30 protein-coding genes are annotated in these 40804 nt (G+C 72.1%); 16 read left to right on the top strand and 14 right to left on the bottom strand.

Annotation, left to right across the window (positions count from 1 at the left end; all coding sequences use genetic code 11):
* The first annotated feature begins 292 nt into the window (after nucleotides 1–292).
* Together ACFYYR_RS31650 and ACFYYR_RS31645 are read left to right on the top strand one after the other, a co-directional pair.
* Nucleotides 293–682: a PadR family transcriptional regulator gene (locus ACFYYR_RS31650; RefSeq protein WP_388861346.1), complete on the top strand. Its 390-nt coding sequence runs from the start codon at nucleotides 293–295 to the stop codon at nucleotides 680–682.
* Nucleotides 679–1839, top strand: a complete 1161-nt coding sequence (locus ACFYYR_RS31645; protein WP_388861344.1) for a hypothetical protein — start codon at nucleotides 679–681, stop codon at nucleotides 1837–1839. The genes ACFYYR_RS31650 and ACFYYR_RS31645 overlap by 4 nt, the downstream gene beginning before the upstream one ends.
* 94 nt (nucleotides 1840–1933) lie before the next feature.
* On the opposite strand, the gene ACFYYR_RS31640 is transcribed toward ACFYYR_RS31645, so the two are convergent.
* The 4 genes from ACFYYR_RS31640 to ACFYYR_RS31625 form a co-directional block, all read right to left on the bottom strand.
* The gene (locus ACFYYR_RS31640; RefSeq protein ID WP_388861342.1) at nucleotides 1934–2758 is read right to left on the bottom strand and encodes an SAM-dependent methyltransferase; all 825 of its coding nucleotides are present in this window, start codon (nucleotides 2756–2758) and stop codon (nucleotides 1934–1936) included.
* Nucleotides 2759–2889: 131 nt separating this feature from the next.
* Nucleotides 2890–3912 (bottom strand): tetratricopeptide repeat protein, encoded by a 1023-nt coding sequence (locus ACFYYR_RS31635; protein ID WP_388861339.1) that lies wholly within the window; start codon nucleotides 3910–3912, stop codon nucleotides 2890–2892.
* Between the two features lie 191 nt (nucleotides 3913–4103).
* Nucleotides 4104–6443 carry a collagenase gene (locus ACFYYR_RS31630; protein WP_388861336.1) on the bottom strand — a complete coding sequence of 780 codons (2340 nt, stop codon included), beginning with the start codon at nucleotides 6441–6443 and terminating at the stop codon, nucleotides 4104–4106.
* Between the two features lie 280 nt (nucleotides 6444–6723).
* The gene (locus tag ACFYYR_RS31625) at nucleotides 6724–7473 is read right to left on the bottom strand and encodes a GntR family transcriptional regulator (RefSeq protein ID WP_388861333.1); all 750 of its coding nucleotides are present in this window, start codon (nucleotides 7471–7473) and stop codon (nucleotides 6724–6726) included.
* A 372-nt stretch (nucleotides 7474–7845) separates the two neighbouring features.
* On the opposite strand from ACFYYR_RS31625, the gene ACFYYR_RS31620 reads away from it, so the two are divergent.
* The 4 genes from ACFYYR_RS31620 (at nucleotide 7846) to ACFYYR_RS31605 (ending at nucleotide 12306) form a co-directional block, all read left to right on the top strand.
* Nucleotides 7846–9165 (top strand): ABC transporter substrate-binding protein, encoded by a 1320-nt coding sequence (locus ACFYYR_RS31620; protein ID WP_388861330.1) that lies wholly within the window; start codon nucleotides 7846–7848, stop codon nucleotides 9163–9165.
* A gap of 94 nt (nucleotides 9166–9259) precedes the next feature.
* Nucleotides 9260–10192, top strand: a complete 933-nt coding sequence (locus ACFYYR_RS31615) for a carbohydrate ABC transporter permease (RefSeq protein WP_388861327.1) — start codon at nucleotides 9260–9262, stop codon at nucleotides 10190–10192.
* Entirely contained in the window at nucleotides 10192–11025 is an 834-nt protein-coding gene (locus tag ACFYYR_RS31610; protein WP_388861324.1) for a carbohydrate ABC transporter permease, read from the top strand. The genes ACFYYR_RS31615 and ACFYYR_RS31610 overlap by 1 nt, the downstream gene beginning before the upstream one ends.
* Nucleotides 11026–11097: 72 nt before the next feature.
* Nucleotides 11098–12306, top strand: coding sequence for an ABC transporter ATP-binding protein (locus ACFYYR_RS31605; protein ID WP_388861321.1), 1209 nt, complete (start codon nucleotides 11098–11100; stop codon nucleotides 12304–12306).
* Here ACFYYR_RS31605 and ACFYYR_RS31600 read toward each other — a convergent pair.
* A complete protein-coding gene (locus tag ACFYYR_RS31600) occupies nucleotides 12263–13120 on the bottom strand; it encodes an alpha/beta fold hydrolase (RefSeq protein ID WP_388861318.1) in 858 nt (285 codons plus the stop codon). The two genes, ACFYYR_RS31605 and ACFYYR_RS31600, sit on opposite strands and share 44 nt — an antisense overlap.
* A gap of 403 nt (nucleotides 13121–13523) precedes the next feature.
* Between ACFYYR_RS31600 and ACFYYR_RS31595 the strand changes: the two genes are divergently transcribed.
* Nucleotides 13524–14603 (top strand): SCO0930 family lipoprotein, encoded by a 1080-nt coding sequence (locus ACFYYR_RS31595; protein WP_388861315.1) that lies wholly within the window; start codon nucleotides 13524–13526, stop codon nucleotides 14601–14603.
* A gap of 273 nt (nucleotides 14604–14876) precedes the next feature.
* Here the strand turns inward: ACFYYR_RS31595 and ACFYYR_RS31590 are convergent, their stop codons facing one another.
* Nucleotides 14877–15368, bottom strand: coding sequence for an Asp23/Gls24 family envelope stress response protein (locus ACFYYR_RS31590; RefSeq protein ID WP_388861312.1), 492 nt, complete (start codon nucleotides 15366–15368; stop codon nucleotides 14877–14879).
* A gap of 259 nt (nucleotides 15369–15627) precedes the next feature.
* On the opposite strand from ACFYYR_RS31590, the gene ACFYYR_RS31585 reads away from it, so the two are divergent.
* Entirely contained in the window at nucleotides 15628–16956 is a 1329-nt protein-coding gene (locus ACFYYR_RS31585; RefSeq protein WP_388861309.1) for a PP2C family protein-serine/threonine phosphatase, read from the top strand.
* Between the two features lie 65 nt (nucleotides 16957–17021).
* Here ACFYYR_RS31585 and ACFYYR_RS31580 read toward each other — a convergent pair whose 3' ends face one another.
* From ACFYYR_RS31580 to ACFYYR_RS31570, 3 genes are all read right to left on the bottom strand, one after another.
* Nucleotides 17022–17852, bottom strand: a complete 831-nt coding sequence (locus ACFYYR_RS31580; RefSeq protein WP_388861350.1) for an RNA polymerase sigma factor SigF — start codon at nucleotides 17850–17852, stop codon at nucleotides 17022–17024.
* 194 nt (nucleotides 17853–18046) lie between these two features.
* On the bottom strand, nucleotides 18047–18802 hold the full coding sequence (locus tag ACFYYR_RS31575; RefSeq protein ID WP_388861306.1) for a two-component system response regulator: 756 nt from the start codon (nucleotides 18800–18802) through the stop codon (nucleotides 18047–18049).
* Nucleotides 18799–23082: a HAMP domain-containing protein gene (locus ACFYYR_RS31570; RefSeq protein WP_388861303.1), complete on the bottom strand. Its 4284-nt coding sequence runs from the start codon at nucleotides 23080–23082 to the stop codon at nucleotides 18799–18801. Before ACFYYR_RS31570 ends, ACFYYR_RS31575 begins: the two co-directional genes overlap by 4 nt.
* 91 nt (nucleotides 23083–23173) lie before the next feature.
* Between ACFYYR_RS31570 and ACFYYR_RS31565 the strand changes: the two genes are divergently transcribed.
* Nucleotides 23174–25171 carry a SpoIIE family protein phosphatase gene (locus ACFYYR_RS31565; protein WP_388861300.1) on the top strand — a complete coding sequence of 666 codons (1998 nt, stop codon included), beginning with the start codon at nucleotides 23174–23176 and terminating at the stop codon, nucleotides 25169–25171.
* A gap of 138 nt (nucleotides 25172–25309) precedes the next feature.
* Here the strand turns inward: ACFYYR_RS31565 and ACFYYR_RS31560 are convergent, their stop codons facing one another.
* A complete protein-coding gene (locus tag ACFYYR_RS31560) occupies nucleotides 25310–26509 on the bottom strand; it encodes an MFS transporter (protein ID WP_388861348.1) in 1200 nt (399 codons plus the stop codon).
* A 297-nt stretch (nucleotides 26510–26806) separates the two neighbouring features.
* Here ACFYYR_RS31560 and ACFYYR_RS31555 point away from each other — a divergent pair, with 297 nt between their 5' ends.
* Complete coding sequence (locus ACFYYR_RS31555; RefSeq protein ID WP_388861297.1) at nucleotides 26807–27553, top strand: AraC family transcriptional regulator; 747 nt, start codon at nucleotides 26807–26809, stop codon at nucleotides 27551–27553.
* A gap of 43 nt (nucleotides 27554–27596) precedes the next feature.
* Here ACFYYR_RS31555 and sigJ read toward each other — a convergent pair whose 3' ends face one another.
* On the bottom strand, nucleotides 27597–28508 hold the full coding sequence (gene sigJ, locus ACFYYR_RS31550; RefSeq protein ID WP_388861294.1) for an RNA polymerase sigma factor SigJ: 912 nt from the start codon (nucleotides 28506–28508) through the stop codon (nucleotides 27597–27599).
* Nucleotides 28509–28609: 101 nt separating this feature from the next.
* Between sigJ and ACFYYR_RS31545 the strand changes: the two genes are divergently transcribed.
* The 3 genes from ACFYYR_RS31545 (at nucleotide 28610) to ACFYYR_RS31535 (ending at nucleotide 31998) form a co-directional block, all read left to right on the top strand.
* Entirely contained in the window at nucleotides 28610–28996 is a 387-nt protein-coding gene (locus ACFYYR_RS31545; protein WP_388861291.1) for a hypothetical protein, read from the top strand.
* 251 nt (nucleotides 28997–29247) lie between these two features.
* Entirely contained in the window at nucleotides 29248–29835 is a 588-nt protein-coding gene (locus tag ACFYYR_RS31540) for a DUF1062 domain-containing protein (protein ID WP_388861288.1), read from the top strand.
* Between the two features lie 159 nt (nucleotides 29836–29994).
* The gene (locus tag ACFYYR_RS31535) at nucleotides 29995–31998 is read left to right on the top strand and encodes a glycoside hydrolase (protein ID WP_388861285.1); all 2004 of its coding nucleotides are present in this window, start codon (nucleotides 29995–29997) and stop codon (nucleotides 31996–31998) included.
* 132 nt (nucleotides 31999–32130) lie between these two features.
* Here ACFYYR_RS31535 and ACFYYR_RS31530 read toward each other — a convergent pair whose 3' ends face one another.
* Nucleotides 32131–33423: a PAS domain-containing protein gene (locus ACFYYR_RS31530; protein WP_388861282.1), complete on the bottom strand. Its 1293-nt coding sequence runs from the start codon at nucleotides 33421–33423 to the stop codon at nucleotides 32131–32133.
* Nucleotides 33424–33765: 342 nt separating this feature from the next.
* On the opposite strand from ACFYYR_RS31530, the gene ACFYYR_RS31525 reads away from it, so the two are divergent.
* The 3 genes from ACFYYR_RS31525 to ACFYYR_RS31515 are packed head-to-tail and all read left to right on the top strand — an operon-like array spanning nucleotide 33766 to nucleotide 38488.
* Nucleotides 33766–35154 (top strand): acetyl-CoA carboxylase biotin carboxylase subunit family protein, encoded by a 1389-nt coding sequence (locus ACFYYR_RS31525; RefSeq protein WP_388861279.1) that lies wholly within the window; start codon nucleotides 33766–33768, stop codon nucleotides 35152–35154.
* Entirely contained in the window at nucleotides 35151–37163 is a 2013-nt protein-coding gene (locus ACFYYR_RS31520) for a PEP/pyruvate-binding domain-containing protein (protein WP_388861276.1), read from the top strand. The genes ACFYYR_RS31525 and ACFYYR_RS31520 overlap by 4 nt, the downstream gene beginning before the upstream one ends.
* Before the next feature lie 8 nt (nucleotides 37164–37171).
* A complete protein-coding gene (locus tag ACFYYR_RS31515) occupies nucleotides 37172–38488 on the top strand; it encodes an MFS transporter (RefSeq protein WP_388861273.1) in 1317 nt (438 codons plus the stop codon).
* Between the two features lie 95 nt (nucleotides 38489–38583).
* Here ACFYYR_RS31515 and ACFYYR_RS31510 read toward each other — a convergent pair whose 3' ends face one another.
* Both ACFYYR_RS31510 and ACFYYR_RS31505 read right to left on the bottom strand, forming a co-directional pair.
* Nucleotides 38584–39396: a DUF305 domain-containing protein gene (locus ACFYYR_RS31510; protein ID WP_388861270.1), complete on the bottom strand. Its 813-nt coding sequence runs from the start codon at nucleotides 39394–39396 to the stop codon at nucleotides 38584–38586.
* A 93-nt stretch (nucleotides 39397–39489) separates the two neighbouring features.
* Nucleotides 39490–40020, bottom strand: a complete 531-nt coding sequence (locus ACFYYR_RS31505; protein ID WP_388861267.1) for a DUF6153 family protein — start codon at nucleotides 40018–40020, stop codon at nucleotides 39490–39492.
* Nucleotides 40021–40804 lie beyond the last annotated feature (784 nt).

Raw genomic sequence — 40804 nt, 5'->3', positions numbered from 1 at the left:
GGCGCTGTTTTTTGGTTGGGGGTTGGGGTTGTTTCGTCGTTTGTGTGGGTTTGGGGGGGGGGGGGGGGGGTGGGGGGGCGGGGGGGGGGGGCGGGGGGGGGGGGGGGGGGCGCCCCCCCCCCCCCCCCCCCCCCCCCCCACGCAGGTGCTTTCGGGGCGTGGACAGGCCCGCCCCGCCCGGAAATCGCCGCAGGAGCAGGCCGATCGGCCCCGCACACGGTGGAATCCCCGGGCCTGCCCCCCCCACCCCTTCGCTCCCGTCATATATCGGCATCCGATGTATGGTGGAGCCATGGCATCGCGACCACTGACCGAAGCGGGGTTCTTCGTCCTGCTGGCCCTGCTGGACGGCCCGCGTCACGGATACGGCATCAAGCAGGAGGCGGCCGAACTGTCCGACGGCCGCGTCGAGATGCGCGTCGGCACGCTCTACGGCGTCCTGGACCGGCTCACCGGCGAGGAGCTCGTGGAGCACGACCACGACGAGGTCCACCAGGGGCGGCTGCGCCGCTACTACCGCCTGACCGAGAGCGGCACCCAGGCGCTCGAGGCCGAGAAGGCGCGGATGGCCGCCAATGTGCGCGCCGCGGAGGAGCGACTGTCCGGACACCGGCCCACGAAGGCGCCGTCGCCGCGCCCCTCGGGCCGCACCCGTCCCGCCGGAGCAGGAGGAGCCGCATGAACGGGACCACGACGACACTGCTCGAGGAGCGCTTCCGGGCGCTGCTGCGCGTCCTGCCCGCCTACTACCGGCAGGAGCGGGAGGAGGAGATGGTCGACACCTTCCTCTCCGAGCGCGAACCGCTCGACGAGGAGGCGTCCCTCGGCCGGCCCGGTGCCCGCGAGGTGGCCGGTGTGCTGGCGCTGGCGGTCCGCAGCCGGCTGGCCGGCCCCGCCGCGCCCCCGCGCTACGCCGCGTACGGACGGGTCGCGCGGCTGGTGGCGTTTCTGGGCGTGGTGGCGCTGAGTTCGGCGACGCTGCTGTATCTCCTGACCGATGTGGCCACGCTGCTGGCGGGCGCCCCCGAGGAGCGGCGGGGCGTGCTCGATTCCCTGACCGGCCGGGGCTCCGTTGGACTGTGGTCGCTCGCCGCGTCCTGGCTTCCGCTCGGCTGGGTGGGCGCCTGTGCGGCACTGCTCGCCGGACGGTGGCGGCTCGCAGGGGTGTGCTCGATGGTGGCGTTCGTCCCCGGACTGCTGTCGGCTGCCGAGGATCTGTCGCTCGGGGGCGCGCCGTTCCCGTCGACGGCGCTGACCGGGCTCGAACTCCTGGTGGTGTGCACCACGGTGAGCGCGTTCCACGCGGGGGCACCGCGCCCCGAACTGCCCCGGCGTATCGCCGATCCGCTGCTCCCGGCCTGCTTCGTCGTCATGCTGGGCGGCATCGTGACCCAGGTGCTCCTGCCCGTCTACGACGAGGGGTACGGGTGGGTCTTCCTCTCGGCGGGGGCGCTGTGCCTGGCGCTCCGGGCCGTGGACCGCCGGCGAGCGGCGTCCAATGCGGCCGCGACCGCCGCCGGGCCGGCAGGCGGGGCCGGTGCCGGTGCCGGTGCCGGTGCCGCCGAGCGGACGGGTGGTGCACCGGCGCCGTGGAACGCCCTGCTGCCGTCGGCCCTGGCCGTGCTGGGGATTCCGGTGCTGCTGGAGCATGTCGCCGTGCTGTTCTTCCTGCACGGCACTGGTCTCCCGTCAGCGGTCCTGACGGTGAACGGCGTCCAGACCGCGGCGCTGGCCGCCCTGGAGCTCACGCTGCTCGCCGTCGGCGGACGGGCCCTGCTCCGGCACCCGCGCACCCGATCGGCCCCGGACCCCGATTCCAACACCCCCGCAGTGAACTGACGCAGCTTCAGGGAGCAACTGCCCCCGCCTGGTGGCCGCGAGGCGTCGCGGCCACCGGGCGGTGTGCCGTCCCGGCCCGTCCCCCGGTGGGGCCCTACGCCTTCTTCCGCGCGACGCCCGCCCAGTAGTACGCGGCGTTCGGGTCCTTCGGCGGCTCGCCCTCCGGGCGCCAGCCCATCACCGGCACCATGCCGGGTTCGATCAGTTCCCAGTCACCGAAGAACCGCTCGACCTGGCTCCGGTCCCGCGGCACCAGCGTCATCCGCCCCTGTTCGGCGGCACGGACGACGTCCGCCATGGCCTCCGGGTCGAAGTCCTGGCTGGGGTGGGTGATGGCGACATGGCTGCCGGCCGGGAGCGCGTCGAGGAGGGTGGCCACGGCGGCCCAGGGGTCCTCCCGGTCACTGACGAGCATGAGCATCGCCACCAGCAGCAGCCCGACCGGCTGTTCGAGGTCGAGCGTGCCGGTGAGGGCCGGGGAGCGGAGGATCTCCTCGGGCCGGCGCAGGTCGGCCTGGAGGTAGACGGTGCGGCCGCGGCCGTCGCCGTCGGTCAGGGTCTCGGCGTGGAACTCGGCGTGCGCCTGCACGATCGGATCGTTGTCCACACAGACGACCCGGCTGTCCGGGGCGACGATCCCGGTGACCGAGTGGGTGTCACCCGCCGCGGGGACGCCGGTGCCGATGTCCAGGAACTGCCGGATCCCGGCCTCTCCGGCCATGTAGCGCACGGCGCGGCCGAGGAATCTGCGGTTCTCCATGGCCATCGTCCGGATGCTGGGGATGGCTTGTTCGAAGGCCTGGCCCAGGGCCCGGTCGGCGGCGAAGTTGCTGCTGCCGCCGAGCCAGTAGTCGTACATCCGGGCGGAGTGCGGGAGACGGGTGTCGATCTGCGACGGCGCGGGCTGATCATTCGTCATGGCCTCAATGTGCACGATCCCGCCGGTGACTGCCACCGGCTCGGCGCACCCGGCCACCATCGGTCCTCCGCGTGGGGCCCGTATCCGCGCGCTTCAGCGCGAGGACCGGACCCTGCCACGGAGGAGCCGGGCTACGCCGCGCGCGCGCCGCCCGTCAGTTCGGCGCGGAACGATGCGACGCTGTCCCGGGCCTGTTCCAGGCCGATGCGCTCGAAGGTGCGACGGAGCTCGTCGAGGTCGGCCAGGGTCTCCCGGTCCGGACGGCCCAGCCGGGACCGCGACTTGACGAGGCCGAGCCGGGACAGCGCCTCACCCCGCGGTTCCTCGATCCCCTCGAACTGCCGCAGCGCGTCGGCGTAGACCCGGCCCGCCTCCTCGTACCGCCCGTCGCGGAAGAGCACGTTGCCCCGCATCTTGCGGTTGTAGGCCAGGGCGCTGGAGAGGTCCATCGTGCGGCAGATCTCCTCCGCCTCGGACAACAGCTCCAGCGCCCGCTCCGGCCGGCCCTGGAGGGAGAGCACATCGGCTATGCCCCGCAGGGCCCAGGCCCGGCCGCGGAAGTCGTCGGCGTTGCCCGCGACCTCGGCCCCCTCCTCGAACATGGCGAGCGCCGTGTCGTAGGAGCCGGTGTTGCGGTGCATCTGGGCGATGCCCGAGAGCGCCCACACCATGTGCCGGGCCTCGCCGTGCTCCCGGGCCTCCGCGAGCAGGCGTTCGTGCAGGTCGCGGACGGCCTCGTAGTCGCCCTGGATGCGGCCGGTCTCCGCGAGGCCGGCGACGGAGTAGCCGAGTGCCAGCCGGTCCCCGCCCTGCTCCGCCAGTTCGACCGCGGCGGCCAGCCAGCGGCGGGCGAGGGGCAGCCTGCCGCACTGCCGGGCGAGGGTGCCCCCGCTCCACAGGGCCCAGGCCATCGCTCCCCGGTCCCCGGCCCGCCGGGCGGCCCGGTAGCTCTCCCGCCAGGCACGCTCGGCGTCCTCGACCCGGCCGAGCCGCCGGTTCGCCTCGGCCACGGCGAGACCGGCCCGCGCGAACTCCAGGACCGACTGCCGCTGTTCCTCACTCGCCTTGGCCAGAACCTCCTCGTACGAGGAGTTCACGGAGAGGGAGGAGCCGAGGGCTCCCTGGTATTCGGGGGCGAACGCCTTGCCGTACATGATCCCCTGTCTTCCTGATCGATGTGCCTTCCCACAGAAAACTACGAGATCGGGGATCTTCATCAATCAGCCCCCACGCTGGTTGTGACGTCAACCCGTGGTCTGACAACCGCCGTCCGGAGATCATCTCGGAGATGTACGCACGACGGCCGCTCCCCTCGGGGAAGCGGCCGTCCTCGCAGGTCACAGCGTTACGGACGGAGAGGTCCGGTGCAGGAGTAGTCCGCCGTCGCAGCAGTCCTGTCGGCCCAGACCGTGGCCTTGTCGTACTGGCAGACCATGTCGGCCAGGTTGTTCATCGCGGGTGCGGCCCGTTCCAGGATGAAGTAGTCGACGGTCGCCGCCATCGCCTTGCTGACGGCGCCGGGCGAACTGCCGTCGTCGAGCCGGGCGGTGATCCGGCCGGTACAGGTGAAGCGGGGGATGTCGGCCCGGGCGCTCTGCTTGCACGCCGGGGTCTGCTGGGTCGCCTCGCGCAGGCTGTTCTCCACGGCCTTCGGCTGGGTGGCGTACAGCTTCCGCAGCGGGGTGTACTCGGTGCGGGGCACGAACAGGTCGTCGTACTCGGCGATCCGCTCGTCCAGATAGCGGTCGTAGGCCTTCTGGAGCTCGGCGTCACCGCTGAGCCGGTTGCGGAAGGCGTCGAAGCCGGCCACGTCGTCGGAGCGCAGATGACCGTACATCTCGGTGAGCAGCTCCGGCCAGTGGCGGCCGAGCATCGCGAAGAACGAGCCGGCGTAGCTGTAGAAGCGGAAGCCGTCCCGGGCGTACTCGGCGTGCAGCAGCTCCCGGACGGTCATCCGGGGGCCGCCGTTCTGGGTGTCGCGCATGACGGAGCCGATCAGGTCCTTGCGCTGCTTCACCCCGTCCTCGCGGGTGGCCCCGGCCAGGTACTCGGCCATGCCCTCGTCGAACGCGGTGGTGCGGTCGCCCTCGTACCACGGCCCCTCACCGAAGAAGCCCGGCACGGCGAAGCGGCCGTTGAGGTAGTGGGTGTACTCGTGCCGGAAGAGCTCCTCCAGCGTGAGGCGGGAGTCCTGGGGGACGCGCCGCTGGTAGGTGTAGAAGGTGGCCCCGTTCTCGATGTAGACGCCGCCGTTGTCGGTGCCCATGTCGTAGAGGTACGGATGGAACTTCTCGTAGTCGGCGCGCGAGGCGTAGAGCCGGATGCTGAGCTTGCTGTTGGGGTCCCCGGCGAGCGGCTCATGCGCGCCGAGGATCCGGAAGAACTGGGCCTTGACCTGCACGGAGGCGTAGTACAGCTGTTCCACCGTGGGGTTGTCGAGGGCGGTGCGGGTCTCGATGCCGCCGTCCTCGTAACGGTAGGCGCGCGGGAAGACCTCGGCCTCGACGTCGGAGCGGCAGGCCCGGTGCGGGGCGCAGAGCCGGTGGTGCTCCAGCCAGGAGGCGAGGGCGAGCCAGGGCGCGGAGAGCCGCTGGAAGCGCTCGGTGACCACGGGGAACAACTGCTGGAGGTCGCGCAGCAGTTCCTGCCGTACGGGGGCGAGGGTGCTCAGGCGTCCGTACTCGCTGAGCCCGTCGCGGATCAGCCAGCTGTGCTCGGCGGTCAGATGGGTGTAGCCGCTGAACGCCCGGAGCGCCGCCCGGTAGCCGGAGTCGGCGGCGACGGCGGCCTCGAAGGCGTCGTCGGAGGTCGTCAGGCCGCGGAAGTTGAGGATCAGGGCGTCGAGGGCGGCGGTGCGGCGAACCTGGCTCCGCCACTGGTCGGTGCTGCCGTCGACGGCGCGCAGCAGCTTCTCGAGCAGCCCGAGGAAGTGCTGCCGCACCCCCTCGGTGTCCAGCACGATCATGAATTCGTGCAGGGTGCCGCCGGCGAGCGCGGTGTCGTCGAAGGCGTGGGAGTTGGCCGTGAACGCGTCGGCGGCGTCACGGACAGCGGCGGCGAAGGCCGCGCCCCCGAGGTCGATGTCGTCCCGGTACCAGTCGTGGTAGACGGCGGCGTGCAGGAACCACCACAGCTCGTACAGGTGCCCGGAGTTGCTGCCGTCGTTCTGCGGGGAGACGGTGGCGATGCGGGACAGGACCGCCCGGGCGTGCTGCGGGGTGAGCACCCGGGCCAGGTCGGTGTCGTAGGTCCACACCAGATTCCGCAGGCAGTTCTCCACGGTGACGTCGGAAGCGGTGAGGAAGTCCGCCAGTCCGGACGGGCTCAGGCGTCCCACGTCGGCGCGGGTGCAGGGCACGGCGGCCTCGGCGCCGTCGGCCCCGGGGCGGCCCGGAACGACGGTCCGTACGGCGCCCTGCGGCGCCTCGGTGAGCCGGGTGCCCTCCGGGGTGAGCGGGGCGGGGACGGTGGCGGGTGAGACGGCCGGGGCCTTGGCGAGCCGGACGGCGTGGTCACGGTCGTGCGGGGCGGGCGCCGGACGGTCCGCGCGTGCCGCGGGTGCGGCGGCCGGGCCCGGTGCGGCGGGGGCCGCCTGGGCGACGGGCGAGAGGCAGAGGCCGGCCAGCAGGGCGAACACCGGCCCGGCGGTCAGAGCTCGACGGTGGGGACGTCTGAGCGTGGGCATGGGTGGGGTCCTCTCAACGGAGGGTTGCGGCCCGGGGCCGCGCAGTCGAGAGTAGGGTGTGACATTTTACTGATGGGGAGAAGAGAAGAACCGGCCAAGAAATGACAGAGCGTCAAGGGCGGAAGGGTGCCCATCCATACGCCGCCCACCGTCGGGCGCCGGCTGCGGCACACCCTGCTGTGCCCCCTTATGCGGTACGAGGTCAGTCCTCCCGCATGTGACGGCCGTTCACCTGCGCGGCGTGTCACCGACCGGATGCGGGCCGGGGCCGCCGCCCGCTTCAGCGCCGCGCTCCGCCACGGGAGCCGCGGTCTTCGCCCCCGTCGCGGTCACCCTCCACGTCACCGTCGGCCGGCCGGCCCTCGGCCCACAGCGTGCGGACGTGCCCCAGATGGTCGCCCATGCACACCTCGGCACCCTCGGCGTCCCCCACGAGCAGCAGGTCCAGCAGCCGCTCGTGCTCCTCCGCCGAGGCGACGAGAACACCGCGTTCCGCGAGGCCGGTCAGCCCGTAGAGGCGGGAGCGCTTGCGCAGGTCACCGACGACTTCCACCAGCCGTTCGTTTCCGGCCAGGGCGAGGAGCGACAGATGGAAGCGCCGGTCGTGCTCCAGATAGCCGATCAGATCGCCCGCGCACGCCGCCTCGACGATCCGCGCGGCGACGGGGCGCAGCGCCTCCAGTTCGGCCCGCGGGGCGGTGCGGGCGATCCGGCCCATCAGCGGGACCTCGACGAGGCGCCGGATCTCGGTGTACTCGTCGAGGTCGCGTTCGGAGACCGCGGTGATCCGGAAGCCCTTGTTGCGGACGGGCTCGACCATCCCCTCCTTGGCGAGGTCCAGCATGGCCTCTCGGACCGGGGTCGGAGAGACCCCGAACTGCCCGGCGAGCGCGGGAGCGGAGTAGACCAGTCCGGGGCGGAGTTCACCGGCTATGAGTGCGGCCCGCAGCGCGTGGGCCACATGGTCCCGGATGTTGCGCCGCTCGGGCACGAGGGGCAGCTTCAGCGGGGAACCGTGGTCGGCGGTCATGGGCGCTTCTCCTCGAGCGGCGAGGGCGTGACGGTGACGGGACCGGCCGGGCAGAGCGACCTGCGCCCAAGATATCGGCGGGCCGGTCCGGCGCGCTCGGCGGCCCGGCAGCAGGGGACCCCCGACAGCCGCCGCCACCGACTTTCTTGACGACTCATCACCACAGAGGGCTCGACACGCATCATCTCCCAGGGTCCGCTCCCACTGCGGCACACCGGAGGTCACACCTGGAGAAACCGACCGAGAAATCCACCTCTGTCCCTTTCATGGCGCTTGATATAGGTTTGCCCCCGCTCTAAGGTCCCTGTGACGGAGAACTGCGCAGGGTGACGCCCGTGGTGCCACCGGGCCCCGGAATGAGGTGCAGGACGCATGGACGGACGGGTCGGGGCAGGCGCGGGGCACCGGCCCGGGCGCGGGGCGCGGGCCCGGCGCCCGCGGACACTGCGCGCCCTCGCCGTGGCCCCGCTGCTGGCGGCCTCGCTGCTCACCGCCTGCGGGGGCGAGCAGACCGCCGGCCGCCCCACCCTCAACTGGTACAACTTCCCCGACGACTCGGGCGCCCTGCAGAAGGCGGCCGACACCTGCAGCAAGGCGTCGGGCGGCCGCTACACCATCAGCTACCACAAGCTGCCCCGCACGGCGGACGGCCAGCGGCAGCAGCTGGTGCGCAGGCTCGCCGCCCAGGACAGCTCGCTCGACATCCTGGGGCTCGACGTGACGTGGTCCCCCGAGTTCGCCGAGGCCGGCTGGATCCGGCCGTGGACCGGGGCGGCCCGGCGGCAGGCCGTCGCGGACACCCTGCGGGTCCCGCTGCGCACGGCGATCTGGCAGGGCAAGCTGTACGCCGCCCCGTACAACACCAACACCCAGCTGCTGTGGTACCGCGACGACCTCGTCCCGAACCCGCCCCGGACGTGGGCGGAGATGCTGGACATCGCCCGGCGGCTGGCCGCCGAGGGCAAGCCGCACTACGTGGAGATCCAGGGGGCCCAGTACGAGGGGCTCACCGTCTGGTTCAACTCCCTGGTGACGAGCGCCGGGGGCAGCATCCTCACGCCGGACGCGTCCGCGCCCTCCCTCGGCCCGCCCGCCGTGCGGGCCGCGCAGATCATGCACGACCTGGCGACGTCCCCGGCGGCCGATCCCTCGCTGTCCAACCAGATGGAGGACGAGAACCGGCTGGCCATGGAGTCCGGCACGGCGGCCTTCGAGATCAACTACCCGTTCGTCTATCCGTCGATGAAGACCAACAACCCGCGGCTGTTCCGGCACTTCCGCTGGGCTCCCTATCCCCGGGTCGACGCCGGCCGGCCGTCCCACGCGACGATCGGCGGCATCGACCTGGCGATCTCGCAGTACTCGCGCCACCCCGACGAGGCCTTCGAGGCCGCCCTCTGTCTGCGCAACCGGGAGAACCAGCTGGCCGCGGCCCTGCAGGGCGGCCTGCCGCCGACCCTGCGGAGCCTGTACTCCGACCCGGCCCTGCGGAAGAGCTATCCGTTCTCGGGGGTGGTGCTCGACGCGCTGGAGACGGCGAGCATCCGGCCGCAGACCCCCGCGTACCAGAACGTGTCGATCGCGATCTCCCACGCGCTCTCTCCCCCGTCCGACATCGCGCCGGTGAGCTCCGTCTCCGAGGCCTCGGAGCAGATCCGGCAGGCCCTGCGGTCCGAGGGGCTGGTCCCGTGAGCCGTCCACCCGCCCGCCCCGGTCCCGTGCCCGATGCCGTGCCCCATTCCGTGCCCCATCCCGTGCCCGATGCCATGCCCGCAGGGAGTTCCCGATGAGCCGTCAGGAGGTACCGGCCGGTGGCGCGCCCCCGGCGGCGGACCGGGCGCTGTCGACCGGAGCCCGGCAGGAGCGGCGGCTCGGCTGGCTGCTGTGCGCTCCGGCCGTCGTGGTCATGCTCGCCGTGACGGCCTACCCCATCGGCTATGCCGTGTATCTGTCCCTCCAGCGCTACGACCTGCGCTTCCCCGCGCAGGCGGAGTTCATCGGGCTCCGCAACTACGGCGCCGTGCTCAGCTCGCCGTTCTGGTGGACGGCGTTCTGGGTGACCGTGCTGATCACCGCGGTGTCGGTGGCGATCGAACTCGTCCTGGGCATGTGCCTCGCCCTGGTGATGCACCGCACCCTCTTCGGCCGCGGCACGGTCCGGACGGCGATCCTGGTGCCGTACGGGATCGTGACGGTGGTCGGGGCGTTCTCCTGGCAGTACGCCTGGACCCCCGATCTCGGGTATCTGGCGGGGCTGCTGCCCCCGGGAAGCGCGCCGCTGACCGAGCAGTGGCCGGCCATCGGGCTGATCATCCTGGCCGAGGTGTGGAAGACCACGCCGTTCATGGCGCTGCTGCTGCTCGCGGGGCTGGCCCTGGTGCCGGAGGAGACGCTGCGCGCCTCCATGGTGGACGGCGCCCACGCCGGACAGCGGCTCTTCCTGGTCATCCTGCCGCTGATGAAGCCGGCGATCCTGGTGGCGCTGCTGTTCCGCACCCTGGACGCGTTCCGGGTGTTCGACAACATCTATGTGCTGACCGCGGGCGCCCACGACACGGGGTCGGTGTCGATCCTGGGCTACGACAACCTGTTCACCGCGCTGAACCTGGGCATCGGATCGGCGATCTCGGTGCTGATCTTCATCTGCGTCGCGATCATCGCCTTCGTCTTCATCAAACTCTTCGGCGCGGCCGCACCCGGTTCGGAGGTGAGACGCTGATGGCGGAGGCAGGCAAGCGGCACGCCCTCGGCTGGACCGTCGTCAATGTGGTGGTGGTGCTCTACGCGCTGTTCCCGGTGTGGTGGATCGCCGCCCTGTCGTTCAAGGACCCCAGCACGCTCACGGACGGCGACTTCGTCCCGTCCAAGTGGACGCTGGCGAACTACCGGGGCATCTTCGAGACCTCGGAGTTCACCCGGGCGCTGATCAACTCGATCGGGATCGCGCTCATCGCGACGCTGATCGCCGTCGTGCTCGGCACCATGGCCGCCTACGCGGTGGCGCGGCTGCGCTTCCCGGGCAAGCGGCTGCTCATCGGGATGTCGCTGCTGATCGCCATGTTCCCGCCGATCTCGCTGGTGTCGCCGCTGTTCAACATCGAGCGGATCCTGGGGCTGTTCGACACCTGGCCGGGGCTGATCATCCCGTACATGACGTTCTCGCTGCCGCTGGCGATCTACACGCTGTCGGCGTTCTTCCGGGAGATCCCCTGGGACCTGGAGAAGGCCGCCAAGGTGGACGGCGCCACGGCCGCCCAGGCCTTCCGGCTGGTGATCGTGCCGCTGGCGGCGCCGGGCGTCTTCACCACGGCCATCCTCGTCTTCATCTTCTGCTGGAACGACTTCCTGTTCGCGATCTCGCTCACCTCGACCACGGCGGCCCGGACCGTGCCCGCCGCCATCGCGTTCTTCACCGGGAGCTCGCAGTTCCAGCAGCCGACCGGCTCGATCGCCGCGGCCGCCGTGGTGATCACCATCCCCATCATCATTTTCGTACTGTTGTTCCAGCGGCGGATTGTCGCCGGACTGACCTCCGGGGCGGTCAAGGGCTGACCGGCCACCCGGGGATCCCCCGGCCCCGGGGCCGACGGCGGCCCGCCGACCAGAGGACAAGGAAGAGCGACCATGGCCGAGATCATTCTCGAGGGCATCACCAAGCGGTACCCGGACGGCGCGGTCGCCGTGCGGGACATCGACCTCGCGATCGCCGACGGCGAGTTCGTGATCCTGGTCGGCCCCTCCGGCTGCGGGAAGTCCACCACGCTCAACATGATCGCCGGCCTGGAGGACATCACCGAGGGCACGCTGCGCATCGGGGACCAGGTCGTCAACGACCGGGCCCCCAAGGACCGCGACATCGCGATGGTGTTCCAGAGCTATGCCCTGTACCCGCACATGAGCGTCCGGGACAACATGGGCTTCGCGCTGCGGCTGGCCAAGACCGACAAGGCGACCATCCGTACCAAGGTGGAGGAGGCCGCCCGGATCCTCGATCTGACGGAGCACCTGGACCGCAAGCCCGCGAACCTGTCCGGAGGACAGCGCCAGCGGGTGGCGATGGGGCGCGCGATCGTCCGCGACCCCAAGGCCTTCCTCATGGACGAGCCGCTGTCCAACCTGGACGCCAAGCTCCGGGTCCAGATGCGGACCCAGATCTCCCGGCTGCAGCAGCGGCTGGGCACCACGACGGTCTACGTCACCCACGACCAGACGGAGGCCATGACCCTCGGCGACCGGGTCGTGGTGCTGCGGGGCGGGGTCGTGCAGCAGGTCGGCACCCCGCAGCACCTCTACGACGAGCCCCGCAACCTGTTCGTGGCGGGGTTCATCGGCTCCCCCGCGATGAACTTCCTGCACGCGACGCTGGAGAACGGCGCCCTGCGCACCTCGCTGGGCGCCATGCCGCTCGACGACCGCACCCGGCAGGCCCTGGAACGGCAGAACGCGCCGCGCGACCTCATCGTCGGCTTCCGGCCGGAGGACTTCGAGGACGCGTCACTGGCGGACCCGGGGCGCACCTCCTCCGCGTTCACCTTCACCGTCACCGTGGACGTGCTGGAGTCGGTGGGTTCGGACGTCTACGTCTACTTCACCGAGGAGACGGGAGCGCCCGTCAGCGCCGAACTGGAGGAGCTCGCGGCCGACTCCGGCCTGCGGGAGACCGGGTCGCACGGCGACCAGATCGTCACCCGGCTCGACGCGGCCACCCGGGCACGGGAGGGCCACCCCCTCGAGCTGACGCTCGACGTGGCCCGGGGCCACATCTTCGACCCGGGCACCGGCACCAACCTCACCCACCCCGAGCACGTCGACCGCGACCGACCGGCCCGATGAAGGTCTCGACCGCCCGGACGAACGCGTCGGGCCGGTCCTCGGGGATGAGGGTGCGGCTGTCCTCGACCTCCTCCAGGCGGGCGTCCGGCAGCAGTTCCACGAACCGGCGCCCGTGAGAGGGCGGCATCACCCGGTCCTCCGCCGCCCAGAGGACCAGGGTGGGCCGGTCGAAGGTGCGCAGCCCCTCGGCCGCGTCCAGCATGTCGTTCGGCCGGGCCGAACGGAGATACGCCGTCAGGTCCCGCCGGACGGCACGGGAGGTGATCAGTGGGCGGAACCACTGCTCGCTGATCTCGTCGGGGACGGGCCGCTTCGTCATCCACCCCAGCGCGGTCGGGCCGCGGCGCAGCGCCGGCACCCGGAGCGCCTGCGCCACCGGGAAGAGCCCTCCCGGGAGCTTCCCGGCCAGGGAGACGGCCTTGCCGGGCAGCCCCGGCGGGAAGTTCTCGAAGGCTTCGCAGGAGGAGATGACCAGCCGCGCGATCCGGTCCCGGCTCCGGGCCGCGGCGAACAGGAACAGACCGGAGTCGTTGCCGGCCAGCGTCACATCGCGCAGGTCGAGCCGCTCCAGTAACTCCGACTGGAGCCGTCCGATGCCCCGGGGCGACAGATCGGCCCCCGGGCGCATCGGAGTGCGGTGACCGCCGAGGGGCAGCACGGGCACCACGACGCGGTGCCGGCGGCTCAGCTCCGGGACGACCTTCCGGTAGAGCGAACCGTCCATGCCGAGACCGTGGATGAGGACCACGACCGGGCCGTCCCCTCCCGTGTCCTCGTACTCCACGGTTCCGGCGCTGAGTTCGATGCTGGGCATGACTCTCCTCCTGGGCGCGCGGGCGGATGGGGTCATGATCTGACGCCCCCTGCTCGGCAGGTCACGGGGCATCCGATGCCGACGGCGGGGCGCGCCCCGCTCCCCCGCGATGTCGTCACGTCGCGACGCAGGACAGCTCTCCCCTCGGCCGTGGGGCACCCGGGAGTCCATACGCTGACGTACGGTTTGACCATACGCCACCGTATGGTCCGGCACAAGAGCGGACGTGGCCCGTCGGCGCGGCCGGTGGGGGCCGCGCGTCCGCACGGCGCCCCCGGGCCCCGCCCGGCGCCTCCGCCGAAAACTCCTCGCCGTTCGTTGAACACCCTCCGCGGCGCCTGCGTACCTAGACCCGAGCGCCGCGTGGAGATGCCCGGTGAGAAGACGAACGTGAGGATTGGTTATGGGGAAGTGGCGAACTGTGTCGCTCGCCGGTGTGGCCGCGAGCATGCTCCTGGTCTCGGCGTGCGGCTCGGAGGCGAAGCCGGCCAATACCGACCTGGTCCAGCCGGCGGCCGGTTCGGCCGCTCCGAACGCCGGAACCGGCCAGGCGGGCAACGCCCCTGCGGGCAACACCCCCGCGGGCTCCAAGAAGGAGGAGGGCGAGTCCGAGGCCGCGGGCGAGCTCGCGGTGCGGGCCGACGCCAAGCTGGGTCCGATCGTGACGGACGGCGAGGGCCGGACGCTCTACCGCTTCGACAAGGACACCCCCGACCCCGCCAAGTCCAACTGCGACGGTGACTGCGCCAAGACGTGGCCGCCCGTCCCGGCAGCCGAAGCCAAGGCGTCCTCCGGCCTCAACCCCGACCTCGTCGGCTCGGTCACCCGCTCGGACGGCACCGAGCAGCTCACCGTCGGCGGCTGGCCGATGTACCGCTACGCCAAGGACGCCAAGGCCGGTGACACCAAGGGGCAGAACGTCGGCGGCACCTGGTTCGCCTCGGCGCCCGACGGTGCGAAGTCCGGCAAGGAGCGCCCCAAGCTCGGCGTGCTGAAGAGCCCCGAGCTGGGCGAGGTGCTGACGGACAAGAACGGCAAGACGCTCTACCTCTTCACCAAGGACACCCCGTGGCCGATGAAGACGGCCTGCGACGACAAGTGCCTGGAGAAGTGGACCCCGTCGGAGCCGGTCAGCGCGGCGGACGCCAAGGCCGCGGGCATCGACCCGAAGCTGCTCTTCACCTTCACCACCCCGAACGGCACCAAGCAGGAGGCCATCAACTGCTGGCCCGCGTACACCTTCAAGGGTGACAAGGAGCCCGGCCAGACCAACGGCCAGGGCGTGGGCGGCACCTGGTTCGCCATCAAGAAGGACGCCGAGAACGACCGGGGCAAGACCATCCCCGCGGCCAAGGGCAAGGCGGGCGGCGGCGCCGAGAAGGAGGGCTCGTCCTACAGCGGCGGCGCCGCGGACAGCGGTTCCTCGGCGGACAGCGGCTCCACCGACACCTACGGCTCGACCGGTGGCGGCTACGGCTACTGACCTCCGCCCGGCCCGGAGTGACGGTCCGTCCGTAGCGGACTGAAGGAGCCTGGGACGGCGGGGTGACAGGCCCCGCCGGAGCGGAACACCCACGATCCCGTCACCGGTGCGCACCGGTGACGGGATCGTGCTGTGCGGCCGCGCCCGTGCTCTGCCGATGAGGCTCGGTCCGCCCCGCGAGCGGGGGGCCGCGGTCCGGAGGACAGGGCGTGACGGAGGCCAGGGCCTGGCGGAGGACAGGGCCTGGCGGGGGACAGGGCCTGGCGGAGGGGCCTAACGGACCCTGGCGCCCTCGGACTCCTCGTCCTCCTCGCCGGGCAGATGTACATCGTCGACGGCCACGTTCACCTCGACGACCTCGAAGCCCGTCATCCGTTCCACCGCCTCGACGACGCTCTCCCGCACCTCGCCGGCGACACTGGTGATCTCGGCGCCGTACTCGACGACCACATCGAGGTCGAGCGCGGCCTGCCGCTCACCCACCTCGGCCTTGACCCCGCGGGCGACGCTCGGCCGCATGCCGGGGGTGCGCTCGCGGACCGCGCCGAGGGTGCGGGCCATGCCGGCTCCGAGGTCGTGGATGCCGGGTACGTCCCGGGCGGCCATCGCGGCGATCTTCACCACGACGCCGTCGGCGATGGAGGTGGACCCGCGTTCCGTGGGGGCCGCCGGCTTCGCCGTCGCGGACGGCGCCGCGCTCTTCGTGGAGACACCGGCCCCACGGGAGGCGTTCTTCTCCGTTGCTGTGCTGGGCTGCTCCGCCATGGCGAGCCACTCCTCTCCAGAGGTCCTGGACGGTCCGTTCGGCGGCGCGCGTTCCCGCGCATCCCGGCCCCCTTCGTCCAGCGTAGGTGCGGCTCCGGCCCCCGGCGCGGTGGACGCCGGCGGCCACCGGTGTCCACCGCGCACGGACCGGGAGCGGACAGGTCTGGACGTTCTGCGCAATGTCCGTAGGATGGGCTGTCCTCGCAGGTGGAAGCCTTCCTTCCGGGTTGGTGGGCCTGCCGGAGGGGAGGGCTGCGCGATGGCTTCGAGCGGTGCGACGGCTTCCAGCGGCACGATGCCCACGGACCGGACCGGGGAACGGGCGCGGCTGGCGGCGGTGCGCCGCTACGCGATCCTCGACACCCCCGCCGACGGCACCTTCGACCGGGTGGCCGGTCTCGCGGCGCGGATCTTCGATGTCCCGATGGCGTCGGTGACGATCGTCGACCGGGACCGGATCTGGTTCACCGCCCAGCGGGGGCTGCCCGCCGGCATCTCGGAGATCGCCCGGGAAACGGGACTGTGCGCCTCCGCGATCCTGGACGGCCGGCCGTACGTGGTGACCGACGCGCGCCGCGACCCGCGGACGGCGGGCCATGCACTGGTGCGCGGCAAGCCGGGAGTGCGGTTCTACGCGGCCGCCCCGATCACCAGCGCCGGGGGCCACCGGCTCGGCACCGTCAACATCATGGACACCCGCCCGCGCCGGATCGGCGACCGCGACCTGGCGACGCTGGCGGATCTCGCCGCCGTCGTCATGGACGAGCTGGAGCTGCGGCTGTCGGCGATGCGTACGCTGCGGGTCGAGCGGGACATGCGGATCCGGGTGGAGACCGAACGGGCCCGCCTGGCCCACCTGGCGTCCGTGCTCCAGCGCACCCTGCTGCCGCCCGCCCTGCCCCGCGTACCGGGCCTGGACGTGGCCGCGCACTACGAGATCGCCTCGGCCGACCAGGTGGGCGGCGACTTCTACGACCTGTTCCCGCTGGGCGACCGGCGCTGGGGGTTCTTCCTCGGCGACGTCTGCGGCAAGGGCCCGGAGGCCGCCGCGCTGACCTCACTGGCCCGCTACACCCTCAGGTCGGCCGCCGTGCACAACCCCGACCCGGTGGCGGTGCTGCGCATCCTCAACACCGTGCTGCTGCACGAGGAGCAGGGCGACGACCCCCGCTACTGCACCGTGCTGTTCGGGCTGCTCGCACCGGACGGCGACGGGTTCACCGTCACCCTGGCCGGCGGCGGCCATCCGCCCGCGCTGCTGCTGCGCCGGGAGGGGGCGGTGGAGCCGCTGCACCCGCCGGGCGGACAGCTGATCGGTGCGCTGCCCGATCCGCACATGGCCCGGATCACCGTCCGGATGCGGCCCGGGGACGGGCTGCTGCTGCACAGCGACGGCCTGACGGAGGCCCGCACACCGGGCGGCGGCATGCTCGGCGAGGAGGGGCTGCGGGAGCATCTGGCCGTCTCCCGCCCGGCGGCGGCCGGAGCGGACGGCGTGCTGACCGACCTGCGGAAGCTCCTGGTGGGCCTGGACGCCCGGCTGTGGGACGACACGGCGCTGCTGGCCCTGGTCGTGCCGCGGGCCTGAACGCCGCCGCACCCGGCGCCCGCGGGCACCGGGTGCGGTTTCGGCGGTCCGTCGTGGGCGGCGGTTCAGCGCTGGGTCAGCAGCCCGCTGCGCAGGTTGCCGAGCATCCGGGTGAGCAGCCGGGACACATGCATCTGGGAGACCCCGAGCTCGGCACCGATCTCGGCCTGGGTCATCTCCGCACCGAACCGCATCTGCAGGATGCGGCGGTCGCGCTCCCCGAGCTGCTCGACGAGCGGCTTGAGCGCCTGGAGGTTCTCCACCCCTTCCAGGGCCGGGTCGAGTTCGCCGATGCGCTCCGCGAAGGTCGCGCTCCCGCTCTCGGTGCTCTCGTCCACCGGCACGTCCAGCGACCCGGCCGTGTAGCCGTTGCTGGCGACGAGCCCCTCGACGACCTCTTCCTCGCTCAGCCCGAGGTGCTCGGCGATCTCGGTGGTCGTGGGGGCCCGGTTCATACGCTGGGACAGCTCGTCGTTCGCCTTGGCGAGGTCGATGCGCAGCTCCTGGAGGCGCCGCGGCACGTGGACCGACCAGCTGGTGTCCCGGAAGAACCGCTTGATCTCGCCGATGATGTACGGCACGGCGAAGGTGGTGAACTCGACCTCGCGCGACAGGTCGAACCGGTCGATCGCCTTGATCAGACCGATCGTTCCGACCTGGACGATGTCCTCCATGTCGTCCGCGCGGTTGCGGAACCGGGCGGCGGCGTAGCGGACGAGGGAGAGGTTCAGCTCGATGAGGGTGTTGCGCGCGTACTGGTGGTCGTGCGTGCCCTCCTCCAGCACCGCCAGCTGGTCGAAGAAGAGCTTCGACAGCTCTCGGGCGTCCCGGGGGGCCACCTTGGTCGCGTCCTCGACCCAGGGGAGTTCTGTCGTCCGGGTGTCGCTCTCCTGCATGGGCTCACTCGTCGTGCGATGAGCCGGTGCCGTGGATACCGTGGCGCTCACGTGGCCCTCCCCTTCTTCCGCGTTGTGCGGCGCCTACCCCGGTTCGCCGGGGCCACACCTACCGATTTCGGTGAACCGGCGAGAACGCCGCGCGGCGCGTCTTGTGGCGCGGCGCGTGGGGGTGGCGCATGGTGCCGATCCGGCTACCCGTCGTCGCTCACGCGCAGCCGGCCCACGACGCGTTCCAAGTCGGCGATGCGGTCGGCGAGTCCGGCCGTGCCGCCCGTGCTCCCGGTCCCGCGCCCCGAACTCTCCGCGTCGCGCAGCAGGAGTTCGATCTGGGCGAGCTGCGCGGCGACGTCGCCCAGCCGCGGCTCTCCGCCCGGGGTCTTTGCGCCGGTGTCCTGGGCCGGCCGGTCCCAGTCGGCTCCGGCGGCCTCGGCCGCGTCGGTGGTGTCGGTGGTGTCGGTGGTGTCGGTGGTGTCGGCGGCGGACCGCCCGGGTTTGCTGTCGGCGACCAGCAGCCGCCGCAACTGCTCGGCCTGGGCGGCGAGCTGGCGGTTCTTGCGGTGCAGCTCCAGGAAGACATTGACCTTGGTGCGCAGCAGCCACGGGTCGAACGGCTTGGTGAGGAAGTCCGCCGCGCCGATGGCGTAGCCCCGGTAGGCGTAGTCCGTCCCGGCGTCGGTGCCGGTCAGCAGGATGACCGGGACGTCCTTGGTCTGGTCGAGGCGTTTGATGTTGGCCGCGGTCTCGAAGCCGTCCATGCCCGGCATGAGGACGTCGAGCAGGACGACGGCGAACTCCTCGCGGAGCATGGCCTTCAGGGCCTCTTCTCCGGACCGGGCGCGCACCACGTGCAGGTCGAGGGAGCCCAGCACCGCTTCCAGGGCGACCAGGTTCTCCTCGATGTCGTCCACGATCAGGATGCTCGACTTCTCGGGTGCGGGGGTGCTCATGTCCGCTGCCTCGGGGGATCCTCGTCGTCCCGTTCGGCACCTGCCGGGGCGGCGCCGTCCTGCTCGGGCACCACGGGGCCGTCCTCCGCGTCCTGCGGGTCGAGCAGGTCGCAGATGACCGTGAGCAGCCGGTCGACGTCGACGGGTTTGGGGACGTAGTCGCGGGCTCCGCTGTCGATCGCCTTCTCGCGGTCGCCGGGCATGGCCTTGGCGGTGAGCGCGATGATGGGGAGGTCGGCGAAGCGTGGGGTGCGCCGAATGGCCTGGATCGTCTCGTATCCATCCATCTCGGGCATCATGATGTCCATCAGGACCAGGGACACCTCAGGCGAGCGGTCCAGGACCTCCAGGCCCTCCCGTCCGTTCTCCGCGTACTTGACGGTGATGCCGACGCGGCCGAGCACATGGGTGAGGGCGAAGACGTTCCGGATGTCGTCGTCGACGATCAGGATGCTGCGCCCGGCGAGGACCCGGCCGGGGCGGCCGCCCAGCCACTCCTTGAGCCGGGTGGTCTCCGGCCAGGTGTCGTCGCCGTCGTCGGCGGCGCGGGTCCGGCGGGCGGTGAGGCTCTCGGAGCTGCCGTACACCCCGCTCGGCGCGGCGTCGGCCGCGGTCGGCAACGGGCCGGTCCGCTTGGTCAGTCCGGCCGAGGGCGGGGCGGTGGAGGCCGCGGCGGGGAGCGTCCGCGGTTCGGCGGCGGTGGACACTCCGGAGTACCGCGACGGGACGTAGAGGGTGAACCGGGAGCCGACGCCCGGTTCGCTCTCGGCGACGATCCGGCCGCCGAGCAGCCCGGCGATCTCCCTGCTGATGGAGAGGCCGAGGCCGGTGCCGCCGTACTTGCGGTTGGTGGTGCCGTCCGACTGCTGGAAGGCGTCGAAGATCACCGAGAGTTTCTCGGCGGGGATGCCGATGCCGGTGTCCTTGACCGAGAACGCGATGACGGACTCGGCGTTCTTCAGGCTCTCCTCGGGGAACTTGCTGCCCGGCACCCGTTCGACGCTGAGGTCCACACCACCGGACGAGGTGAACTTGATCGCGTTCGACAGCAGGTTGCGCAGGATCTGCTGGAGGCGCTGCTCGTCGGAGAAGAGCTCGCGGGGCACCTCCTCGCCGACGGTGACCTCGAAGGCGAGACCGCGGTCGCCGGCGAGCGGCCGGAACGTGGCGTGCACGTAGTCGAGCAGCTTGATCAGCGGCAGCTTCTTCGGGTGCACGTCCATCCGGCCCGCCTCGATCTTCGACAGGTCCAGGATGTCGTTGATCAGCTGGAGCAGGTCGGAGCCGGAGCGGTGGATGGTGGAGGCGAAGTCCACATCCTGCTCGGAGAGCCGGCCGTCGGGGTTGTCGGCGAGCAGCCGGGCCAGGATGAGCAGCGAGTTGAGCGGTGTGCGCAGCTCGTGCGACATGTTGGCCAGGAACTCGGACTTGTACTGCGAGGAGGTGGCGAGCAGCGCGGCCTTCTCCTCCAGTTCGGCGTTGGAGCGCTGGAGCTCGTCGGAGCGCTGGCGCAGCTCGGAGGTCAGCCGCTGGGACTCGGACAGCAGGGCCTCGGTACGGGCGTTGGCGATGATGGTGTTGATCGAGACGCCGATGGTGTTCACGAACTGGTCGATGAAGGCGAGGTGGACCTCGTTGAAGCGGCTGAACGACGCCAGCTCGATCACGCCGAGCACCTGGTCCTCGAAGAGGATGGGAAGGATGACGATGCTGGCCGGGGGCGCGGAGCCGAGCCCGGACTCGATGGTGATGTAGTCGGGCGGCGCGGACTCGAAGAGGATGCGCTTCTTCTCCACCGCAGCCTGGGCGATCAGGCCGCGGCCGGGGGTGCCGGAGCCCGGGAGCGGTCCGTGGTGGGTGTCGTGGCCGGCGCCGTACCCGGCGATGAACTCCAGGCCCTCCCCCGGTTCGGCTCCTGCCTTGGAGAGGAAGAACGCCCCGAACTGGGCGTTCACCAGCGGGGTGAGCTCGCGCAGGATCAGGTCGGCGACCTCGACGAGATCGCGGTGGCCCTGCATCAGGCCGGCGACCCGGGTGAGGTTGGACTCCAGCCAGTCCTTGGCGCGGGTGGTCTCGCGGAGGTTGGCCACCATGAGGTTGATGTTGTTCTTCAGCGCCGCGACCTCGCCCTGGGCCTCGACGGAGATGGACCGCGACATATTGCCCTGGGTGACGGCGCTGGCGACCTCGGCGATCGCCCGCACCTGCGTGGTGAGGTTCAGCGCGAGGTCGTTGACGCTGGTGGTCAGCTGCTTCCAGGTGCCGTAGACGCCCTCGACGCGCGCCTGTCCGCCGAGGCGCCCCTCGGTGCCCACCTCGCGGGCCACCCGGGTCACCTCGGAGGAGAACGAGGAGAGGGTGTCGACCATCGTGTTGATGGTGGTCTTGAGCTCCAGGATCTCGCCGCGCGCGTCCACGTCGATCTTCTTCGACAGGTCGCCCTGGGCGACGGCGGTGGCGACCTGGGCGATGTTGCGCACCTGCGAGGTCAGGTTGTACGCCATGAAGTTGACGTTCTCGGTGAGGTCCTTCCAGACCCCGGAGACGCCGTGGACCTGGGCCCGGCCGCCGAGCCGGCCCTCGGTGCCGACCTCGCGGGCCACCCGGGTCACCTCGTCGGCGAACGCGCGCAGCTGCTGGACCATGGTGTTCACGGTGTCCTTGAGCTCCGCGATCTCACCGCGGGCGTCCACGTCGATCTTCTTCGACAGGTCGCCGTTGGCGACGGCGGTGGTCACCTGGGCGATGTTGCGCACCTGCGAGGTCAGGTTCAGCGCCATGGAGTTGACGTTGTCGGTGAGGCCTTTCCACACTCCGGAGACGTCCCTGACCTGGGCCTGGCCGCCGAGGTTGCCCTCGGTGCCGACTTCCCGGGCCACCCGGGTCACCTCGTCGGCGAACGCCGACAGCTGGTCCACCATCGTGTTGATCGTCGACTTCAGCTCCAGGATCTCGCCCTTCGCCTCCACCGTGATCTTCTGCCCGAGGTCGCCCTCCGCGACGGCGGTGGCGACCAGGGCGATGTTCCGGACCTGCGAGGTCAGGTTGTCGGCCATGAAGTTGACGTTCTCGGTGAGGTCCTTCCAGACCCCCGAGACCCCCCGGACCTGCGCCCGGCCGCCGAGCCGGCCCTCGGTGCCCACCTCGCGGGCCACCCGGGTCACCTCGTCCGCGAACGCCGACAGCTGGTCCACCATCTTGTTCACGGTGTCCTTGAGCTGGAGGATCTCGCCGCGGGCGTCGACCGTGATCTTCTGGCTGAGGTCGCCGTTGGCGACCGCGGTGGTCACCTGGGCGATGTTGCGCACCTGCCAGGTCAGGTTGGACGCCATGAAGTTGACGTTGTCCGTGAGGTCCTTCCACACCCCGGAGACCCCGCGGACCTGCGCCCGGCCGCCGAGCTGGCCCTCGGTGCCCACTTCCCGGGCCACCCGGGTCACCTCGTCGGCGAAGGCCCGCAGCTGGTCGACCATCTTGTTCACGGTGAGCTTCAGCTCCAGCAGCTCACCGGTGGCCTCGACCGTCACCTGCTGGGTGAGGTCACCGGTCGCCACCGCGGTGGTGACGACGGCGATGTCGCGGACCTGGGCGGTGAGCCGGGCGGCCATGGTGTTGACCGCCTCGGTCACATGGCGCCAGTCGCCGGAGAGTCCCTGCACCTTGGCCCGGCCGCCGAGCCGGCCCTCGGTGCCCACCTCGCGGGCCACCCGGGTCACCTCACCGGTGAACAGCGAGAGCTGGTCCACCATGCGGTTCACCCCGGCCCCCAGGCGCCTGAGGTCGCCGCGGAGCTCGCGGTTGCCGTCGTGCAGGTCCACGTGCTGGGTCAGGTCGCCGTCGGCGACCGCGTCCAGCACCCGGGTGGCCTTGCCGACCGGTACGACGAGGGCTTCCACCAGGGAGTTGGCCGCGTCCACATTGGTCGCCCAGGCCCCCGGGCCGGGACTCGCGGTGATCCGCTCGTCCAGCCGCCCCTGCCGCACCACCTCGCGGCGCACCCGCTGGAGCTCGGACGCGAGGTGCTCGTTGCGCGCGACGATCCGGTTGAAGAGACCGGCCATCTCGGTCAGGACACCCTCGTCAGCGCTCCCGACACGCACGGTGAAGTCACCGTCGCACAGGGAGTTCATGGCGGCGAGCATCGGCCGTAGCTCACTCGCACGCACCCAGTGGCCGTCCGGGGCTGATCCGGACGGGCCGACACCTTCGGATTTTCCCTCGGATTCCGCGGATGACGAGGTGGAGACGGCGGAATCCGGCGGGGCAGAGTCACGTGCCATGACAGCCCATTCGCAGTCATCTATGTATCCGGGTATGTCATAGTATAGGACCCCTCAGGGGTCTCATCGCCCGATGCACCAGGGGGCCCATATGAGGCCGTTGTCCACCCCGCCTCACGAGTTCGTCTCCCGGACCAGCCTGGCGGCCAACCAGCTCGCGGCCTCCAGGGCGCGCACCTTCGTCCGCGCCGTTCTCGCGGAGCGGCCGGTCCCGAGGCTGTCCGCGTCCCGCGCGATCACCGACCGCCTCGTGGACGACGCCGAGCTGCTCGTCAGCGAACTGGTCACCAATGCCGTGATGCACGCGGGCACCGACATCGACGTCGTGTGCTACCTGGAGACCGGCGACAGCCGGCCGGACGCCCAGGACAGCGGCGCACGGGCACCGGGCGAGCCCCCGGCGGCGGGCGAGGAGGAGCCGGTCGGAATCGTCGTCGAGGTGTCGGACCACCACCCCTCCAGCGTGGTCCGGGGCGGCCTGGACGCCCGGCGGGACGGCCGCGGGTTCGGCCTCCAGCTGGTGGGGGCGCTGGCCGAATCCTGGGGCGTCACCTACCGGCACGACGAGAAGGCGGTGTGGTTCCGGCTCGAACCCGCGACGGACGAGTCCCAGCTCGCCGGGGCCCCGGGCGGACTCCGCCGCGACCTGCGGCTGCCGGAGAATCCGGCCCCGGCGCCCCTGCGCGAGCTCGGCGGACACGGAGCGGAACGGTCCGACCGCGGAGGGTCCTCGTTCCTCGCCGAGGCCGGAGAACTCCTCGCCGGACAGCTCGACGAGGACATGGTCGCGGCCCTGGCCGGGCAGCTCCTGGTGCCCCGGCTCGCCGACTGGTGCGGGGTGTGGCTCAGCACCGAGGCGGGCGGCATGCGGCTGTCCCGGGTGTGGCACGCGGACGAGCGCCGGATCGACGCACTGCGCGAGGACCTGGAGAAGGAACCGCCCCACGGGCGGCTGCGCACCGCGGGGATCGCCTGGCCGTGGCCGGAGCACGCGGACGGGGCGGGCGGCTCCGCGCTCGCCTTCCCGCTCGTCGCCGGAGGCTCCTGCCTGGGCATGCTGATCATCGGCCGGGCGGACCAGCAGCGGATGACCGACGGGGTGGTGCGCACCGTGGAGGACGTGGCGCGCCGGGTGGCCCAGGCCGTGGTCACTGCCCGCCAGTACACCCGGCAGACGGCGATCAGCCGCGCGCTCCAGCGCCGGCAGCTGCCCATCTCGCTCGCCCGGATCCCCGGCATCGACACGGCCCTGGTCTACGAGCCGCACGGCGAGGGGCTGACCGTGGGGGGCGACTTCTACGACCTGTTCCCGATGAGTGACGCCCGCTGGTCCTTCCTGCTCGGCGACGTGCAGGGCAAGGACCCGGAGGCGATGTCGGTCACCGGCCTCGCCCGGCATCTGGTGCGGCTGCTGGCCCGCGAGGGCCACGGAGTCGAGTCGGTGCTCGGCCGGCTGAACGTCGCCATGGCGGAGGAGAGCGCCGAGGCGGTGGCGCTCGGCGGGGAGCACGCCCGGCCGCGCTTCCTGAGCCTGCTCTACGGGGAGCTGGAGCCCGATCCCGTGGCGGGCGGCGCCCATGTCACCATCGCCAGCGCCGGGCACCCGCTCCCGCTGCGGCTGGCCGTCGACGGCGCGGTGGAGCCCCCGGTGGGCCCGCAGATGCTGCTGGGGATCGACGAGGGGGCCGAGTTCCTCGCCAGCTCCTTCGACCTGGCACCCGGGGAGACCCTGCTGTGCGTGACCGACGGCGTCACCGAACGCCGCAGCGGCGACTGGCAGTTGGACGACAACGACGGCCTGTCCGAGGTGCTGCGGGAGTGCGTCGGCCTGGGCGCGAAGGCCGTCGCGGAACGGGTGCGGCGCGCGGCCCACGACTTCGACACCGGCCCGGTCGAGGACGACCTCTCCGTACTGGTGCTCCAGGCGGTGACGACCCCGGCCGGCCCACCGGGCGTGCTGCACCGGCAGCGGCAGCGCCCCGCGCCGCCCCCCGCGGCCCCGCAGCCGGCCGGGACGCCCCCGCCTCGGCCCGCCGGACGGCCGATGCCGGCGCCGCGCGGCGAACCGGGGAGCGTGCGCGGGGCCTGAGGGGCGCCGGGAGTGGCGGAGGGTTGCTGAGGAGCCGCGGCCGGTCGCGACGGGGCGCGGCGGGATGGCGGAGAGTCGCGGCGGGCCGCGGCGGGGAACGGGGCGAGGGGCACCGCCCGCTGAGGGCTCAGCCCCGTTTCAGGGACGGGGGTTGGCCGGTGCACCCGTTCCGGACTCGGTGACGGGAGGCGTCGTCGCAGGAGGCGCGTCCTCCAGCCCGGCGGGTTCGTCGAGCCCGTGCAGCATCAGCCGGCCCACGGCGGGCAGGACGATCAGCGGGGCGAGGGCGGTCTGGAGCGTGGTGGCGTCGGCGACGGCACCGATGAGCGGAGTGGCGATGCCCCCGATGCTGGCGGTCAGGCCCAGGGTGACCCCGCTGGCGGTGCCGACGCGGCGCGGCAGGAAGTCCTGGCCGAGCGTGACGTGCAGGGAGAACGGCACGTACAGGGCGGCCGAGGTCAGGGCGACGAAGACGTAGAACAGCGGCCCCGGGACGAGGACGACTCCGGCCACGGCCACGACCGTCACGGTGTAGGACCGGCGCACGACCGTGACGCGCCCGAACCGGCCGGCGAGCACACCGCCGACGACCGTGCCGATCGCGCCGCCGAGGTAGAGCACGAACAGGGCGGCGGTTCCCCCGAAGTCCCCGCCTCCGGTGCGCTGCTCGGCGTAGAGGGAGATGAAGGCGCTCAGGCCGACGAACACGACGGAACGGCACACGACCGCCCCGGACAGCTTGAGGAAGGAGCTCCAGTCGTCGCGGCCGGCCGGCCGGGCGGATGCGGCGGCACCGGCCGTCCCACCGGGGGCTTTCGCGGCCCGCAGTGCGGCCACGCAGAGCACCGCGCCCGCCAGGGCCGGAACGACCAGCAGGGGTGAGGCGTGCAGTCCGCCCGTCGCCATGACGGCGGAGACCAGGAGGGGGGCGGTGGCGAAGCCGAGGTTGCCGCCGAGGGAGAACCAGCCCATCGCCGCGTGACTGCCGCCGCTCGCCGCACGGGCGACGCGGGCGGACTCGGGATGGTAGGCCGCGACGCCGATACCGGAGACCGCGACGACCACCAGAGTGAGCATGTACGAGCCGCTGAGGCCGCTGAGGGCGACCCCGAGACCGCCCGTCAGGGTGCTCACGGGCAGCAGCCACGGCATCGGCCACTTGTCGGTCAGTGCGCCGAACAGCGGCTGCACCACCGAGGAGAGCAGCGAGGCCGCCAGGACGATGCCGGACGCGGCGGCGTAGGTGTAGGCCCGCTCCGCGACGAAGAACGGCACCAGGGCCGCCACGGCACCTTGGTAGACGTCCACACAGGCGTGCCCCAGCGACAGGAGCGTGATGGAGGTGTTGTTGGAGGCTGCGGTGCGGGGGCCCGAGGAGTGGGTGGCTGAGGTGTCGGCAGGTGTGGTGCGGCGGGCCGCGGTGTGGGCGGGGGTGGTGTCGGAGGCGGTGGTGTCGGACGCTCTGGTGTCGAGCGTAGTGGTGTCGAGCGCTGCGGTGTCGGCGGACGTGATGCCGGTGCGGTCGTCGGCTGCCGGGGCATCGGAAAACGGGTGGTCGGAAGCAGTGTGGTTCGTCGGCACCCATCGATCGTGGCAACGCCACCACCGGTCTCGCTTCCGATAAAATGCCATCCCATGTCGAATATCCGCCACATGCCGGAGGCGCCGACCCGGGCCCAGGCTCTGGACGCCGGGGAGCGGATCGACGCGCACCTCCACGACGACCACCAGATCGTCTACGCGGGCTCCGGGGTGGTGGCCGTCACCACCGATGCCGGTACCTGGTTCGCGCCCGGCAACCGGGCCATCTGGATTCCCGCCGGAACCGTCCACGGCCACCGCGCGCACGGCAACCTCCACCTGCACTTCGTCGGTCTGCCCGCCGACGACAACCCACTGGGCCTGGACGTCCCCACCGTCCTGACCGTCAGCCCGCTGCTGCGCGAGCTGATCCGCGCCTACACGCTCGCCCCGCACGACACCGGTGCGGAACGCCGCCGCCTACTGGCCGTCCTGCGCGACCAGTTGCGCGCCTCGCCGCAGCAGCCGGTGCAGCTGCCGACCCCGACCGACGCCCGCCTGGCGGCGGTCTGCGCGGCCCTGCACGCCGACCCGGCGGACTCCCGCACGCTGGCGGCCCTCGGCACCGCCAACGGAGTCGGCCAACGGACCCTCAGCCGCCTCTTCCGCTCCGAACTGGGCATGACCTTCCCTCAGTGGCGCACCCAGTTGCGCCTCTACCACGCCCTGCGGATGCTGGCCGACGACACCCCCGTCACCACGGTCGCGCACCGCTGCGGCTGGTCCTCCGCGAGCGCGTTCATCGACGTCTTCCGCCGCGCGTTCGGCTACACACCGGGCACCCACAACCGACATCCCTGACGCGGTGGTTGCGGGGTGAGCCGACAGCCCCGCCCGGCATGCACTAGCCCTCCCGCGCCCACGGCCGCAGTTTCTCCGGGTTGCGGACCGCCCAGATCCGGGTGACGCGCCCGTCGGAGACGTCGAACGAGGCCACGGTCATGACGACACCGGCGCGTTGGGCCACCAGACCCGGCACACCGTTGACCGACCGCTCCAGGAGTTCGAGCCCCGGAGCCCTGTCGGCGATGGCGACCATGTACTGGGCGATGCGCGCGCCGCCCTCGACCGGGCGCAGGACGGCGCCGACCATGCCGCCGCCGTCGGCGGTCATCACGGCGGCCGGATCGAGGAGGCCGACGAGGGCCGCGACGTCCTTGGTCTCCCATGCTTCCTTGACGCGCCTCACCACGTCGGCCCGGCCGGTGGCCGTCACCGGAGCGGGCGCGACACTCACCCGCCGCCGCGCGGAGGCCGCCAACTGCTTGCAGGCCGCAGGGGTCCGGCCGAGAACGTCGGCGATCTCGGCGAACGGGTACCGGAAGACATCGTGCAGGACGAACGCCACTCGCTCGGCGGGCGTCATCGACTCCAGGACGACGAGGAAGGCCATGGCCACCGACTCGTCCAGAACGATCCGGTCGGCAGGGTCGGCGGCGGGGGCGGCGCCGCCCGCGTGGCCCCACTCGGTGCGGTCGGGCAGCGGCTCGGGCAGCCACGCGCCGACATAGTGTTCACGGCGGGCCCGCGCCGAGCCGAGCAGGTCCAGGCAGATGCGGCTGGTGACCGTCGTCAGCCAGGCGCCGGGGGACAGAATCTCCTCCCGCCGGCTTCGTGGCAGCCCGTACCAGCGTGCGTAGGCATCCTGTACGGCGTCCTCGGCCTCGGTGACCGAACCGAGCAACCGGTAGGCGACGTTGATCAGTTGCGGTCGCTCGTCGGCTGTCCCGTCCGTCCTGGTCCCGACAGTCCCCATGCTTCCGGCCGCCCCCTCGCCTTACCTTACGCACGCCCGCGTCGTCGGACTGGTGAGACCTTATCGATGCACTGCCCGAGGGCGGAAAAGGGGACAGCGGCATGGACACTCAGGTGACGGCGACGGCTCAGGTGACGGCGAACACGCAGCGCAGTTCCTCGTTCCTGCGGGTGGCGATCGCCCTGCAGACCCTGACCATCTTCCTTCAGGCGGTCTCCGCCGGACTGCTGCTGATCTCGCCCTACGGAGAGACGCTGCACGGTGTCGGAGCCCGGGTGATGTACGGGGCGTCGATGCTGTACGTGCTCGCGGCGGTGCTGGCGTGGAAGCCTGGGGGCGGCTCGCCCCGGCCTTTCTGGCACGCGTCAGGCTTCCTCGTACTCGCCTCGGTCCAGGTCGTGCTCGGCATCGCGCACGTCCCGTCGGTCCATCTCCCCCTGGGTGTGCTGATGTTCGGTCTGAGTGTGCTGGCGCTGGCCCGGCGCTGAGGTCCGACAAGGGGGCCGCCGGGGACAGGCCCCTGGCCCATCCGCCGGGTGGAACCTGGCGGTGAGGCGCTCGAAAACCAGTGGAGCAGCGCCACTGTGCCCAACTACCGTGCTGCCGCACCGAGTCGTCTGGTGAAGGACATGCCGTTGTACACCCTGTGAGACCTCCCGAGAGCTGATCTGTCGCGCGTCGCGCATGTGCGCCGCGCTGCCTTTTGCTGCGGACTTCTCACTGAAACCGGTGTACTTCTGTGCTCAATAGCTGGGTGGTTGTTCCCACCTGCCTGCCGCTCGTTCTCCGCCGTTGCCACGCGTGCCCGTCCGAGCACTTCCGGGCAAACGGAAAATTTCGCGTCAATGCCAACCACAAGCTCATCGACGCATGGCTCCTCGCGCTCTGTACCGCTTGCGGGGAAACCGCAAAGCTCACGGTCCTGGAACGGATGAACGTCCGCTCCGTTCGACCCGAGCTGCTGGACCGGCTGCATGACAACGACCCCGACCTGGCAGCTGAGCTGCTCCGGGATCCGGTCGTGCGGCGCCGCAATCGCATCGCCCTCGACTGGGACAACGCCTGGCGTCTCGACACCGGCGGATCGGATCACCTGGACCGCGGATGGGGCCTCCCCTGCTCGAGCGAAGCCGAGGGCTCGGGGAAGACCGACGTCTCGGTCCGCTTTGCGGCTCCGATCCCAGTCCGGCCGGCGCGACTGATCGCTGAAGGCTGCGGTCTGTCGCGGGCCGAGGTCGAGAGGCTGATCGCGGAGGGGAAACTCGTGTCGGCAGTCCGGCTGAGCGGCAAGCTCTCCGGCGACTTCACCTTCATGCTCAAGCGCTGAGCACCCCTCAGAGGCAGGGGCCTGTCCGGCATCATCCGCCGGACAGGCCCCGGCCGCGCACCGCTCCGGCGCATGACCGCATCGGCCCAACCCCCCGCACCACTCATGGCGTCAGGAGTTCTTAGAGGCTTCTTAAGCCCCGTCGATATCCATGTCCCCATGCCTTCCACCACTGCACAGCACGGCCGTCCACGCCGTCGGCGGGCCGTACCGGCCGTCGCCGTCGTCACCGTCCTCGCGGCCACCGCCGCCTGCTGGACCGCCGCGGCGGGGCCCTCGGAATCGCCCCGCGTCCGGGTTCACGGCGACCTGGTCGACATCCCCGTCAAGGGCGGCACCGCCACCGTCGACACCACCACCCTGCGGGTCGACGCCCGCACCGGCCGGGGACGCCTGCGGCTGTCCGCGCCCTCCGCAACGGCGCCCGGGTCCCCCGGCCGGGTCACGACCACCGGCGGGGGCGCGCGCTGGACCTACCCGGAGAAGGGGCTCACCGTCACCGCGCGTCCGGAGCGCGGCCGGCTGCTGATGACGGTGCGGGCCACCCGGGACACGGAGTTGAGCTGGCCCGTCACCGGCACCGACCGGTCGGTGTCCGCCGTGCAGTTCCCGCGCGGCGAGGGGCTGTCCGTGCCGGTCACCGACCGGTTCTGGAACTCCGCCGCTTCCGAACTCCCGGGCAGCGAGGTGGAGATGGACTCCGGTCTGACCATGCCGCTGTGGGGCTACACGGCGGCGGGCGGGCAGGGGGTCAGCTACCTGACGCCCACCGACATCGGCACCACCCTGCGGTTCGGCTCCCGCGGCGGGCGGCTGCACACCACCAGCACGCACCACTTCTCCCGGGCCGCGGACACCCGCAGCTACACGGTGGCGCTGTCGCTGACCGACGGCTCCCCCGTCGCGCCCGCCGTGGACTACCGCAACTGGCTCTCCGAGCACGGGCAGCTCGGCAGTCTGCGTCGCAAGATCGACGAGAATCCGGCCGCCCGGAAGCTCCTCGGGGCCTTCCACTCCTACGGCTGGGGCGAGGCGCGGCGGAAGGCGGGTGTCGAGCGGCTGCGGGCACTCGGGGTGTCCCGGATGTGGCTCGGCTACGACGCCGACCACAGCCCGATGGACGCGGCCGCGGTGCGCGCCGCCCGCAAGGCCGGGTATCTGGTCGGCCCGTACGACTCGTTCGCCAACGGCCAGGACCCGAAGACCTCCGACGCGCCCACCTCGGTCTGGCCGGGCCGGGTGTACCCGGACTTCTGTGTCACCAAGGCCGACGGCACGCCCCAGTCCGGCTTCCACGACCGCGGCTGCTACCTCAGCAGCCAGGCGTTCGAGCAGGCCGAGGGGACGCGTCACTACCTCGCCGACCGGACCCGGTCGATGGTGGCGAACGGCTCGGACAGCTACTTCCTCGATGTCGACGCCGCCGGTGAGCTCTTCCGGGACCACAGCGCGCGGCACCCGATGACCAAGGCGCAGGACCGCGCCAACCGGATCGCCCGGATGAAGCGGCTGTCGGACGGCCGGAAGCTGGTGCTCGGCTCGGAGAGCGCGGGGGCCTGGGCGAACGAGGTACTGGCGTTCGACCACGGCAGCGGCACCCCCGTGTCCGACGGGCTGTGGGCGGTGCAGCGGGACCGGGAGAAGTGGGGCGGCTACGCCCCGGCGAACGCCCCGGCCACGTTCTTCAAGCCCGCGAAGCTGCCCGCCGCGCTGGCCAAGGCCATGTACGACCCGGCGTACCGGGTCCCGCTGTACGAGACCGCGCTGCACAGCTCGGTGGTCAACACCGAGCGCTGGGAGCTGGCTTTCGACAAGCTCCCGGAGCAGAAGAGCACCCGTGCGCTGCTGGCGATGCTCTACAACACCCCGCTCAACTTCGTGCTCGACGGCCCGTCGCTGGAGCGGAACGGCAAGGAGCTCGCGGCGCTGCAGAAGTACTTCGCGCCGCTGCACCGCGCCGCGGGCACCGAGCGGATGACGTCGTTCCGGTATCTGACGGACGATCACCGGGTGCAGCGCACGGTGTTCGGTGACGGCACACTGACCGTGACCGCCAACTTCGGCACGGAGCAGCACGCCGGGCTGCCCGGCGGCTGTGTGGACGCCCGGCTCCGGGGCGACGACGCACCGCGGCGGCTCTGCCCGCGCGATGTGGTGAGCTGAGCCCTGTCCTTCGGATCGGGCCGGGCGTATCAGGCCTGGTCCAGGCCTTGGATCGGAAGCAGCGAGCCGCCGGGCGGGGACCGCACCCACGGTCCCCGCCCGGCGGCGTCGTGTCGTGATGCCGTCATCGCGTCACGCGGTGCTCAGCCGGTGGTGCGCGGTGGCCGAACGCGGGGGCCACGCCTGGGGATCGAGGATGCCCAGGACGTAGGCGCGGCCGACGAGGGCCGGCCGGGTGGGCGCCCCGAGCAGCCGGCGGAGACGGCTGAGGTGGTAGTCGACGGTCTGCCGGGACAGATGGAGGGAGGTGGCGATCTCCGCGTTGCTCCGGCCCGCCGCCAGCAGCGACAGGATGCGGATCTGCGCCGGGGTGATCGCCGGCAGTGGCTGGTGCGGAAGGCTCTGGCTGGTCAGCACGGCCCACACGGTCCGCGCCCGGGAGACGGAGCGTCCCACCGGCACCAGGTGCAGGGTCGCCCGCCACTGGTAGCCGCGCGCGTCCACGAAGTCGGCGCGGGTGCGTAAGCGGCGTCTGCGGCGGGCTATCAGATCGTCCCAACGGCCGTGCAGGGACGTCAGGTCGACGCCGGGCGCCAGGAACTGGTGGGCCGGCTTCCCGATGAGGTCGTGGGCGCTGACGTGGAGCAGATCGGCGGCGGCAGCGCTCACCTGCCGGATGCGTCCGCCCGCGGAGAGCAGGGCGCACGGCAGCCCGCTCTGGTCGCGCAGCGCCTGGAGGTCGGCCTCGGCGGCGAGGCGGCCGCGCAGGGCCCGGGTGTAGTCGGTGATGTCCGCGTAGATCCCGGCCACGCACGCCCCCGAGGCCTCCTTGACCGGGAACCGGTGGCCCACCGCCTGGCCGGGGGTGCCGTCGGGGTGGTGGTAGGTGAGGCTGTGCCGGACCGGTTTGCCCGCGGACAGCACCTCGCGGTCCAGCGCGAGAAACAGGGCCGCGTCCTCCGGGGAGTCGACGTCCGTGACACTGCGGCCGACGATGGCGTCCGGTGTGGTGTCGTAGAGGTGCGCGTAGGCGTGGTTGACCCACAGATAACGGCCCTGCCGGTCGCGGATGAAGGCGGCTGCGGGTGCGAACGCCGCGAACGCGTCGTACCGCCGGCGGTCGGCGACATGGGCGCTGATGTCGACCGCCAGCCCCCGGATGCCGGTCTCCCCGCCGTCCCGCCGCTCCGGGCCGGCGGTCACCTCGAAGATCCGGCCCCGGAACTGGGCCTGGAAGTGGGCGAATCCGTCCGTGGAGCGGACCGCCCGGCGGCACTCCTCGCGGACGGTGTCGAGGAACTGCTGGGTGACACCGGCGTCGTCGAAGGCTCCGCCCCCGCTGCTGACGAGCCGCATCGACGCGTCGGTTTCCCACCAGGACACGGGCATGTGCGCAAGAAGCGAGCTGAGGCCCGTCTCGTCCAAGGAGTTCCTCCTTTTGTGTGATTTCACCGGTTGGATGCTACTGCGCGGCTCCTCCATGGCTTCCACGGCCCGTCGGCCGCCATGCCCGGTACAGGAGCCGTCGCCGGACCCGTACCGGGGCGTTCCCTCTCGCGAACCCCGCCGCGCCGCCGGTGAGTTCCGGCGCGGTGCGGCCGCGGGAGGTCCGCTCACTCAGGCAAATGCCTGAGTGAGCGACCCGCTCTCCGGCATGTACCCACCGCTGTCGGCTGATTCGCTTGAGTAGTCGGGCTGCGAACGGGTCTTCGCCAGAAGGCCTTCGGTCCGTCGACGTACCTCCCGGTCGAAGGAGTCGGATTCCTCATGAGCACGGTGCTGTTTGTCCACGCCAAGGGCGGACCTCCGCTGGAGTACGCGCTGTCCAAGGTCGCCGCGAAAGCACAGGTGCACCTGCTCGCGCTGAGCGAGCTCCCCGCTTCCTCCAGGGACGCCTGCACCCGGATCTGCGCCTCCGTCAGCTCCTCCCCGCCGCAGGACGGGCAGCGGGACCTCGTCGCGCTGATCGTGGACCGGGCGCGGGCCGTCGGGGCGGACGCGGTGACGACCTCCTCCGAGTACGCCGTGGTCGCGGTGGCCGACGCCTGCGAGGTGCTGGGCTTCGCCGGTCCGGGCACTTCCTGCGTCCTGGCCCGCGACAAGCGGCTGATGCGCACCGTGTGGCGGGACAAGGGTGTGTCGCAGCCCCGGTTCCGCGCCGTCGCCTCCGCGGCCGATCTGCACGAGGCCGCCGGGTCCCTGGACTTCCCGATGCTGCTCAAGGCGGCGTGGAGTGCCGGGTCGACCGCCCACCAGATCCTCCGGTCGCCGCAGGACGTGGATCCGGCCTGGTCCCACGCCCGCCGGGTGATGACCGAGTCCGAACAGCTGGGCTACGCCGAACTGCATGTCGCGAACGCCGGTGAGGACTACATCGTCGAGGAGATCGTTCAGGGCACGGCGGAGGACTGGTTCGACGAGCCGGGCTGGGGCGACTACGTCAGCGTCGAGGGCATCGTCGCCGACGGCGAGTACCACCCGGTGTGCCTGAGCGGGCGGATGCCGACGGTCGAGCCGTTCACCGAGCGGGCCTGCATCACCCCGGTGCCGCTGCCCCGCTCGGTGCAGGAGGAGATCGTCGCTCTGGCGCGGGCCGCGGTGGACGCGCTGGAGCTGCAGAACTGCGGCACCCACACCGAGATCAAGCTCGGCCCGGACGGGCGGATGTGGGTCATCGAGACGGCGGCCCGCTTCGGCGGCGCCATGACGGTGCCGCAGATCGAGGAGGTGTTCGGCGTCGACCTCATCGGGATGCTGGTCGACCACCTGCTGGGCCGGGAGGTCGCCTGGCCGCCCGCGGTGCTCACCCCGGACGAGTCGCACCACGCGGCCGGTTCGCTGGTCGTCCTCGCCGTGGACTCCCAGGGCATGCCCTGGCCGGACCGGAGGGTGTGGGACTCCGGCCTGGACTGGCCGGCGCTGGTCAGCGAGGGCAGCCGGCTGTCGGTGGTGACCGAGAGCTCGCTGCCCGACGGCACCGTGGTGCCGGTGTACGACCCGGCCGCGGGCGCCAACACCATGGCCGCACTCTGCCTGCTGGCGGCCGTCGATCCGGTCACCGTCATCCGGGACTTCGAGGCCCTGGTGGACGCCCTGCCCAAGGTGCTGCCCGCCGCCGGGGAGACCACCGCGCGTGACGAGGAGGGCCGGCGATGACGAGCATGCGCACCTTCGCCGAACCGGCGGGCTCCGCCGGCGCGGACGGGACGGTCGTCGGCGAGAACCTGTCGCTGCCGCTGTTCCGCAGCCTGTCCGGGGTGCTGGCCGGACACCCGTATCTGAAGGTCGTGGTGGACCGGCAGGAGCAGACCTGGCACCTGCTGGACACCGCCGTCCACCCGTTCCACGTCAACTATGTGGCCACCCGGATCCTCGGCATCGACCTGGACGAACTGGACGCCCGGCTGGACGCGTTCAACGCCTCGGTCTACACCGATCCGCAGCGCCGGTTCCTGCTGGGCATCCTCTCCCTCCACACGGACGAGGACGCCGACGGGAACCAGCGGCCGTTCCTCGTCCTGGAGACGACCGAGGCCGACACCATGCACGGCGAGCTGCTGGAGGAGTTCTACACCTTCATCCGGGCCCGGCTCGACGGGCGTCTCCCGTTGCTCCTCAAGCCCGCCAACCACGGCCAGGAGCACGAGCTGGCCTCGGTCAGCGACGTCCTGGTGCCGCGGATCCTCAGCCACCAGCTGTTCGGCAACCGGCGCCGGACCGCGCTCAACACGGGTGAGGCCGTGGGCCGGCTGCGGTACTTCCGCAGTCCGGAGGAGTACCGGGAGGCGGTCGGCGAGCTGGGCTGGTCCGACATCGTGGCGATGGACTGCGTCCCCGACGACGTGCCCCGGGTCGCCGGCTTCATCAACGCGGCCCCGATCACCCCGCTCTCGCACACCAACGTCCTCGCGACCGGCTGGAGCATCCCCAACGCGATCGTCCGCGACCTGGACCGGCTCATCGAACCGGACAAGCTGAACGGCGCCTGGGTGCGCTACACGGTGCGGGAGGACGAGATCGCCCTCGCCCCGCTCAGCAGCCCGCCCGACCTGGAGGTGCCCGCCTGGCACCAGCAGCGGGTCCCCCTGGAGCCGCCGCTGCTGGAGGACGCGCCGGCGCTGGCCCTGGACCGGCTGCGCCGCACCGACCAGGACCGGTACGGCACGAAGGCGGCCAACCTCGGCGAGCTGCACCACGTCCTCGACAGCCGCACCGCCGACCTGACCGCCTTCTACGGCCGCGCCCGCCCGCCGCGCAGCGACCTGTACGGCCACCTGGCCTCCCGGCTGGGCACAGCGGACCGGGACCCCGGGGCGCTGCGGGAGGCCGCGGCGGCGTTCGTCGCGCGGACGGTGGCGGCCCCGGAGGGTGTCGCGCTGCCGTTCTCGCTCCAGCACCGCTTCCTCATCTCCTCGCCGGCGATCCAGCAGGCCCTCGGCAAGCTCAAGATGGCGCTGGAGCTCTCGGCCCTGGAGATGGTGGACCCGCTCTGTCTGCACCTCCAGCACCTGATCCGGGAGACGCCGCTGCCGGACGACGTCACCCGGCAGATCACCCAGGCGTTCCCGGACCACCTCGACCCGGAGCACCGGCTCGTCGTCCGGTCGTCCTCCAACGCCGAGGACCTGCCGGGCTTCTCCGCGGCCGGGGTCTACGAATCCATCACCAAGGTCCACGGCACCGACGAACTGCTGGCCGCGGTGCGCGAGGTGTGGGCCTCGCTGCTGTCGCCGCGCAGTGTCCATCTGCGGCGGCAGGCCGGGATATCCCTGGACGACACCTACATGGGCGTCATCATCCAGCGCTACTCCCCGGCGGACCTCGGGGGCGTGCTGGTCACCTGCAACCCCACCAACCGGGACGACTTCCGCAACGTCTACATCAACTGCACCCCCGGCTCACCGGAGCAGGTCGTCGACGGCACGGCGCTGCCGCTGCAGTACCTGTACAACACCGTGGAGGGCGGCGGCCGCACGGTGGCACTGGGCTCCTCCCGCGAGGACCTGCCGCGCCCGACCCGCGACGGGCTGGCCGATCTGGCGCTGGTCGGACGACTGTTGCAGTCCCACTTCGGGGGCGAGGACGGCGGACCGCTCGACATCGAGTGGCTGATGACCGCTCAGGAGGGCTTCCGCCTGGTCCAGATCCGCCCGTACGCGCTGTGAGCGGGCGGATGAATCCCGTACGCCGGGTGTTCCGGCGGGCCGGGCCCCAGAGCTCCCTGCCGGGGCCGGCCCGCCGCGTCATCGCCCTCAACAACGGTTTCCAGCTGCTGTTCAACCTGCTGTGGTGGATGCCCGTCTTCTACGCCTACCAGCGGGAGGCGGGGCTCTCCGACGCCGAGATCTTCGGCATCCAGAGCATCTACTACGTGGCGTTCTGCCTGTTCGAGATCCCCACCGGGCTGGTCGCCGACCGGATCGGTGCCCGGAACTGCCTGCGGATCGGTGCCGTGGTGATGACCGCGGCCAATCTGACCCCGGTCCTCGCCCCGAGTTACGGCGGCTTCCTGGTGCACTTCCTGGCCATCGCGGCCGGCCGGTCGCTGACGTCGGGCGCCGCCAGCGCGTACCTCTACGACGCGCTGCACGCCCATGGCGCCGGGGACCACTATGTGCGGGCGGAGGGCACCTCCCGGGCGCTCGGCCTGGCGGCGAAGGTGGTCTGCTGGCCGCTGGTCGGGCCGCTGATGGCGCTCGCCCACCCCGCGCCGTACCTGCTCAGCGCGGGCAGCGCCGCCGCCTCCCTCGGGTGCGCGCTGGCGCTGCCCCGGCTCGCACCGGGCCGGGAGCATCCGCCGCGGGGGCAGGCGGGCGGCCGGTTCTGGCACGACGCCGGGCGGGCACTGCGCAGTGTCGCCCGCTCGCCGTGGCTGGCCCTGCTGATGGTGCAGGGCGTGGCGGTGTTCACGCTGTCGCGGATCTGCCAGGTCAACCTCTTCCAGCCCATCCTGCTGGCCGAGCACATCCCGGAGGCCTCGCACGGCGGGGTGCTGGCGGCCATGACGGTCGCGGAGGCCATCGCCTCGGCCCGGCCGCAGTGGCTGGGGCGGCGGCTGCGGCCGGTCACCCTGGTATCGCTGCTCAGCGTCGCCATGGCGGTGACGCTGGCGGCCATCGCGCTGGGCGGTGCGATGACCGTGATCGCGCTGCTGTGTCTGTTCGCCGCGGCCACGGGCTTCGCGTATCCGGTCCAGCGAAAGCTGATCAACGACGCGATCCCCCGGGACGCGCCGCGCGCCACCCTGCTGTCCGTGGAGAGCATCGTCGACCGGGCCGTCTGCGCGATCGCGGCGGTGGCCGCCGGTGCGTATCTGGCGGCGGGCCGGCTGGACGCGCTGCTCTGGCACAGCGCGGTGGCCACCGTCCTGGTGATGGCCGGGGTCCATGTCGCGATGCGGCGGGCCCGGAAGCCGGGCCGGGGACCGGCCGCCGGTCCGCCGGCAGCCGAGAAGCTGCCGGCGGAGGCGGAACGGGGGGCGGGCCGCTGACCCGCCCCACCGCCGGAGCGACGGCCGGTCCGCAGTAGGCGGTCCTTGCACGACGACCACGAGACCCGGGCGGGCACGGTGCAAGGACCCCTGGGTCAGCTCCCGTCGAGGAGCCGTTTCATCCGCCGGATCTCGCCGTTCTGCGCGGTGATGATGTCCGCGGCCATGGCCTTGGCCGGGCCGTACGCGCCACGGGCGCGCTCGGTCCGCGCCATGGCCACCGCGCCCTCGTGGTGCTCGGTCATCAGCCGCAGGAAGGCGGTGTCGAAGGCGCGGCCGGAGGCCTTCCGCAGCCGGGCCATGCCCGCGGCGTCCACCATCCCGCGCATGGACCGCGCGTGCTCCCGGGGCGAGTGCTCGGCGTGGGCGGAGGAGGGGCTGTGGTCCCCGGAACCGCCGGCGTCCGGCGCGGTGCCGTGGTTCATGGCGGGCATCTCCCCGGGGACGCGGACGCCCCAGGCGGTCAGCCAGCCCGCCAGCGTCCGGATCTCCGGGCCCTGTGCCGCCTCGACCTCCCGGGCCAGCTTCTCGACCTCGGGCGAGGCGGCGCGGGTGGCGGCGAGGCCCGCCATCTCCACGGCCTGGCGGTGATGCGGGACCATGCCCGTCGCGAAGGCGACGTCCGCCGCGTTGTGGCGGCCCGCGGGAGCCGAAGCGCTCGGCGCGGACGGGGACTTCGGCCCGGACGCGTGGTGGTCCGAGCCTGCGCCCGAGCCCGAACAGGCCGTCAGGACGAGGGCGGTCACCGCGGTGAGGACGGCCGGCACAGCGGCGCGACGCCCGGGGGAACGGGTCGCCTTCACGCGGTGCGGCTTCACGCGGCTGGACGTCACGGGGTTCGACGTCACGCGGTTCGACGTCACGCGGCTGGACGCCATCGGGTTGGACGTCGTGAGGTTCGGCTTCATGGGGAAACTCCTGCGCTGGAGCGGGTGATCGGACATGCCGGACCGCGGCGCCGACCGATGCCCGGAGGGCGTACGGCGCCGTGGTGGGCGCATCTAGATGCGCAGGAGCTGGAGTTCGGCGAGGGACGGCGGTGCCCGGCCGCCGTGCTGCTGCCTCTCGGGGACGGAACGACGGGCTGCGTCCGGGTGCGGCAGCGACACCGGATCGGGTCCCGGCGGCGCGAGCGCGGGCGGCCCGCCCAGGGAACCTGCCGCGCAGGTCGGATCGGCGTGGTGGGCCGGGGCCCCGCCGCCGTGACCGTGGCAGTCCTCGCGCCCGGGGGCTTGAGCGTGGTGGCCACGGCTGTGGCGGGCGTGGTCCTGGCGCTCGTCGACATCGCTGCCGGGGGCATCGCTGCCCTGAGCGTCACTGCCCTGGGCGTCGCCGTCGGGTGCGTCGCCGTCGAGGCCGTGCCGGCCCCCGCAGTCGTCGTGCCGGGGCGCGTGGGAGGGCTCCGGGGCAGTGGGAGCGTCGGCGTGTTCGGCACCGGGCGGGGTGACGCGCTCGGCACCGGGCTGGACCCGCTGATGGCTGTGGGCATGCGCGGCGGGCACCGCCATGGCCACGGGTGCCAGACCGTGCATCCCGAGAATCCCCACCCACAGGGCGAGAACGAGCAGCGCACGCGACCGACGCCCGGGCGGGCGCCTCGCGTACCGTCCCCGACCCGTCACGGCCCTCATGCTACGGCGCCCCGGGCCGTAGCCCTTCGGCGGGCCGGGAGACGTCCGGCCCGGGGCTTCACTGCGGCTGGCGCTCCTCGGTGGTGGCCGGGTTGCGGCCGCACGACCGTTCGGTGCCGTGGTGAAGGCAACGCGCTGTGATGCGATCGCCCGAGCGAACCGCTCCGATGGCCACCGGTACTCGCCGGAACACCTTCCCCAGCGGCTCCCCGATGACTGGTTCGCCACGGTGATCGGTGACCTCCCGCGCGCAGTTCTGAGCCCGAGCATCCACCTCCGCCGGTTCACCGCCGTCCAACCCGCCCGGATCGCTGCGAACATGAATCTGGAGGATGCGGCACGCTCTCTTGGTATTCCCGACGCACGGCACCGCACCGGCTCCGGGAACAAGAGCCGCAGACTCCACGTACTCTGCGCCCGCCCAGAACGGCCGAGGCCCTGGTCACTGCCATGCGGTTGCTGCCGTCACCCGGCTGCACAGCTCCGGATGCCTGGTGAGGGGGGACGCCCTAGCGTGCCGGTATGGACGCGATGGGGACAGTCGGCACGCGGGTCGGGGGGGCGGGGGCCCCCCCGGGCCCCCCCCCCGGGGGGGGGGCGGGGGGCCCCCGGCCCGGGGGCCCGGGCCCGCCGCGGCCCAGGGGGGGGGGCCCCGGTATAAAGGTCATCTATAGCACGGGGGTGT

Origin of the sequence: Streptomyces sp. NPDC001922 (assembly GCF_042891165.1) — a bacterium.
Lineage (GTDB): Bacteria > Actinomycetota > Actinomycetes > Streptomycetales > Streptomycetaceae > Streptomyces.
This window is presented reverse-complemented; position numbering and strand designations above follow the sequence as displayed.

What these genes read in the sequence shown, in the direction of transcription:
- ACFYYR_RS31605 (WP_388861321.1), top strand. Translation starts at nt 11,098, where the DNA reads ATGGCCGAGATCATTCTCGAGGGCATCACCAAGCGGTACCCGGACGGC.
- ACFYYR_RS31595 (WP_388861315.1), top strand. Translation starts at nt 13,524, where the DNA reads ATGGGGAAGTGGCGAACTGTGTCGCTCGCCGGTGTGGCCGCGAGCATG.
- ACFYYR_RS31615 (WP_388861327.1), top strand. Translation starts at nt 9,260, where the DNA reads ATGAGCCGTCAGGAGGTACCGGCCGGTGGCGCGCCCCCGGCGGCGGAC.
- ACFYYR_RS31515 (WP_388861273.1), top strand. Translation starts at nt 37,172, where the DNA reads ATGAATCCCGTACGCCGGGTGTTCCGGCGGGCCGGGCCCCAGAGCTCC.
- ACFYYR_RS31575 (WP_388861306.1), bottom strand. Translation starts at nt 18,802, where the DNA reads ATGAGCACCCCCGCACCCGAGAAGTCGAGCATCCTGATCGTGGACGAC.
- ACFYYR_RS31545 (WP_388861291.1), top strand. Translation starts at nt 28,610, where the DNA reads ATGGACACTCAGGTGACGGCGACGGCTCAGGTGACGGCGAACACGCAG.
- ACFYYR_RS31635 (WP_388861339.1), bottom strand. Translation starts at nt 3,912, where the DNA reads ATGTACGGCAAGGCGTTCGCCCCCGAATACCAGGGAGCCCTCGGCTCC.
- ACFYYR_RS31580 (WP_388861350.1), bottom strand. Translation starts at nt 17,852, where the DNA reads ATGCAGGAGAGCGACACCCGGACGACAGAACTCCCCTGGGTCGAGGAC.
- ACFYYR_RS31555 (WP_388861297.1), top strand. Translation starts at nt 26,807, where the DNA reads ATGTCGAATATCCGCCACATGCCGGAGGCGCCGACCCGGGCCCAGGCT.
- sigJ (WP_388861294.1), bottom strand. Translation starts at nt 28,508, where the DNA reads ATGGGGACTGTCGGGACCAGGACGGACGGGACAGCCGACGAGCGACCG.
- ACFYYR_RS31525 (WP_388861279.1), top strand. Translation starts at nt 33,766, where the DNA reads ATGAGCACGGTGCTGTTTGTCCACGCCAAGGGCGGACCTCCGCTGGAG.
- ACFYYR_RS31590 (WP_388861312.1), bottom strand. Translation starts at nt 15,368, where the DNA reads ATGGCGGAGCAGCCCAGCACAGCAACGGAGAAGAACGCCTCCCGTGGG.
- ACFYYR_RS31600 (WP_388861318.1), bottom strand. Translation starts at nt 13,120, where the DNA reads ATGCCCAGCATCGAACTCAGCGCCGGAACCGTGGAGTACGAGGACACG.
- ACFYYR_RS31640 (WP_388861342.1), bottom strand. Translation starts at nt 2,758, where the DNA reads ATGACGAATGATCAGCCCGCGCCGTCGCAGATCGACACCCGTCTCCCG.
- ACFYYR_RS31565 (WP_388861300.1), top strand. Translation starts at nt 23,174, where the DNA reads ATGAGGCCGTTGTCCACCCCGCCTCACGAGTTCGTCTCCCGGACCAGC.
- ACFYYR_RS31585 (WP_388861309.1), top strand. Translation starts at nt 15,628, where the DNA reads ATGGCTTCGAGCGGTGCGACGGCTTCCAGCGGCACGATGCCCACGGAC.
- ACFYYR_RS31505 (WP_388861267.1), bottom strand. Translation starts at nt 40,020, where the DNA reads ATGCACGGTCTGGCACCCGTGGCCATGGCGGTGCCCGCCGCGCATGCC.
- ACFYYR_RS31630 (WP_388861336.1), bottom strand. Translation starts at nt 6,443, where the DNA reads ATGCCCACGCTCAGACGTCCCCACCGTCGAGCTCTGACCGCCGGGCCG.
- ACFYYR_RS31625 (WP_388861333.1), bottom strand. Translation starts at nt 7,473, where the DNA reads ATGACCGCCGACCACGGTTCCCCGCTGAAGCTGCCCCTCGTGCCCGAG.
- ACFYYR_RS31535 (WP_388861285.1), top strand. Translation starts at nt 29,995, where the DNA reads ATGCCTTCCACCACTGCACAGCACGGCCGTCCACGCCGTCGGCGGGCC.
- ACFYYR_RS31520 (WP_388861276.1), top strand. Translation starts at nt 35,151, where the DNA reads ATGACGAGCATGCGCACCTTCGCCGAACCGGCGGGCTCCGCCGGCGCG.
- ACFYYR_RS31620 (WP_388861330.1), top strand. Translation starts at nt 7,846, where the DNA reads ATGGACGGACGGGTCGGGGCAGGCGCGGGGCACCGGCCCGGGCGCGGG.
- ACFYYR_RS31570 (WP_388861303.1), bottom strand. Translation starts at nt 23,082, where the DNA reads ATGGCACGTGACTCTGCCCCGCCGGATTCCGCCGTCTCCACCTCGTCA.
- ACFYYR_RS31510 (WP_388861270.1), bottom strand. Translation starts at nt 39,396, where the DNA reads ATGAAGCCGAACCTCACGACGTCCAACCCGATGGCGTCCAGCCGCGTG.
- ACFYYR_RS31650 (WP_388861346.1), top strand. Translation starts at nt 293, where the DNA reads ATGGCATCGCGACCACTGACCGAAGCGGGGTTCTTCGTCCTGCTGGCC.
- ACFYYR_RS31645 (WP_388861344.1), top strand. Translation starts at nt 679, where the DNA reads ATGAACGGGACCACGACGACACTGCTCGAGGAGCGCTTCCGGGCGCTG.
- ACFYYR_RS31610 (WP_388861324.1), top strand. Translation starts at nt 10,192, where the DNA reads ATGGCGGAGGCAGGCAAGCGGCACGCCCTCGGCTGGACCGTCGTCAAT.